Annotated in this window: 57 protein-coding genes, 1 tRNA gene and 2 pseudogenes (2 of these 60 only partly in view); 36 read left to right on the forward strand and 24 right to left on the reverse strand. The window is 53.0% G+C overall.

Annotated features, from left to right (window positions below):
* Both HCH_RS34975 and HCH_RS05885 read right to left on the reverse strand, forming a co-directional pair.
* Nucleotides 1–816: the 5' portion of a CobW family GTP-binding protein gene (locus HCH_RS34975; protein ID WP_011395248.1), read on the reverse strand. It extends 195 nt beyond the left edge of the window; only the first 816 of its 1,011 coding nucleotides appear in the window; it begins with the start codon at nt 814–816; its stop codon lies beyond the left edge, outside the window.
* Between the two features lie 110 nt (nt 817–926).
* Nucleotides 927–1,913, reverse strand: a complete 987-nt coding sequence (locus HCH_RS05885; RefSeq protein WP_011395249.1) for a helix-turn-helix transcriptional regulator — start codon at nt 1,911–1,913, stop codon at nt 927–929.
* A gap of 196 nt (nt 1,914–2,109) precedes the next feature.
* On the opposite strand from HCH_RS05885, the gene HCH_RS05890 reads away from it, so the two are divergent.
* Both HCH_RS05890 and HCH_RS05895 read left to right on the forward strand, forming a co-directional pair.
* The gene (locus HCH_RS05890; RefSeq protein WP_011395250.1) at nt 2,110–4,140 is read left to right on the forward strand and encodes a TonB-dependent receptor domain-containing protein; all 2,031 of its coding nucleotides are present in this window, start codon (nt 2,110–2,112) and stop codon (nt 4,138–4,140) included.
* A gap of 126 nt (nt 4,141–4,266) precedes the next feature.
* Nucleotides 4,267–4,554, forward strand: coding sequence for a DUF2218 domain-containing protein (locus HCH_RS05895; RefSeq protein WP_011395251.1), 288 nt, complete (start codon nt 4,267–4,269; stop codon nt 4,552–4,554).
* 324 nt (nt 4,555–4,878) lie between these two features.
* On the opposite strand, the gene trxA is transcribed toward HCH_RS05895, so the two are convergent.
* Together trxA and HCH_RS05905 are read right to left on the reverse strand one after the other, a co-directional pair.
* Nucleotides 4,879–5,205: a thioredoxin gene (gene trxA / locus HCH_RS05900; RefSeq protein WP_011395253.1), complete on the reverse strand. Its 327-nt coding sequence runs from the start codon at nt 5,203–5,205 to the stop codon at nt 4,879–4,881.
* Nucleotides 5,206–5,337: 132 nt separating this feature from the next.
* The gene (locus HCH_RS05905; RefSeq protein WP_011395254.1) at nt 5,338–6,981 is read right to left on the reverse strand and encodes a methyl-accepting chemotaxis protein; all 1,644 of its coding nucleotides are present in this window, start codon (nt 6,979–6,981) and stop codon (nt 5,338–5,340) included.
* Between the two features lie 317 nt (nt 6,982–7,298).
* On the opposite strand from HCH_RS05905, the gene HCH_RS05910 reads away from it, so the two are divergent.
* Both HCH_RS05910 and HCH_RS05915 read left to right on the forward strand, forming a co-directional pair.
* The gene (locus HCH_RS05910) at nt 7,299–7,637 is read left to right on the forward strand and encodes a GFA family protein (RefSeq protein ID WP_011395255.1); all 339 of its coding nucleotides are present in this window, start codon (nt 7,299–7,301) and stop codon (nt 7,635–7,637) included.
* 233 nt (nt 7,638–7,870) lie between these two features.
* Entirely contained in the window at nt 7,871–9,748 is a 1,878-nt protein-coding gene (locus HCH_RS05915) for a hypothetical protein (RefSeq protein WP_011395256.1), read from the forward strand.
* A 45-nt stretch (nt 9,749–9,793) separates the two neighbouring features.
* On the opposite strand, the gene HCH_RS32140 is transcribed toward HCH_RS05915, so the two are convergent.
* Entirely contained in the window at nt 9,794–11,110 is a 1,317-nt protein-coding gene (locus tag HCH_RS32140; protein ID WP_238384972.1) for a GGDEF domain-containing protein, read from the reverse strand.
* A gap of 214 nt (nt 11,111–11,324) precedes the next feature.
* Here HCH_RS32140 and HCH_RS05925 point away from each other — a divergent pair, with 214 nt between their 5' ends.
* A complete protein-coding gene (locus HCH_RS05925; protein WP_011395258.1) occupies nt 11,325–11,963 on the forward strand; it encodes a DUF3885 domain-containing protein in 639 nt (212 codons plus the stop codon).
* Nucleotides 11,964–11,978: 15 nt separating this feature from the next.
* Here the strand turns inward: HCH_RS05925 and HCH_RS05930 are convergent, their stop codons facing one another.
* On the reverse strand, nt 11,979–12,305 hold the full coding sequence (locus HCH_RS05930) for a hypothetical protein (RefSeq protein ID WP_041598453.1): 327 nt from the start codon (nt 12,303–12,305) through the stop codon (nt 11,979–11,981).
* A gap of 200 nt (nt 12,306–12,505) precedes the next feature.
* On the opposite strand from HCH_RS05930, the gene HCH_RS05935 reads away from it, so the two are divergent.
* A complete protein-coding gene (locus tag HCH_RS05935; RefSeq protein ID WP_011395260.1) occupies nt 12,506–14,512 on the forward strand; it encodes a calcineurin-like phosphoesterase C-terminal domain-containing protein in 2,007 nt (668 codons plus the stop codon).
* Between the two features lie 69 nt (nt 14,513–14,581).
* Here the strand turns inward: HCH_RS05935 and HCH_RS05940 are convergent, their stop codons facing one another.
* The 3 genes from HCH_RS05940 to HCH_RS05950 form a co-directional block, all read right to left on the reverse strand.
* Complete coding sequence (locus tag HCH_RS05940; RefSeq protein WP_011395261.1) at nt 14,582–15,256, reverse strand: hypothetical protein; 675 nt, start codon at nt 15,254–15,256, stop codon at nt 14,582–14,584.
* 107 nt (nt 15,257–15,363) lie between these two features.
* Nucleotides 15,364–18,801 (reverse strand): hypothetical protein, encoded by a 3,438-nt coding sequence (locus tag HCH_RS05945; RefSeq protein ID WP_011395262.1) that lies wholly within the window; start codon nt 18,799–18,801, stop codon nt 15,364–15,366.
* A gap of 481 nt (nt 18,802–19,282) precedes the next feature.
* Nucleotides 19,283–19,711 carry a DUF2784 domain-containing protein gene (locus tag HCH_RS05950; RefSeq protein WP_011395263.1) on the reverse strand — a complete coding sequence of 143 codons (429 nt, stop codon included), beginning with the start codon at nt 19,709–19,711 and terminating at the stop codon, nt 19,283–19,285.
* A 100-nt stretch (nt 19,712–19,811) separates the two neighbouring features.
* Between HCH_RS05950 and HCH_RS33590 the strand changes: the two genes are divergently transcribed.
* The 3 genes and pseudogenes from HCH_RS33590 to HCH_RS35160 all read left to right on the forward strand — a co-directional run.
* A complete protein-coding gene (locus HCH_RS33590) occupies nt 19,812–19,991 on the forward strand; it encodes a hypothetical protein (protein ID WP_148212492.1) in 180 nt (59 codons plus the stop codon).
* A 24-nt stretch (nt 19,992–20,015) separates the two neighbouring features.
* On the forward strand, nt 20,016–20,432 hold the full coding sequence (locus tag HCH_RS05960) for a hypothetical protein (protein ID WP_011395264.1): 417 nt from the start codon (nt 20,016–20,018) through the stop codon (nt 20,430–20,432).
* 93 nt (nt 20,433–20,525) lie between these two features.
* Nucleotides 20,526–20,731: pseudogene (locus HCH_RS35160) on the forward strand (IS1380 family transposase); the annotation flags it as partial.
* 274 nt (nt 20,732–21,005) lie between these two features.
* On the opposite strand, the pseudogene HCH_RS05965 reads toward HCH_RS35160, so the two are convergent.
* A pseudogene (locus tag HCH_RS05965) lies at nt 21,006–21,843 on the reverse strand (IS5 family transposase).
* Nucleotides 21,844–21,977: 134 nt separating this feature from the next.
* On the reverse strand, nt 21,978–22,130 hold the full coding sequence (locus HCH_RS32990; RefSeq protein WP_011395268.1) for a MerR family DNA-binding transcriptional regulator: 153 nt from the start codon (nt 22,128–22,130) through the stop codon (nt 21,978–21,980).
* 120 nt (nt 22,131–22,250) lie between these two features.
* Between HCH_RS32990 and tmpT the strand changes: the two genes are divergently transcribed.
* From tmpT to HCH_RS34685, 8 genes are all read left to right on the forward strand, one after another.
* Nucleotides 22,251–22,889 (forward strand): thiopurine S-methyltransferase, encoded by a 639-nt coding sequence (gene tmpT, locus HCH_RS05975; protein ID WP_011395269.1) that lies wholly within the window; start codon nt 22,251–22,253, stop codon nt 22,887–22,889.
* Between the two features lie 499 nt (nt 22,890–23,388).
* Complete coding sequence (locus HCH_RS32145; protein ID WP_011395270.1) at nt 23,389–23,964, forward strand: helix-turn-helix domain-containing protein; 576 nt, start codon at nt 23,389–23,391, stop codon at nt 23,962–23,964.
* 15 nt (nt 23,965–23,979) lie between these two features.
* Nucleotides 23,980–24,558 (forward strand): DUF6036 family nucleotidyltransferase, encoded by a 579-nt coding sequence (locus HCH_RS05985; protein ID WP_011395271.1) that lies wholly within the window; start codon nt 23,980–23,982, stop codon nt 24,556–24,558.
* 47 nt (nt 24,559–24,605) lie between these two features.
* Nucleotides 24,606–24,917, forward strand: coding sequence for a hypothetical protein (locus HCH_RS34130; RefSeq protein ID WP_158304930.1), 312 nt, complete (start codon nt 24,606–24,608; stop codon nt 24,915–24,917).
* A 385-nt stretch (nt 24,918–25,302) separates the two neighbouring features.
* Nucleotides 25,303–25,701 (forward strand): helix-turn-helix domain-containing protein, encoded by a 399-nt coding sequence (locus HCH_RS05995; RefSeq protein WP_011395272.1) that lies wholly within the window; start codon nt 25,303–25,305, stop codon nt 25,699–25,701.
* 22 nt (nt 25,702–25,723) lie between these two features.
* Nucleotides 25,724–26,311, forward strand: a complete 588-nt coding sequence (locus tag HCH_RS06000; RefSeq protein ID WP_148212494.1) for an IS630 family transposase — start codon at nt 25,724–25,726, stop codon at nt 26,309–26,311.
* A gap of 349 nt (nt 26,312–26,660) precedes the next feature.
* The gene (locus tag HCH_RS34680) at nt 26,661–26,873 is read left to right on the forward strand and encodes a hypothetical protein (RefSeq protein WP_238384973.1); all 213 of its coding nucleotides are present in this window, start codon (nt 26,661–26,663) and stop codon (nt 26,871–26,873) included.
* A 78-nt stretch (nt 26,874–26,951) separates the two neighbouring features.
* Entirely contained in the window at nt 26,952–27,194 is a 243-nt protein-coding gene (locus HCH_RS34685) for a hypothetical protein (protein ID WP_011395275.1), read from the forward strand.
* Between the two features lie 75 nt (nt 27,195–27,269).
* On the opposite strand, the gene HCH_RS06010 is transcribed toward HCH_RS34685, so the two are convergent.
* The 3 genes from HCH_RS06010 to HCH_RS33595 form a co-directional block, all read right to left on the reverse strand.
* Nucleotides 27,270–28,088, reverse strand: a complete 819-nt coding sequence (locus tag HCH_RS06010) for a DUF6615 family protein (RefSeq protein ID WP_011395276.1) — start codon at nt 28,086–28,088, stop codon at nt 27,270–27,272.
* A 640-nt stretch (nt 28,089–28,728) separates the two neighbouring features.
* Nucleotides 28,729–29,028, reverse strand: a complete 300-nt coding sequence (locus HCH_RS06015) for a hypothetical protein (RefSeq protein WP_041598456.1) — start codon at nt 29,026–29,028, stop codon at nt 28,729–28,731.
* Nucleotides 29,012–29,260 carry a hypothetical protein gene (locus tag HCH_RS33595; RefSeq protein WP_148212495.1) on the reverse strand — a complete coding sequence of 83 codons (249 nt, stop codon included), beginning with the start codon at nt 29,258–29,260 and terminating at the stop codon, nt 29,012–29,014. Before HCH_RS33595 ends, HCH_RS06015 begins: the two co-directional genes overlap by 17 nt.
* A 692-nt stretch (nt 29,261–29,952) precedes the next feature.
* Between HCH_RS33595 and HCH_RS06020 the strand changes: the two genes are divergently transcribed.
* The 4 genes from HCH_RS06020 (at nt 29,953) to HCH_RS32150 (ending at nt 31,960) form a co-directional block, all read left to right on the forward strand.
* The gene (locus HCH_RS06020; RefSeq protein WP_041598457.1) at nt 29,953–30,447 is read left to right on the forward strand and encodes a hypothetical protein; all 495 of its coding nucleotides are present in this window, start codon (nt 29,953–29,955) and stop codon (nt 30,445–30,447) included.
* Nucleotides 30,448–30,472: 25 nt separating this feature from the next.
* The gene (locus tag HCH_RS06025; RefSeq protein WP_148212496.1) at nt 30,473–30,766 is read left to right on the forward strand and encodes a hypothetical protein; all 294 of its coding nucleotides are present in this window, start codon (nt 30,473–30,475) and stop codon (nt 30,764–30,766) included.
* 110 nt (nt 30,767–30,876) lie between these two features.
* The gene (locus HCH_RS32995; protein ID WP_083769716.1) at nt 30,877–31,230 is read left to right on the forward strand and encodes a YceK/YidQ family lipoprotein; all 354 of its coding nucleotides are present in this window, start codon (nt 30,877–30,879) and stop codon (nt 31,228–31,230) included.
* A 76-nt stretch (nt 31,231–31,306) separates the two neighbouring features.
* Nucleotides 31,307–31,960: a hypothetical protein gene (locus HCH_RS32150; RefSeq protein ID WP_011395278.1), complete on the forward strand. Its 654-nt coding sequence runs from the start codon at nt 31,307–31,309 to the stop codon at nt 31,958–31,960.
* Between the two features lie 431 nt (nt 31,961–32,391).
* Here HCH_RS32150 and HCH_RS06035 read toward each other — a convergent pair.
* From HCH_RS06035 to mutY, 3 genes are all read right to left on the reverse strand, one after another.
* Nucleotides 32,392–32,467: transfer RNA gene (locus HCH_RS06035), tRNA-Phe, on the reverse strand.
* Nucleotides 32,468–32,524: 57 nt separating this feature from the next.
* Complete coding sequence (locus HCH_RS06040; protein ID WP_011395279.1) at nt 32,525–32,794, reverse strand: oxidative damage protection protein; 270 nt, start codon at nt 32,792–32,794, stop codon at nt 32,525–32,527.
* Nucleotides 32,795–32,868: 74 nt separating this feature from the next.
* A complete protein-coding gene (gene mutY / locus HCH_RS06045) occupies nt 32,869–34,035 on the reverse strand; it encodes an A/G-specific adenine glycosylase (RefSeq protein ID WP_011395280.1) in 1,167 nt (388 codons plus the stop codon).
* A gap of 289 nt (nt 34,036–34,324) precedes the next feature.
* On the opposite strand from mutY, the gene HCH_RS06050 reads away from it, so the two are divergent.
* The 6 genes from HCH_RS06050 to HCH_RS06075 all read left to right on the forward strand — a co-directional run bounded on the left by HCH_RS06050 (nt 34,325) and on the right by HCH_RS06075 (nt 38,501).
* Nucleotides 34,325–34,789 (forward strand): SRPBCC family protein, encoded by a 465-nt coding sequence (locus tag HCH_RS06050; protein WP_011395281.1) that lies wholly within the window; start codon nt 34,325–34,327, stop codon nt 34,787–34,789.
* 115 nt (nt 34,790–34,904) lie between these two features.
* Complete coding sequence (hisB, locus tag HCH_RS06055) at nt 34,905–35,498, forward strand: imidazoleglycerol-phosphate dehydratase HisB (protein WP_011395282.1); 594 nt, start codon at nt 34,905–34,907, stop codon at nt 35,496–35,498.
* Nucleotides 35,499–35,574: 76 nt separating this feature from the next.
* A complete protein-coding gene (hisH, locus tag HCH_RS06060) occupies nt 35,575–36,219 on the forward strand; it encodes an imidazole glycerol phosphate synthase subunit HisH (protein ID WP_041598459.1) in 645 nt (214 codons plus the stop codon).
* A gap of 53 nt (nt 36,220–36,272) precedes the next feature.
* Nucleotides 36,273–37,007, forward strand: coding sequence for a 1-(5-phosphoribosyl)-5-[(5-phosphoribosylamino)methylideneamino]imidazole-4-carboxamide isomerase (gene hisA / locus HCH_RS06065; protein ID WP_011395284.1), 735 nt, complete (start codon nt 36,273–36,275; stop codon nt 37,005–37,007).
* Nucleotides 37,008–37,069: 62 nt separating this feature from the next.
* On the forward strand, nt 37,070–37,843 hold the full coding sequence (hisF, locus tag HCH_RS06070) for an imidazole glycerol phosphate synthase subunit HisF (protein ID WP_011395285.1): 774 nt from the start codon (nt 37,070–37,072) through the stop codon (nt 37,841–37,843).
* Between the two features lie 166 nt (nt 37,844–38,009).
* The gene (locus HCH_RS06075) at nt 38,010–38,501 is read left to right on the forward strand and encodes a DUF2244 domain-containing protein (protein WP_011395286.1); all 492 of its coding nucleotides are present in this window, start codon (nt 38,010–38,012) and stop codon (nt 38,499–38,501) included.
* Between the two features lie 192 nt (nt 38,502–38,693).
* Here the strand turns inward: HCH_RS06075 and HCH_RS06080 are convergent, their stop codons facing one another.
* The 4 genes from HCH_RS06080 to gpmI form a co-directional block, all read right to left on the reverse strand.
* Nucleotides 38,694–39,560, reverse strand: a complete 867-nt coding sequence (locus HCH_RS06080; RefSeq protein WP_238384974.1) for a divergent polysaccharide deacetylase family protein — start codon at nt 39,558–39,560, stop codon at nt 38,694–38,696.
* Nucleotides 39,561–39,619: 59 nt separating this feature from the next.
* Nucleotides 39,620–40,972 carry a S41 family peptidase gene (locus tag HCH_RS06085; RefSeq protein WP_011395288.1) on the reverse strand — a complete coding sequence of 451 codons (1,353 nt, stop codon included), beginning with the start codon at nt 40,970–40,972 and terminating at the stop codon, nt 39,620–39,622.
* 22 nt (nt 40,973–40,994) lie between these two features.
* On the reverse strand, nt 40,995–42,113 hold the full coding sequence (locus HCH_RS06090; protein ID WP_148212497.1) for a murein hydrolase activator EnvC family protein: 1,119 nt from the start codon (nt 42,111–42,113) through the stop codon (nt 40,995–40,997).
* A gap of 239 nt (nt 42,114–42,352) precedes the next feature.
* A complete protein-coding gene (gene gpmI / locus HCH_RS06095) occupies nt 42,353–43,897 on the reverse strand; it encodes a 2,3-bisphosphoglycerate-independent phosphoglycerate mutase (protein ID WP_011395290.1) in 1,545 nt (514 codons plus the stop codon).
* A 443-nt stretch (nt 43,898–44,340) separates the two neighbouring features.
* Here gpmI and HCH_RS06100 point away from each other — a divergent pair, with 443 nt between their 5' ends.
* The 4 genes from HCH_RS06100 to HCH_RS06115 all read left to right on the forward strand — a co-directional run bounded on the left by HCH_RS06100 (nt 44,341) and on the right by HCH_RS06115 (nt 46,371).
* The gene (locus HCH_RS06100; RefSeq protein ID WP_011395291.1) at nt 44,341–44,757 is read left to right on the forward strand and encodes a rhodanese-like domain-containing protein; all 417 of its coding nucleotides are present in this window, start codon (nt 44,341–44,343) and stop codon (nt 44,755–44,757) included.
* Nucleotides 44,758–44,800: 43 nt separating this feature from the next.
* On the forward strand, nt 44,801–45,094 hold the full coding sequence (gene grxC, locus HCH_RS06105; protein WP_011395292.1) for a glutaredoxin 3: 294 nt from the start codon (nt 44,801–44,803) through the stop codon (nt 45,092–45,094).
* A 130-nt stretch (nt 45,095–45,224) separates the two neighbouring features.
* Nucleotides 45,225–45,704 carry a protein-export chaperone SecB gene (gene secB, locus HCH_RS06110; protein ID WP_011395294.1) on the forward strand — a complete coding sequence of 160 codons (480 nt, stop codon included), beginning with the start codon at nt 45,225–45,227 and terminating at the stop codon, nt 45,702–45,704.
* A gap of 247 nt (nt 45,705–45,951) precedes the next feature.
* The gene (locus HCH_RS06115; protein ID WP_011395295.1) at nt 45,952–46,371 is read left to right on the forward strand and encodes an organic hydroperoxide resistance protein; all 420 of its coding nucleotides are present in this window, start codon (nt 45,952–45,954) and stop codon (nt 46,369–46,371) included.
* 95 nt (nt 46,372–46,466) lie between these two features.
* Here the strand turns inward: HCH_RS06115 and trmL are convergent, their stop codons facing one another.
* Nucleotides 46,467–46,931, reverse strand: a complete 465-nt coding sequence (trmL, locus tag HCH_RS06120; RefSeq protein ID WP_011395296.1) for a tRNA (uridine(34)/cytosine(34)/5-carboxymethylaminomethyluridine(34)-2'-O)-methyltransferase TrmL — start codon at nt 46,929–46,931, stop codon at nt 46,467–46,469.
* A gap of 690 nt (nt 46,932–47,621) precedes the next feature.
* On the opposite strand from trmL, the gene proV reads away from it, so the two are divergent.
* The 3 genes from proV (at nt 47,622) to proX (ending at nt 51,077) form a co-directional block, all read left to right on the forward strand.
* Nucleotides 47,622–48,833: a glycine betaine/L-proline ABC transporter ATP-binding protein ProV gene (gene proV, locus HCH_RS06125; RefSeq protein ID WP_011395298.1), complete on the forward strand. Its 1,212-nt coding sequence runs from the start codon at nt 47,622–47,624 to the stop codon at nt 48,831–48,833.
* A 27-nt stretch (nt 48,834–48,860) separates the two neighbouring features.
* Nucleotides 48,861–49,970 (forward strand): glycine betaine/L-proline ABC transporter permease ProW, encoded by a 1,110-nt coding sequence (proW, locus tag HCH_RS06130; RefSeq protein WP_011395299.1) that lies wholly within the window; start codon nt 48,861–48,863, stop codon nt 49,968–49,970.
* A 102-nt stretch (nt 49,971–50,072) separates the two neighbouring features.
* Nucleotides 50,073–51,077: a glycine betaine/L-proline ABC transporter substrate-binding protein ProX gene (gene proX, locus HCH_RS06135; protein ID WP_011395300.1), complete on the forward strand. Its 1,005-nt coding sequence runs from the start codon at nt 50,073–50,075 to the stop codon at nt 51,075–51,077.
* 264 nt (nt 51,078–51,341) lie between these two features.
* Here proX and HCH_RS06140 read toward each other — a convergent pair whose 3' ends face one another.
* Nucleotides 51,342–52,520, reverse strand: a complete 1,179-nt coding sequence (locus tag HCH_RS06140) for an acetyl-CoA C-acetyltransferase (protein WP_011395302.1) — start codon at nt 52,518–52,520, stop codon at nt 51,342–51,344.
* Between the two features lie 156 nt (nt 52,521–52,676).
* The gene (locus HCH_RS06145) at nt 52,677–53,945 is read right to left on the reverse strand and encodes a multifunctional CCA addition/repair protein (protein WP_011395303.1); all 1,269 of its coding nucleotides are present in this window, start codon (nt 53,943–53,945) and stop codon (nt 52,677–52,679) included.
* A 291-nt stretch (nt 53,946–54,236) separates the two neighbouring features.
* On the opposite strand from HCH_RS06145, the gene HCH_RS06150 reads away from it, so the two are divergent.
* Nucleotides 54,237–54,815: an LPP20 family lipoprotein gene (locus HCH_RS06150; protein ID WP_011395304.1), complete on the forward strand. Its 579-nt coding sequence runs from the start codon at nt 54,237–54,239 to the stop codon at nt 54,813–54,815.
* 17 nt (nt 54,816–54,832) lie between these two features.
* On the forward strand, nt 54,833–56,041 hold the 5' portion of the coding sequence (locus HCH_RS06155; protein ID WP_011395305.1) for a flagellar assembly protein FlgT. Its footprint extends 21 nt past the window's final position; only the first 1,209 of its 1,230 coding nucleotides appear in the window; its start codon is at nt 54,833–54,835; its stop codon lies off the right edge, out of view.

Genomic DNA, 56,041 nt, shown 5'->3' on the forward strand with positions numbered 1-56,041 from the left:
ATCCAGAGAGTAGACCAGGTTCAGCACTTCTTTCATATCAAACAGGTACTTGGGAGAGAACACCCATCCGCAGCTGAAATAGCCGTCGCCGCGATTTTCTTTGCGTACGATATCCTGTTTGGGGGCGAGAGCAATGTCGATGAATGGCAGCTTGCTCTCTGGCGGCGCCGGAACGCTATAGTCGCTGGGAGCGGCCGTATGTTGCAACCAGCTCGGATCTACGCGTCCGTGCTTAATCCAACCGATGGCGTCTTCATGTAAGTCTGGTCTGGTCGTCTTTACCCACTCGTAAAACGCCTGCTTGTCATCCTCAGAGCATAAGTCGGTTTTATTGGCGACAAGTATGTCGGCAACCTGAATCTGCTTCCTGAAATTCTCGTTCTCACTATAACGCGTGTCGTTGATCTTCCTGGGGTCCAGCAATGTCATGGTGGCCTGAATGCGTACGATGTCCCGATAATGCTCGCCGTTAAGCGTGGCGATGATTTCATCAGGATGCCCCAGGCCGGTCGGCTCGATCAGCAAGCGGTCGGGCTTGCGCGCCAGCAACATATTCAGCCCGATCTGCATGGGCAGGCCGTTCACGCAGCACATACACCCGCCGGGAACCTCTTTCACCAGCGCGCCTTTGCTGGAAAGAATGGCGCCGTCGATGCCGACTTCTCCGAACTCATTTACTAATACAGCCCAGGTTTCATTGGCGGGCTTTTGGTCCAGAAGGTGAAGAATGGCGGTGGTTTTTCCGGCTCCCAGGAAGCCGGTGATAATACTGGTGGGGATTCTGTTAGGCACTGCGTTCTGTTCTTGGGTTGGCATTATGCGAGTCCCTTTGCGTCGTCGGTCCGTGGAAACGGGTGTTATGTTATAACAACTCTTTCCCCTGGGCCAGACGCAATGAACCTGTAATTTCTCCGTCCGAATAAACCCTACAATTCCCCGGGAGTGGCGCCGAAGGCGCGTTTAAAGGCGGTGACGAAGTTGGAAGGGTGGCGATAACCTGCTTTGTAAGCGGCTTCTCCAATACTCAGTTCTTTTTTCAGCAATGCATCGCGCGCCGACTCCAGTTTTCGTTGGCGCACGTACTCGAAGACGGTGCGTCCGTAGGCGTTCTTAAAGCGACGTTGGAGCGTGCTGACGCTCATGCCGACTGCTGCAGCGGTCTCCTCCAGAGAGTCGATAGTGTCCAGATGCGCTTCAATGAATTCACGAGCGGTAGCGATTCGCCGGTTATCCTGAGGTTTTAGAGTTTCGAAGGCGTCAGTACGCGGCTTGTTGATGTGTTGAGGCAGCATCAGCATGCCGTCGCTGAGTAACTCCATCGCGCGACTCTCAATATACAGGCTCAGGAGCAGATGATTGAGAGGGGGAGGATTGAGGATCTGTTCCGCCAGCGCGATCAGGCGGGTTGAGGCGGGCCATTTGGCGAAGATCACGTCCTCGCTGAACAGTTCCTCCATGACAAAAGGCGCAGCGCCTTCTTCTTGGCTTCTGCATTCCAGCCACTCCCGGCTGACGGAAATATTTACCTTGGTCAGGCAGCGATTGGCCCTGAGGCGGCGATGAAAGGTCTGATGCCTGGGGATGGACAGGGCGAAACATTCCGGACCTGCGCCGCCCGCTTCAAAGTTGCTGTCGCCGAGGTCAAAGTCCAGTTTGCCTCTTAGAATGACCGATAGCGTTAGTTTGGGCGGCAGCTCCATGCTGGTGGACAGCGTCTGCAGCTCTTTGAGGTCGCTAAGGTGCACGGAAAGGCCGGACGGATAACTGGTCAGCGCGAAGCGTCCTTCCATGATCGCGTCCTTGTGATGAGACTCCGAATACTCTATTTGCTGCCGGTAGCCTGCGTCGTTTGCCAGTCTGATCAGCTCGTCCGCATCAATGCGGGGGGCGCTCGACTGAGCCGCGTTTACCATGTGGCGATACCTCATAACGTTTCGACGATTTTGCATAAGCATTGAGCCTTAATCATAGCCCATGTTAACGATAATATAATTGATAATAATTCTCATTAATATATCCCGGCGCTCAGTGATTGCATCCGGGCGGCTTTTTGTCGTCTGGAGCGTTATTGCGCGCGGGTCCGGCTGGCTCTTAATTAGAGGTATTGAAATGTCCTTTCATGTTGTCCAAAGGTTAGCGCGTTCCGCCCATATTCCTTTCCCTCCCGCCAAGTTGCCGCTTGCATTGCGCTGCGCGTCTCTGGCGGTGGCTCTGACGCCGGTCGCCGGCGCCGTCCAGGCGGAGGAAAGCACCAACCTGGCGCCAGTGACAGTATGGGGGACGGAGGTGTCCAGTTCTTCCGTCTATCTGGGGGAAGAAGATATCTCCATCAAGCAGGCTGACCACCTCAGCGACCTGTTGCGGGACCAGCCTGGCGTGGAAGTGGGTGGCACTCATTCCGTCAACCAGCGCATCAACATCCGCGGTCTGGACGATACTGATCTGGATATCCGCATTGACGGCGCCAGCCAAAACAACTTCATGTACCATCACATGGGCAATCTGCTGATCAACGCGGATATCCTGAAGGCGGTGGATATTCAGGTCGGCGCCAACTCTATCGTTCATGGTGGTTTGGGGGGCGGCGTTAACTTTGAGACCAAAGACGCGAAAGACTTGTTGAAGCCAGGTCGCGACTTCGGCGGTAGGCTGTCTTTCTCTCACTTCACCAATGACGCTAATCAGGGCTCTCTAACCGGCTATGGAAAGCTGGGCGACAGCTTTGACTTCCTGGCCTATATGCTGGTGAATGACCGAGATAATCCCGAAGATGGCGATGGTGTTGAGAACGTCGGCAATGACGGTAAAATCAAAGACCATTTGATCAAGCTGGGTTACGACATCGGCGAGTATGATCGTCTTGAGTTTGGTTATGGCGCATATCGGGACGAAGGTAATTACACCTACCGTCCGGATATGGGGCCGGCGACGAATACGACTATTCCCGGTAGCTCATTACCCTATCCAACGGAATATAACCGTGACACTTACACTCTGAACTACGACATGGATCGCGGCGATCTGCTGAACATGCGCGTGAGTCTGTCTCACAATGTACTGGATCTAAGGCGCGATGAATCCATCGTATCCGGCGGCATCATCGAAGGAGAGGCGATCAATTCGGGAGTCAACGCGACGGCGCAGACGTTGACCGAAGCATTTGGCTTGGAACACTTATTCACCTATGGCTCCGATATCCTGCGTCAACAGGGTATCTCCTACAAAGATGGAGAGCAGTTAACTAAAGAGAAGGCGTTGAATATCGCCCTGTTTGCAGAAGATCGCGTCACGTTCGACAGTGGCCTTTCTATAACGCCTGGCGTCAGGGTTGACCGCTATAACCTTGATTCCGTCAATGCAGATAAGACTTATACGGAGCTGTCTGGCGCGCTGGCGGTTGAAATGCCCGTAACGGATGCGTTAAGTGTTCGCGTTTCCACGACTCAGACGTTTAAAGGGCCTGAGTTGTCGGAGATCTTCAATAACGCAGGGGGGACCAAAACACCTAATCCAGATATCAGGCCCGAAGACGGTCATAACGAAGAGTTTGGCGTTAACTACTTTAAGCCTGACGTATGGGGAGCTAAGTCAATCGCCGCTGGCGTGACTTTATACCGTACGAAGATCCATGATGTAATAGAAACTGGCGACATGGATGAAAATGTGGGAACCGCCGTTATCGATGGTTATGAAGCCAGCTTTAAGTACTCCTTGACCGACCTTTCCCTGATGCTGACCTATGCTTCCATGGACTCGGAAGTGCGTCGTCATGATGGTTCGATTACACCGCTGGATCGAGAAATTGGAGACACTATAGGCGTTATCGTAACTTACTATGTGCCCAGTTCTGATCTGACGTTTGACTGGAACGCTCAATTCGTATCCGAGGAAGACAACGTTGCCGAAGGCTCGGAAAATAAAGAAGGTTATCAAGTGCATAATGTGTCTATGCAATGGTTGCCGAAAGGACAGCTTGATGGTGTGGCGGTGACTTTCGGTATTGAAAACCTGTTTGATGAGCTGTACACCGCTCACGCTTCACGTACTGGTATAAGCAATCACCCTAGATTTGGTGAGCTGTTGTTGAATGACTACGAGCCAGGCCGTAACTACAAATTGACGTTGGCGTACTCGTTCTAATGCCTGCGTAACAAGGACGCTTATCAGTGATTTCGGCGACGGGGCGCTTTGCGAGGAACTTCAAAAAGTAAGCCCCGGATCGTCGGCTCTCTGTGTTGACGGTCTTAACATAAGAAGGAAAACCCTATGCTTAAATCTGTCGCGACAGTACCCACAGGCTCTGCGAGCCTGTACCTCAACAAACTTTGCAAACACTTTCGCCATAAAGTGCCGGCGGAATGGGACGATCATGAAGGACGGGTGCAGTTCAAGCCCGGTACTTGCGTGATGAAAGCCGATCAGGCGACGCTGGAAATGGTTTGCGAGGCGGAGAACGAGGAAGCGCTCGGCGTGGTTCAGTATATTCTGGACGATCACCTGGTTCGCTTTGCGCGTAAGGAAGAAATTCAGGTTCACTGGCGTCGCATCGATTAAGCCGGTAAGTGTCTTATCAATATGGCAATGATATTGGCATGTTAATAATCAGGCGCATGGATGCGCCTGCGCGGCGGCAAGCCGCGGGAGACAGGGCCTGACCTGTGCAGGCCCTGTCGTTGCAGACAAATGGAAGGAAGCTATTTGTCTGCCTGATTAATAGCAGTATTACGCGTTCGTCCTGCGTCTTCCGGGCGGCGCGTTTTTTCGTTTGTGGAGGCGCGCCTATAACGCAGGGTAAAGAAGCCGCCGAGTTGCTGGGGTGAGAAAGCGTAGCGGATAAGTTAAAAAGGGAGCAACAGAGAGTTGCTCCAAGAGGGGGTACTAAATCGCTTGCGCAACAAAGTTCTTCAGCTGGGCCATACCGACCGCGCCGCTGTGATTAGCCACCGCTTTGCCGTTCTTGAAAACAATCAGCGTGGGAATGCTGCGGATGCGCATTGCGCCTGCGACCGCCTGATTGTCATCAACGTTGACTTTGACGACCTGGATGTCGTCAGCCATCTCTTCCGCCAGTTCATCCAACACTGGCGCAATCGCCCGGCAGGGGCCACACCACTCAGCCCAAAAATCCACTAATACCGGTTTGTCTGAATTGATGACGACGTCTTTGAAGTCTGCATCGGATATGTGCTTTACGAATGCGCTCATGGTTCACCTCAAGTCTGAAACTGTGTAACTGAGGCCATAATGGGGACGAAACGCAAACAGGACTAATTGACCTTTTATATGGCGCTGATTAGGAAAGGTGATGATGGTTTGGGCTTGGGGCAGGGCGCTTGCCTAAGGCTTAAAGTGCGCCGCCAGTTCTTTCAGTCTCGCGCCTAACTGATGCAGGTTGCGCACGGTCTCCTCCACCTGGCGAATGCCGCTGACGTTGCCCTGACTGGCTTCCCGGATGCTTTCTATCGCCTGGGCGACCTGATCCATGCCGCTGATTTGTTGCTGGCTGGTGGCGGCGATTTGTATCGCCATTTGACTGGAGGTCGTTGCATTGTCCATTAACGCCTTGATCGCTTCGCCACTGAATTGCGCCCGCTGCGAACCAATCTCCACCGCTTTGTGGCCTTGCTCAGCGACAAGTACGGTTTTGTTCATGGCCTTTTGGATATCCGACAGAATCGCGCGCACCTGTTTGGTCGCTACTTTGGATTGCTCCGCCAGTGACTTGACTTCCTGCGCCACGACGGAGAAGCCTCGCCCAACCTCGCCGGCTTTAACCGCCTCAATCGAGGCGTTCACGCCCAACAGGTTCGATTGCTCCGCCAGATCGTTCACCGCGGCCACCACGTCGCCGATTGTCTGGGTCTGATCACATAACTGAGTGATGCTTTCACCTATGCTTTCCATCTGCATACGGATTTGTTGCATTCCCTGCAGTGCGTCATTCACGGCGGCGTGACCCTCTTTAGCGACTTTGCGAGTCTGCTCGACGCTTTCTACAACCGTTTTGGCTTTACTGCCCGCTATTAGCGCAGTTTGCTTGACCTGCTCAACCGTGGCGGCGATTTCGCTGATGGCGGTGGCGGTGTCCTGACTGCTGGTCACCGCCTGATTGACGGAGCACATGATTTCTTCATTGGCTGTGGAGAGTACTGAAATGACCTCATGCAAATCTTTGCGCAGTCGATTGGCCTTGTCGTCCGCCAACTTGCGCTCGGAGATGTCAAAAATAGTCGCCAGCACCATCGGACCTTCTTCCGAGGCCATGGGATTCAAGCCTATATCCACTGGGAACTCGCTTCCGTCGCGTTTGCGTCCGTACAGCTCGCGACCGGCGCCCATGCTGCGAGTACTGGGGTAGGCGAAAAAAGAATTTATAAAGCTGGCGTGGTGACTGCGAAAGCGATCTGGGATGAGAATCTCAACAGGTTTGCCGACCACTTCGTTCCTGGAATAGCCGAATATTTTTTCCATTTGCGCATTCACCAACGTCACCTCGCCATGTTTGTTAACCACCACGATAGCGTTTGGCGCGGACTCAACGACTTGACGAAAACGCTCCTCGGCGCGTTTGCGTTCAGTGATGTCGACAATACTGGCCAACGCCAGCGTCTTACTTCCCGAGTGTATTGGCGTGAGGCCAATCTCTATGGGGAGCTCCGTACCGTCTTTGCGCATTCCAAACAGGTCGCGCCCGGACCCCATGGCGCGTCGCACGGGATGAGCGAAGAAACTACTGCGTTGTCCGGGATGTGCGCTCCGAAAACGATGGGGAACCAGTATTTCAACAGGCTGACCAAGAAGTTCCTGGCGGGAATAACCAAAGCCCAGTTCAGTCTGCGCGTTCACCATTTGAATAAGCCCGTCCTGGTCGATCAGAACTATGGCGTTGGGGGCGTACTCCACGACGTTGTGTAACGTTTTCCGTTCCGCTTTGCCACGGAACAGGCTCTCCTTGAACTGCTCCCATACGGAGTTCTTCATAAGTATATTCCCAGCGATTGTTCCCATCCTCATAAGCAAGAATAGACAAGATTTGTGGCGGCTGTCGGCATATACGTGATATTGGACTAGGTTTGCGCCGGGATACCGCGAGCCGGATTTTTGGTCGGCCGCATAGACAGCAAAATACCAGTTCTCCGGAAAGTAGCGTCGTCGTCTTGGCCTGCAATGATACGAAACTTCTACCTGGTTATGAATTTACGCTTGTGGGCCAAACGATTTTCACTGAAGCTGCTCTTCTGAACTGGATGTACTCTCAGTTAATTTGCAAAAATGATTGTTTTTCAAAGGATTAGTAAATGGAAATAACTTGCCACTGCGGAAACGTCAAACTATCAATGGCGCGCCCACCGGCTGAAGTCGGAAAGTGCAACTGTTCTATATGTCGGAGATATGCCGCTTTATGGGGATACTACTCGCCCGAAGAGGTAGAGATCGGGTTTGAGAAAGAAAAGTCGGTTTTTTATATATGGGGCGACAGGGAATTGGAGTTCCATCGCTGCAATCTCTGCGGATGCGTCACCCACTATGTCACGACGCCTAAATGCCCGGGGGAAATCGTGGCGATTAATATGAACATGGCGCCTTTGGATGTGCTTGCGACTATCCCGGTGCGTGAAATTCATGGAGCCGATTAATAGATATCTATGAGTACGCAAGGACTGCAGCAGTGTTCTGTCGCATTCTTATCCGACAATTCTCTTTCCCGACGTCGCTTAGCGGCGTCGTCATCCCTGTGTTGCCGCACGTTATTCGGATGACTGTTTTTTGTTTATCAAAAGCGCTTAGGCTCAGAATATAATAGGGCGCATTATTACAAAGAAAAAACTAACTACATCTCCCAAAACATCCCTGATTTAAGGATTAACGAATGGCATTTGATTATGGCTCTATCGACCTGGGGCTGAAAAATCCTTTCAAACTTGAAGGCGCCGTGACGGCGGGCAGCGGCGCGGTTCAGGTTTTGATCGCTTTATATCTTCTTGTGACGGCGGCGAGCGTGGTCAAAGACGACGCCGCTTCAGGCTGGATACTGATGGGCTTTGGCGTGCTCGTTCTGAGCATCGGCGTTATCGCCTTATCTTCCGGCGTTTATGCGATGCTGCGTTATTTTGTCGGGCGTAATCACCCCACTTCGTTAGCGATAAATCAGAGTAAATCCCAGGCCAGTACGGCGCAGGAAGAAAAGACATACGTGGGATATGACCATCGGCAGCTGGAAGAAATGCTGATGGGGCGCAAGAACACCACCTTTGTGGAGCCGAAAGGTTTGCTGGCGCGTTTGATTCACAGTCTTGTTCCCAAGCTGCTGTTTATGCCGTATCCGGTCAGGAATCTGTCGCAACGTCTGTTCGGCGCCTGGATAAACACGGCGGTAATGTTGGTCGCCTACGCGTTTGTCGCGTTTGTGTCGCTGGCTGGTTTTGCCGGCGAGGCTGGCGAGTTGGCCTTTCCCGTGTATACGGCGTTATTGATGGCCTATTTGTTGTTTACCTGGAGAGCAGCAGGAAAACCCCTGGACCGGAAAGCGGAGAAGCAGGTTGAGTCGCTGGGCGGAGGCTCGCTCGCCAAAGTGATTGCGCTCTCGTTCATTATTCCGCTGGTCGTCGGCCTGGCCCTGTCCTGGGGCATGTCGCAGTGGAAGATTTCGCGGGAGGATGTTGAAGGTTGGTTGACGCAACTGCCCGACCTGCATGCGGAGCTCTACATAATCGGCGCATTGCTCGCTGCCGCCGCCAGCAGTGTGATTGTAGTGCTGATGTTGAGTCGGCGTCTGAGTAGCGCTGAGCCTGTCGCTGAAGTCTCTGAGCTGCGGGAAAACTGGCAGGAGTCCGTGCATCCCAAAGAAATTTTCATCAATCTCGATAACCTTGTCATGGCCAACCGCCGTTACAAAGAGGTTCCGAACCGGGTATATCGCGAGCTCGATCCGAAACTCGACGAGCAGGTGGACGGCAAAGGCGGCTTCAGAGGCGAAATGATTCAAGAAGTGCAGCCGAAGGTCAGGGCCTTGGAACTGGGTGAGCTCTTCAAAAAGCTGCGAGCAGCGGCGTTGGTGACGGGAAATCTCCTGTTCATCGCAGCGACTGTGTACACGTTGATGCTGGCGTATGCGTTGGTGGATCTATACGCTTTTACCTCGCAGACCGGCGTCTCGTCCTTGAAAGAGTTATGGGGAACGCCGCGCTTTGAAGAATGGGCGGGGCTGCTGATGAGTTGCGTACATATGTTTCTGATCGGTTTGCTGCTCAAGTCTTTCGCCAAACTGCTCAGTGGCGCGGCGCATTTGTTTTTCGCGGAAATCCAGTTTGAATCGCTGCTTGTTTACTTTAAGTGCGAAGGCACTTTTACCGAGTCGAAAATTTCCACCGGAACCGGCATCCACGACAGCACCCGCTCGGAGAATACCTTGGTGCGTTGCAGCATTACGCCATGGGTGATCGTATCGCGTATCGTCTCAACCACCTTCGCCGCCACCGGAATGAGAAACCTGGAGCATCCCAGGCATATTCTGGAGATGCACCGGGATGACGAGCAGTTGCAGGAAATCAAGCACGACGTGGTGGCCTTCTTGAAAGACAGAGAATCCATCGCCGCGATCACCAGTGCAAGAGATCTGGGCAACGCGTCGCAGATTCATCAGCTTAATCAGCAAACCCGGGCTATTCCTGCCCAGCAAACGCTGGCTCATGATGAGGCGGCGGCTGGCTTTCTCAGACAGGAATCAGAGCGCGACGACCCGCATTAGCGTAAAGCTAAGGCCGCCGCATCGTGGCGGCCTTGATGACTTGCTTCAGTGAGTCTGCGAGCAGCTCAGGCTGCACACTTGATTACGCCCATTGTTCTTGGCCTTGTATAGCAACTCATCCGCCACGGCCAGCATGTGCTCAAAGTGTTCGCCGTTGGTCTCATCACAAATGCCGAAGCTCATGGTGACTTTCATGCCTTCGGCGATGCTATCCCATGGATGCTGTTCAATGGTTTTGCGGATTCTCTCCATCATCTCCATGGCGGCCTGGGGAGAGGTATTGGGGAGCGCCAGCACCATTTCCTCGCCGCCGTAACGGGCCACGATGTCGCTGTTGCGGATACTGTTCATAAGGATCTTCGCCACTTGTTTCAGCACTTCATCGCCCACGACGTGAGAGTAACCATCGTTGATGCGCTTGAAGAAATCGATATCTCCCAGCACCAGACAGAAACCGTTGCCGTAGCGCAGCGCGTTGGCGTGAAGCACTTTGACTTCTTCATTGAAAAAGCGGCGGTTATAAAGCCCGGTGAGTTCGTCGCGAATGCTGAGTTCTTTGAGCTGCTCCGCCTGCTTGGCGATTTTGTTGCGGGAATCCTCCAGGTTTTTGTAAGCCTCGTGCAATTGGGTGTTCATCAGGTTGAACGCCTTCGCCAGAGCGCCGACTTCATCTTCGGATTTGACTGGCACCTGCTGCTTGAACTCACCCTCCGCCATGCGATTCACCGCGGATGTCAGATGGTTAAGCGTGCGCACGAGACGGCTTCCTTCCCAGATCCCAAACGGAATGATGAACACGATCGCTCCCAATGCGGAGAAGAGCAGCGTTTCTCTCAGGGTGTGCAAATAGGCGAGGTCCGCTGTCGAGAGATCCGGCTCGCCGCTGGAAAGCGCGTAGGCCACCAGACGGCCTTTCACCCAGAGCGAGTCAGCGCCTGACAATTCTTCTTCGGTGAGCTTCTGACCAATTTTATAATCCTTGCCTGCGTGCAGAATGTGGCCCTGGGTGTCCGTCAGCACGAACGCGAAGGGCAGTTCCTCCGATGCTTTGGAGCCCGGGCGGCGCCTTGGCGGGGGGAGCCCGGAAAAATAGGGCGCGTCCGCTTGACCCTGTGGCCTCATGTGCGGTGAATTGCGAGGCGTACGATGTAGCTTGCGGTTATTCTCCTCCGCTATGGCGAAACGCAACGCGTCTTTTTCCGTGTCCCAGGAGTTGTTTTCTCGAATATAGCGTTCAATGGCGGCTTGAAAGCGCCCATAATGCGCAACCTTGGCATGCTCGACGAATTCATGCTCCACCATGATGGGCGTCATGATGGCGACGATCATTACGACTAGCAGACTGGTGGAAATAAGAGCCAAAACGAGTTTTGCTTTTAATGAGGTCACGGCGTTATCAGTCAGTGAACGTGGTGGATTATTGTAGCCTTTCCTGAATAGGTGTTCCTGCCTAGTATAGCTCAGCGTGATAACGCCGCTTAGGTGGGGCCGAAAGTATAAGATCGGCGCCGCCTGCGCGGGCTTTCATTTGGGGAAAGAATGGGAAAAGAACGGGAAAAGAAATGGAGGGAAGTGGTTGACTGACTATTTAAAGAATGCGTTTCGGGGACTGGAGTTGAGTCCGCCCTTATTCTACAAGTGGCCCACTGGTATCCGGTTCGAAATTGGGTCGCCGGAGATGGGGGCCTGGATAAATAGGGAAAAAAGAGTTCTGAATAACCATTACTTCGAAAAAGCGCTGCATCGCGCGCTCTCGATCTGTAATGCGGCTTTTTCAGCGACAGATGAAGTGGATGTTGTATACGAGACACTTCGACATCGTCGCCACAAAATAAAAATAAAGAGCCATATCATTCGACAGGTGAGCAGCTCTGGGCATAGAAACGTAATATTTGAGTCAAGAAAGGCGGGCAGCCTTAAGGGGCTACATTGGAAAACTGCGTATGTAACCGGAGCGACCTCCAGTGAGATCAATTACGCAGCAATATTTTTATCAATAGTGAATGCCGATTTCTCCCGACGGAAGCCTTCACTTCGTGGCCGATGTTATTTGGTGAACCGCACCAGAGGAATGGTTTTGCACCTGTATGACGACCGCGGCCTGGACTTAATCGCCACTGAAAAAAGCGCGTTGCGGGAAATCTACACTCGCTATAACGCTTGGATTCTGGCTTATGATAAAGCGAGAATCGATGCGATGTTCTCAGACGAGTAACCTCCAGCTCCAGCGCTAATCCGCCTGCAGCAGTCGTTTGCTCCGTAGCGCGCCGCTTGAGAATTCACACTCACACGCCAACCGAAAGAATGGGGCTTCATGATTTAATATGTCCAGCCTTTCTGGCGAGGCGCCTGATCGCAGCGCAATAAACCCACTCGCCTCGGCGTCACGAATAACAGTTTCCATCAACGCGCCCTGCGGCAGTTCCTCGCAGAATGCCTGCAGTGGATGCTCCAGGCTCCATCTCAGAGCGATCACGGCCCCGATCAATGTGACGATGATCGCAATGGGGATGACTATTTCCTTAATTAACGACAGCAGAAAGCCTGATAATTTCATCGCTCGATCTCGTTCCTCTAACCAGCGCCTTAACCTGCATTTTTGAGCATGCATTTTGGTTATCGTCCAGCTCGTCCGCCGCTAATTTGATCCCTGCAAAATAACTTTTACAAACATGACCTTATAACGTCACTTTGTACTTTTACGATGTACACTCCTTGGCTCAAGACAAAGGAATTCATGCTACAAAAGGAGGCATTGTGAAAACCATAACCCCATTCATTATAGGCGTGAGCGCGGCGTTCGTCGGGCTGGCTGATGCGGCGCCGGCGGGATCGGCGGACGCTTTCAGCGCGTTGGGCGGACGCTCGGAGCTGTACCGGGGCGGAGTGGAAGTGATTCCTTCCGACAACGGTGAGGTCACACGGGAGTTTGCGGAAGGTCGGGTTTTTGAAGATCGTAACCGTAACGGCAAGCTGGACCGCGGGGAGCGTGGATTGCCGCGCGTGCGGGTGTCCAACGGTTATGATGTGGCGCTGACGGATCATCGCGGTTATTACAAGCTACCCGCAAAGTCCCGAGGGCTGAATGAATTCACCCTGTTCGTCACCAAGCCGGCCGGATTCGAATTGCCGGTCAATGAAGACAACGTCCCGCAGTTTTCCTATCACCATATCCCCAACGGTTCCCCAGAGCTGCGCTTTGGCGGGCTGCCGGCCAGCGGACCGCAGCCGAAGGCGGTGAATTTCCCCATGGTGCGCGGTCCCTATAAGAAACGCTTCAAAATTGCGGTATCCGGCGACACACAACCTTATTCCAACAACGAAGTCGGCTATGTGCGGGATTCTCTGGCCGCCGAACTGGCGGCGAGAGAGGATTTGGAACTGGTGATGATTGAAGGCGACATCATTGGCGATGATCTGGGCTTGTATCCTCGCCTGAAGAAAACCCTGAGCGTCGCGGGCGTCCCTGTTTATCTGACGCCGGGTAATCATGATATCGATAATGACGCCACCAGCGACAAGCACAGTCTGGATACGTTCAAACGCGAGTGGGGGCCTGCCTATTATTCCTTCGACGTCGGCGATGTGCATTTTGTCGTGCTGGATAATGTGCGTTATCCCTGTACGCCTGAGTCGGACAACGCCGACGGCAAGCACGGATACTGCGACAACCCGTCGACCGCTCCCACCTATAATGGCGTTATCGACGAAGCGCAGGTGGAATGGCTGACCAACGACATTGCCGCGACCGAGGAACATAAATTGATTGTGCTTAACATGCACATTCCATTGGTGTCGTTTTCGGATATGGGCTCCACCAAGCATCAGACGGACAATGTCGCCTGGTTGTATGAGCTGCTGAAAGGGCGCCCCGCACTGGCGCTGGCGGGGCATACTCATAACCTGGAAAACATCGTCGCCGGAGAGTTCTATCAGGGCTGGGATGACGCCGTCGGCGCCGGTCCCACGCCGATTCCCCATATTATTACCGGCGCTACGGCGGGCTCTTGGTGGTCTGGCGATTTTGACGAGCACAACGCGCCTATGTCCATTCAACGCATGGGGGCGCCCCGTGGATATATGCTGTTTGAGTTCACAGGCTCACAATTCACCAGCACTTTTAAAGCCGCCGGTAAAGGACCGCAGGAGCAAATGTCCGTGGACTTCCTGTCGCCGACTTTCTTGAGTTGGTATCAGATCCTGAAGGAATGGGCGTTGACCCCTGAGGGCTCCCGTTCGCCGACGCCGCCTTTGAATATTAACGACCTGCCGGACACCAGCATACTGACGGCCGCTGACTTCGCGGGCGGCGTCAGCGCGATCATCAATGTCTGGAACGGCTCCAAGGATACGCGGGTGTGGACGCAGATCGACGATCGCCCTCCGGTGGAAGCCGTGCGCACGCAAAGTGGAACCGGTGAGGGCAAGAGCAACAGTCTTGATCCCTTTGCCCTGAAAAAGCAGATGTATGTGTATCGCTACGCCGCCAGGAGCGAGTCAGGAGAGGCGCGGGCGCAGGGCTTTGAGCTGTTTAATGGCGCCCGTTTCGGCGCCGCCGATCCGCAGCCCTCCGGCGCTTCCATGTGGACGGAATCCTCCAACCATATCTGGTCGCTCAATATTCCAGGGGATTTGGCGCAGGGAGCGCATCTGTTGAAGATCCATGTTCGCGACGGCTACGGTCAGGTTTTCACCAGCGTTAAAGCCTTTGAAGTCATGGACGAGCGGCCAGCGCCCTATTTCCGCAAGGAAGTGTTTGAGTAGTCTTATACCAGGCTGTCTACGCCACAGCGGGGGCCAGTCCTCGGCTGTGGCGTACGTTTAGTCGAACCGTTATGCGCGTTGCGCGCCCCGCTTACGCCACCAGCCCATACTCATCCACATCAGGCCGCAGATAATCAGGCTCTGCAATAGGGCGGGCTCAGAAACCACATTCACTCCGCCATTATTCACCGTTGCAGCGATGGGGTTGCCGAGAGAGTCTCCCAGCGCGTTGACGACCACTGAGAAATAACTGAACCCAGGCGACAGGGCGGTAAAACTGAGCGAGGCCAGCAGGAAGGAATTGCTCTGATGGGCGTCCAGGTCCGCAGGAATATCCAGAGACAAGTCGAACAGGTTCAGCTCACCGGGAGCGAGAAGCTCGGCGGACATGGGATTGAGGCCGAGCCCCAGCACATCCAGCTGGCTATCCGAGTCCAGTGCGACGCTGTCTATGACGCCATTGGCGTCTGCGTCCGTAGTGTCGATAGCGACTGCGCCGGGAGCGAAGCTGAGATTCAAATCAAAGGTGGACAACGATGGCGCGCCGCCGGGCGCCAGACCGCTGATAGAAATATCCACGGTAAACAGCTGGCCTGGAAGCACTGTGGAGGTGGATGGCAGAACAGTAATGACCGCGGCTTGGGCCTGCATGCCGCAAAACACCGCTATGGCGAACGTTAATAGAAGCGACGTCAGAACGCTTTTCAACACATGGGCGATAGACATAAACCGAGAAGTAAACATAAAAGCTCTCCCTGTTGGGTTGAGGCCGGAGCTGGCGGCTTGCGCCGCCACTCCGGTTTCCGGTTAGTGCTAGTGAACGAATATAAACGTCAAAACGACGATGGCGCTCAGTGCGTCGCGCAATAAGGTCGGGTGCACAGCAGCCGCAGTTGGCGCGCATCCAGGCTGGTGATCATGCCGTCGCCGTCCAGATCCCTGGGATCGTCGCTGCCTGAAGCCGGCGTGTTGCGGGCGGAGATCACCTCATCCAGATCATCCCGGTCCACATCGCCGTCGCCGTCAATGTCGCCTTTGACGGGGCCGGAATAGCCCTCGAACTCGCTGGCGGCGTAGCCTTTGGTCGCCGCGACATTGCTGGCCACCAGATTGCCGCCGCTGGAGCCGTACATCAGCAGGCCGCGCACATAGTAAGGACCGGCGACGCCATTCTGACCAATGGGAAGCCCGGCGAAATTGAATTCAATCTCCGCGTCCCCTTTGAGGAGGGAGCCGGTTTTTGAATTGAAGCCGATTTCGGCGCCTTTGACGTCCACCAGTCTTGCGCTCCAGGTGTACACGTCGGATCGGGCCAGAGAGACGCCAACCTTGACCCGGAGCAAGTCATAAAGACCATTGCCGTTGTTGTCGACGCCCGCGTCGCTGGAGGCGCCTGTCAGTACGATAGCGCCGGGCGTTGAGATAGGCTCGAAATCGCTATGACTGTAAGTCCTGGTGGCGTCTCTGTGAGCGGCCTGATCGACAATTTTCAGCGTATCCGGATGGCGCAACGTGACTCTGACGAAATAGGGACCGTCCAATTGCAATTGGTTGATTTCAGGACCGGAGAAGTTCAACGTGATGGTTTGTTCGCCGCGGCTGAACGTCTTGACTTCATCCATAAAGACCGCCAAGGGACCAGCGGCGTTACTCAGCGCCGCCGACACCAGAAAAGTTCCCGAGGCTCTGAGTTCTGCGTTGAACTGAACTTTCAATTGCTCGAACAGTCCGTTGCCATTGGTGTCTACGCCCTGGTCGGAGAGACTTCCGGTGATATCCAGCAGTCCCTCAAACTCACCATGGTGATAAGCCTGGGTCAGCGCGCCTATATCCGCCTGACGTTCTCCGTCTGCATTGAACAGACCGACCACCAGCTCGTAGGGACCATCTTCGCCGGAACGGAATATGGTGGAGCCGAGGAAGCGCAGGGACAAGCTGTGGGCGCCGCTGTCCAGGGCGAAGCGCTCCGTCGTGTTGGCGACGGTTTTTCCAGCCTTCATCAGGGTTCCTTGCAGGATGTATTCGCCCGCTGTGGCGACTTTCGCCTGCACGACAGCCTCAAGGTAGTCGTAGCGGGCGTCGCTGTCGGTATCCACTGCGGTATCGGTCATATCAGTCAGATAGGAGCCTTTTTCGCCGAATTGAGCGTAGGCGTACGCGGGAGTCGGCAGCATGGCCTGCACCGGCGTAGAGCCTTCCGCAAAGGCGATTACTTTGACGTCATAGGGGCCGTTTTTACCGGCGCGCAGGATCTGTTCGCCGGAAAACTTCAGCTCGGCGGTATATGTTCCCGGTGCGTCGCCAATAGTGTCCTGGGTAAACTTCATCGACTCGAACTCAGGCATATTGGCGATCACTTCGCCGTCTTTGTGCAATGTCGCCATCACCAGATAAACGCCCGCGCGTTTGATATCCACGCGCACATTGGCGATGAGCGCTTCATAGGCTCCATCGCTGTTGGAGTCCGGCGTCACGTACTCGACGTCGCCGGGGATACTGAGGTCGGGCTCTATCATCATCACTCCCTGATCGTTGCTGGCTGAGGCGAGCAAGGCGAACGGCGCCGGCGCTTTGTACTTGAAGTCGCCCCAGGAGTCGTAAGAGTTGGCGCCGGGCACCGGATATACCTTGGCCCCTTCGAAAGTTTCCAGATAGCCGCCATCCGCGTCGTAGTCGACCGCGCCGTTATGATTCCAGAGGATGAACTCATTCACGGCGGAGTAAATGCCGTTGAAGGTGGCGTCATAGTAATCCGGGAACAGGAACCCGCGTTTGCGCAGGCTGTGGCTGGAGAACTCATATTTGTCATAAGGTCCGCCCGCGAAGGGCCTGGCGCTGCCGGTAAAAGCGGGGTCAAGGGATGGCGCGCCGGTGGTGACGAATCCATTGCCGCGCCCGTCTGTCCGCACTGCGCTGAGGCCGCCGATTCCCAGCGTGGCCGCCATGTTCTCAAACACATCGCTGAATACATAGCAGTCGGAGTAGTCGCAAGTGATCGGGTCGGCGCTGAGCTGGGTCCAATGGCACTTGGCGACGGAGCCGAAGCTGTAGCCGTAGCGCCAGTTCAAGCCGCCGTAGGCGTAACCGCCGCTGAGCAAATGCTCAAGTACGTCGGCCTCGTCAATCAGGCCGCTGGCCCAGTCAGTGGCGTTTTGGTACCAGGAGATGCGGGGGGCGCCGGCGGTTATCGGCGTGGTTTTGGTGACAAAGAGCTTGCGAGTGATGGTGGGTAATGCGTCGCCATCCACTTTGTATTCGAACTCGACATCATAGCTGCCGATGACGTCCGGCATAGTCAGCGTCATGTCGCCTTCCGGCCCCGACCAGACTTCCGTTCCGTGCAAGGCCGTACCGACGATGCTCCATGACGCCTCTACTTCCGCATCCGATGGCAGGCTGCCTGTCGGACAAGCGTCCAGGCGGGTGCGTATTTTAACCTCGCCGGAGCCGAACCAACCGGACTCCGCCGGACCTGAAAACGGATAATCGTCTTTCGGACCGATCACTTCCGTCAGGTTGCAACTGGCGTCGGCGGTTTGTTGGTAGATGACGTCAATCAAATCGTTGGAGGCGAGATTATTGACGCGCACCGGGTTGGAATCCGTCGGCTCCAGCGTCAGCGCAACTTTCGGCTCTACCGGCAATATCAGCGCCACCCAGTCGATAGCGGTGCACCAGCGGCCAGTACTGAGCGTATCGACATTGATTTGAATGCGATTGGCGCGCGGGGCAGGGGGAGAGCCGGGCGCGGGCGGCGCCGGGAATTTAATGTTATCGATACTCACCGTGAAGGTGCTTAACTTCCAGACGTTGTTGTCGCCAGTCAACACCCCCAGACTGGTTCCGTTGAAAACGACCTCGTCCCGCTCAGGAGGCGGTGAGCCGTTATAATCCACGTCGTAGCCGGGCATGATGATGTCCACAGTGGCGGGAATAACGCCCTGGGCGATCAGGGGGGCGGAGTCAAGCAGATAGCCGTCTCCGTCAACCGGCCCGACAGAGACGTCAATCATCACGTCGATAATGAGCGGGTGCTCCGGGCTGGTATTGAACGTACATCCCGTATCCAGTCCTGGACCGTCGTCGGCGAAGAAACTGTCAGTGTCCGGAGGATCGAACGGTGAGCTGCGGGTCAACAACATCGAGGGGGCGGAGAGCCCGTTCGGCGTGGGCCATACGTCGCCATCCTCTTGTGCGAAGGATGTCTGGATTAACAGACAGCCAATCAAAAATACAAAAAAATGAGCTGCAATATACAGGAAGGAAACCGTGCGCTTTTTGTCCACCATATATCCCTTCTCCTTGGTAGATCTTATCGGAGCAGCGCCTGGGTACAGCGAGCGGCGCCCTGATTTTTATAATCACGTACTTCCACTGCTAGTGTGATGAACTATGACCAGCAGCAAGTCTCAAGCCAGTCAGGGTTATGGCCTTTATAAATCGAGTAATTGTCATCTTTTGCTGTGTCGTGGATCAGAGCAGGTTGTAAAGTAATCTGACGTGACTGTCTGGAAATCCGAATTCTGGGAAAGTTCCCAAATGCATGATGGGGGCGCTTCTCAAGCGCGAGAAGAGGAAATAACCAGAGTCAGGGGGAGGCGCCAATTATCCTGACGCCAGATTTGGCTTTATTAATATGGCAATGATATGGGCATGTTAATAATCAGGCGCATGGATGCGCCTGCGCGGCGGCTAGCCGCGGGAGACAGGGCTTGCCATGTGCAGGCCCTGTCGTTTCCGACAAATAGAAGGAAGTATTTGTCTGCCTGATTAATAGTGACGGCTCTGTGGCGAATGGGCTTTCCTTCCAGGAGGAAAATATACCCAGGAGGCCACCACCGCCAAGCCGAACAGGGAGTAAGCCAGGGTGAAGGCCCAGGACGGGGCGTCATAGAAGAGCAGGCGTTGAAACCAGTACTCTATAAAACCGCCGCTGTATGCGCCGATATTGGCTTGCTCCCGCAACCATACTTCCAGGGTGGTGAGCGGGCAGGCGATACCTAGCCAGGATTCCGCCACAACGATTGCAATCGCCGCCAGATGAGCGATTCGGAACCACCAGCCGTTTACCCAACTCCAGTGTCGCCAATTGCCGATAAGAATCAGAACCAGACCTGCGATAACAAAGGTAGCCACAAACACATGCAGCACCAGCACTGCGTCGGCGAGTAATTGATAAAGCTCTGATTGAGTAGGCATTAATGAATACCTGAATCCGTGGCCCTGTCAGTAATATAACCTTTAACACACTGAATATTATGGCAAAATATCCCCGTCGTCCATTCGCCCAGTAAGCGCCATGTCCCGAATTCATCTACGCTCCAGCCACAAGAACCTGACCAGCCATGTCGGCTTGGCCTTCCGCAAACTGCTCAAAGTGGAGAAGGCGCCCAGTAGCGAGTGGTACGGCAACGTTTTGAGCAATTGGCCGAGCAAGGCTTGTCCGAGCATCTGGTCGGGTCTAGTGTGGAGTTGCTGAAGAGGGACTGAGGCTCCGGTCAGCATGGAATCGGGGGCCGCGGTCGGTTATGTGCGCCTGGATATAGACACCTTTGTGATGGAAACAGCGATACCCGCAAATAAGGCGTGTCACGCACCTGTCAGCAAGTGGATGGTTACACGCCGATCGCCGCCTATCTGGGGAGTGAAGGCTGGTGTCAGGGGCTGGATGCGTCCGGGCAAGCAACACAGCATGAAGGACAGCGATGGGTTTTTACGGCGAGTGTTGCCGCGGGCTCAGGCGCTGACCACAGAGCCCCTGCTGATTTGGCAAGTCAGTGGCTTCTGCAACCAGAAGTATCTTTGGGCGCTACGCCAGCAACGTGAACAGGCGCGAGCGGATGGATATGTCGTCAAAGGGAATCCCCGTAGCGAAGGCCGGGATATGGCCTTTTGTGTCCAATTGGCGGAAGGACAATGACGAGAGGTCCGCGAGGGTAAGCGGGAAGCCTTTTGGGTGGAATATGTGGAATGTCGGCATGATGGGGACAGCTGGGTAGAACGGCGAGTCATTAGTGAGATTAAAAGTGATCTGTATCTGGAGCGATTATCTTCGGACAAGTTTGCGGTAAACGACTTGGTGTTACGGCTGGCGATGTTGGCATATAGCTCTCTACGTCTGCTGGGGCAACTGGGGATGACCGGGACGTTGAGTCCGGTCCGACACCCGGCGGAACGGCGCTGTTTGAAGACGTGTTACAGGAATTCATGTACTGGGCGAACTGAACCAAAGCGCCTGGCTGTGGATTGGAAGCTTTCATAATGGTACAGATACACTTGAGGCGTGCGCCTCGGGATAGAAATGAATTTAAAGCAGAAGGATGCAACGAAAGAGTCGACGAAGATGGCCGAGGGGCCCCTGTCCGGGCAGCTGAAAATGCCCCAATATGAGCCGGTTTTGAGCGATGCTAATGGAGCTAAAGCCGCGGTGAGATAGGGAAGTTGGCTTGGTGCTGATCGAAAATCAGAGCGCTAGAAGCTGTTATTAACCCACTCAATTCATAGACACCCCTGAAGCCGCCAATGCCTTCATCGCCGTCGGTAGCATCAGGCACACGAATGCAATGAAGTGAAAGCCCGCCAGTACGGTCGACAGACGCTCATAATCCCGGCTCAACCGCCGAAAGCGCGCCATCCAGCCAAAGCTGCGTTCCACCACCCAACGCCGCGGCAGCAAAATAAAGCCCTTCTTCGCCTCAGTGTGCTTGACCTCCTCTAACCGAATGCCATGCTGTTCGGCTTGCCGGGCCGCCGATTCGCCGGTATAGCCTTGATCGACGAAGGCCACTTCCACCGACTCGCCCGTCACTTTCTGCACCTGCTCAGCCAGAGCCGCCACCTGATCCTGGTCCTGCTCGTTAGCAGGTGGGATCCGCAACGCCAGCAACTGCCCCAGCGTATCGACCGCCAGATGCACTTTTGAACCCTTGCGGCGCTTGGCGCCATCGTAACCGGCGCGCGCCCCGCTTTCCGGTGTCGACTGTAAAGTCCGGCTGTCGAGGATCATGGCGCTGGGCTGGGCTGGGCTGGGCGTTGCGTTTGTCAGCAATCCGGATCAACTCGCGCAAATCATGCAACAAGGCTTCAAACACGCCCGCTTCAATCCAGCGGCGGGTTTGCTGGTATACGACCTGCCAGGGCGGCAGGTCGTGCGGCATCTGGCGCCAGAGCAAACCGCCCCGGGCAATATAACGAAGGGCGTTAAAGACCTCGCGCAAGTCGTGCACGCGGTGCGCGGAAGATTCGGGCATCAGCGCCAGATAGGGCGCTACAAAAGCCCATTCTTCATCGCTGACATTGGTTGGATAAGGTTTTCGAGTGATCGTCTGCATCCACAAATGATAACCGAATCAACCGCTCATGATAGCCACTGCGTGGCAAGACGATCGAAAATATTCGAGTGTTCAGAAATTGTTCGGGTTAATAACAGCCTCCAGGGAAAATCCGGCGTTACGCCCCAATGAAATCAACGCAAGTCACCTGCGTCGTAAACCCTGCGCAGGCCATGTCTGCCTATGGGCTGGATAAGCTGCTTCTCCTCGTAAAAACGCAAGGTGGAAGCGGGCAGTCCAGATAGCTTGACGACCTCGCCGATATCCATGTTTTTTCTGTCCGGCATTTATGCTTGACCTCAAGTCGACTTGAGCTTGTATGCAATCTCCACACATTCGAAGGGGGAACGTGTAGTCTTGTTATATATCGGCGCGATGTTCCTTTATCGGCTACAAGAGGAATCATTATGGATGCAAATTTCTGGCATGAGAGATGGGCGGAAAACAGTATCGCCTTTCATCAATGCGAAGCCAATCCACTGTTGGTGGCTCATTTTAACAGGCTGGATCTGGCCAAGGGCAGTCGTGTGTTTGTGCCTTTGTGCGGTAAAACCTTGGACATCTCCTGGTTACTCTCGCAAGGTCATCGCGTGGTTGGCTGTGAGCTAAGTGAAATGGCCATTGAGCAGTTTTTCAAGGAACTGGGCGTGACGCCTGCAATATCAGAAATCGTCGCGGGCAAACGCTACAGCGCAGAGAACCTGGATATTATCGTTGGTGACTTCTTCGATCTAACCGTTGAAACACTAGGGCATGTCGACGCCACCTACGATCGCGCCGCTCTGGTGGCGCTACCGAAACCCATGCGGGACAGCTACGCCAAACACCTTATGGCGCTCACCAATAACGCCCCCCAACTCATGCTCTGCTATCAGTACGATCAAACCCAAATGGAAGGCCCTCCATTTTCGATAAGCGCCGAAGAAGTTCAACATCACTACGCCGACAGCTATGCGTTAACAGCACTTGCAACGGTTGGAGTTGAAGGCGGCTTGAGAGAGTTGAATGAAGTGTCGGAGACGGTTTGGTTGTTGGAGAGCAGGTGAGCGCTTTATGTAGGCAGTGAGGAGCCAGCTTGTCTGGCGCTTGCTGCTCAGTTTGCGCCTCAACTTTGGGTGATGAATTAAATTGCAGGAATAATTGAGGTAGAGTGGCGCCATTTAGTGAACGGACGTAATAGCAAGGAACTGAAAATGGCGCATCTTTCGCGTTCAGTAGTCACATTTAGAGTCTTCGGTGATGACTGATCCTGTCCACAAAGATTAGACGCGTCATTAAGCGATTTTCGATGCTTCATAACTCTCTAAGCTGAGATACCCGTTTGCGCTGTGTAACCTGACCTGTCCCCAGGCTAGCATTTTCCTGTCGTTCCACTCAGTAGAATTGGCCTGAAATATTTAAGCTATGGTTTTGAGCAATTCCTGAACTCATTAATAAAACCAGCGTTTTATTAACCCTGCCGTGGCTTTATAGCTAGGGTGTTCTCGTTTGTACGTCATTGACGTACAATGTGCCAAAACTCAGTTTAATCTGCTGGAGAGGCAAATGATGAATAGTGAAATTAGCGGAGCGAGGCTAAAAGCCGGTCTATCTCAAAGAGACTTTGCTAAGGCGTTGCAAATTTCTGTTAGGACATTGCAGGAGTGGGAGCAAAATCGGAGGTCGCCTTCCGGCTCTGCCAAAGCTTTAGTCAAAATCGCTATTAAACATCCAGAAATTATTCGAGAAAGCTTCGAAGCTCAGAATGCATCCCAAAAAAGAGCCACTCAAGTGCTTGATAAGATGAAGGATTATCTACTGTCAGGTGATGAAATTTCTTTCTCTGATTTAGTTCTCGACTGGTATAGGGAAGGACTGGAATGTGATGTCGTCCCAAAACCGGTAGAGACGGATAAATTAAGCCTAGCTATCAAAGCAAGTATATTGGAACGGCTTGTAGAGGTGCTAAACGCTCCACCTCACAACAGCTCTCAAAAAATACCTTCATGGTGTAAAGAAATTGGTGCAGTAGAAAGTATTGTGAAGCTTCAAAGCGATAGGCTTTTAGAGGATGAGCAATTTTGTCCGCCATTCGAAAAAAGAAATTTATTGGTAGCGAAGAATTTCATGTTTTTTATTTAACCGAGGAATCTTATTTTGAAAAAATATTACGACCCAGGTAACGGCACTCTTTCTAAAGAAGTCATTGAGAAAGCACTATCACGACTCGCCCAACTATTAAAAGAACGAAATCGCCGAGTAGAGCTAGTAGCTGCTGGTGGAGTGATTAGTGTTCTGATGTTTGGAAGCAGACGTATGACACGAGATATCGATGTCATCATTCCCCCTAAAGATAAAGAACTAATTAGTGAGTTAGTGGACCAAGTCGCGGAAGAGCAAAAGTTACCAAAGGGGCAGCACGCTTGGCTTAATGACGGCGTTTCCTTTTTTGGATTACAAACCAAGAGCAATAAGCAAATTTTCATGCACCCAAATTTAGTTGTATATACTGCGAGTTGGTATGAACTATTGGGAATGAAGCTTAGTGGAGCGTGGCGTCGGGACGCGGATTATCATGATGCTGTCCATATATTACGCCAAATTGGGAACAACAATAAAAGTCAGACTCTTGTCATGTCCATGAAATATAGAAATTTTTCCCCATATGTTGATGACGAGACATTCACTAAGCGGTTCAACCGCACTTGGACAGATGCATTTGACGATTTTGATTAATAGGTGGATAGTTCAGAAATGCTGATGTGGCTGTAAGCTAATATTTAATGGCAATGGATGATATAGACAATGATACCATGATAGTTTCATTGAAAGCCGTTTATGAAAATATAGATAGATTTAAAGCATTGCTTGAATCGGAATCGCTCAGCGATCGGGAAAATGTTATAGGACTAATCATATCATATGTAGAAAGAGTTAAATATGTTATCGAAGAAGCGAGAGAGGGCCTTCGTCCAAACGCTCCTGCTCTAGATTGGTATTTTTTGGTTTGTAAGGTACTCAATTGTCGCTTCCTCAGTGTTAATGTGGACCTCCTCTTTTTCACTTTTCCAGTACCTGATATGGCCAACGGATAGTATGTTTTGTCCACAATTTTCAATATGAAGGTATATGCCCGCTTCAAGTCTGCATCGATACCATTTGTCGTTGCGAGGATCTCCGGTCAATGGTATGTTGGCATAGAATATATATAACTCCTCGGCGAATCTTTGGTTAAACTCTCTGGCGTCTATATGGGAAAATCTGGGTACCATTCCTTCTCCAGCGCGATGCATTAGGATTTTTGTATTTGATTTTAATGATTCGATGCAATGCCCTGTGTAATCTCCGTTTAAATGCCTCTTTAAGTGTTCCCTCAATCGATAGTTGATATCCTGTGCTTCACCTACGTAAGTAGCAAAATAAAAATTTCCTAATAAAATAGGCGACTTACGACCACTCAATCTGATCATATTTTGCACCGTGAAGTACGTCAATCATCTTAAGCCCGCTGAAATAAAGACTCTTACCGATGGATTTCGCTACAGCCCGAGCTCCCGCTTCCGTATTCGCTGTCACGCCATATTGCTCAGCAATAAAGGGTATAAAATCGATAAAATTGCCGACATTATCGACTTCCACCGCAACACCATTTCGATCTGGATTGAGCAGTGGGAAAGCATGGGAATATGCGGCCTCATTAGCGACGCCTCCCCGGGAAGACCGCCCATTTACACGGAGCAGGAACAAGAAAAGGTTTGTAAGTGGATTGACGAGCAGCCCCAACAACTACGAGACGTCCAGGTACGTCTGGAAAAAGAAACTGGAAAAAGCGCCAGTCTGGAGACCGTTAAACGGAACTTAAAAAAAATCAAAGTATAGCTTCAAGCGATTCCGCTTTTCGCTGCGCGCGCTTCGGGATGAAGACGCCTTCCGCCAGTTTCAGGGCTTTGTGAAAGATCTTCAATCCTGGGAGGATGCGGGCGAAATCGAGCTTTACTACTTTGATGAATCAGGCTTTAGTCAACGTTCTAACTTACCTTATGGCTGGAGCCCTGTGGGGAAGCCGACGCAAATGAAATCCTATCCACACAATAAGAGACTGAACGTTCTGGGGTTTATGAGTCGCCGCCAGAAGCTGATATTCCATGCCACAGAGGAGCGGGTGGATTCCGCCAAAGTCGTAGCGCTTTTTAATAAGCTGGCGGAGAGTAAAGATCCGCTTAAGCCTGCTGTGGTGCTTCTGGACAACGCCTCCATGCATCGCTCTGCGGAGTTTCGCCGACATAGGTTGGATTGGATGGATAAAGGCATCTGGCCGATCTATTTGCCGAAATATTCACCGGAGCTAAACCTGATAGAGATCTTGTGGCGAAAGGTGAAGTACAGCTGGCTGCCTTTGGATTCGTATGAGACTTTCGACAGGCTGAAAGAGTCAGTGAACGACATCCTGTCAAAGTTTGGACAGGAATATAAGATTAATTTCGTTTAGGTACTTAGTAAACTCTGAAAAAACTCCCTTCACATTTTATGCACCACAGGTATACGCCACTTACTCCTTCAGTTTGATTAAATATTAATGAGGTGCTTTCCTCTTCGCCAAGAAGCCTAAATGGACCTCTAAAATGGATTTCTTTCATGTTTCAATATTTCTCCCTGTTGTTAGAAAAATATTTGATATGGGTGATGGTTTAATATGTGTTAAAGGTAGCCTGAATTCTGGTGCGCATATAGAACTAATTGATATATGGGGTGGTAGTTATCAACTCACGAATATTTTGAACAACCAGGAGCATTACCAGGGCAGCTAGACCGAGGTCAGCGAACATGGCGTGGAGCATGTGGGCGGCATAAAGACGTTGGAAGCCCTGGGCGCGTTAAAACTACTGAGCGGCGGCCACGCCAACCTATCGGCGGCGGATAACCTGAACCTGACCACTGCAGCCGATCTTAACCAGGCCGTCGCTCGCAACCGAAAAGCGTCGATCCAAGGCGACGACAGCGCCACGGTGGGTGGCTCATGCTCCGCAACAATCAGTGGCAACGACACGTAAACCAGCGCCAACAAAACCATAACCGTTCAGGGAAGCCATACCGACATCGCCAGCGCGGCGAGGAAGATTCAAGCGCAAGTGATAGAACTAAAAGCCAGCGCCGCCGTGACCATCCAAGTGCCAACCATCGCCATGGGCGGCGGGGGTGTGGACGTGTTGCAGGTGATTGCGGATCTGATCGGGGTGGTTCAGGAGTTGGCGGCCACGACGGCGAGCCACACACACGGAGGAGGAAGCGGGACGCCATCAAGCAGTGGGAGCCATAGCGGCCAGGCGAGCAGAGCGGGAAACTTACAGAAGCAAATATCAGGGCTTATGTGATACGGCTATTCTAAGTTGAGAGTAGCCGTATGATCTGCTTTTTCAACTATTATCCGCCATAAGCTGAGAGCAAATTCAAATTTTGATAAGCATAGCGCCCTCAAAGCTATCACTTAGCTTCTTATCTTTTTGGATGACTTCTACACAGTCATCAAAAGTTTGGCTTAGCTTACTCAGAACAAAACCCTTACTTGCAGGCCCATGTTCTGAGCTTTCATCCCCAATACACGGAAGCAGACAGTCTAGGCGTATAGACTGTTCAACTATATTGTTAATTCTCATCGTAATAGATTTACCGTTAATACGTTTAAGAATCTTCTCAGCTTTAGCTATCCATAGAGATGAGAAGCGATTATCACCTTCATAACCGATATCGTTACATTCGCCACAATGCATATGAAGTGGGCATAAGTTCAATTCTTCATATCCACAAGGAGGTGATAAATTAGCCCTGGCAAATGTAGCAACCCATGCATCTAATTGCTTTATTTTAGCCTGATATTTATCAAGGTTAGTATTGAGCTTTTCTAGCTGCTCATTAGTAAAAATTACGCTCCCTTTTGAGTCTGGTTGATCGAAATAGTTTCGCCCAACTCGCTTGGCTTGTACGCATGCATGTATGGCTCCATTCTCACGTTCGAATCGCCAATACCAGTCAGCACCACATTTCTTTTCTTCATTACCTGTGAATAAGACAATTTTGACTTGAGCTTTATAATCTCTTACTAATCTAGCCGCCATCAAGGCGGTGATACACTCTTCGCGAATAAATTGTCGTGACGTGGTAGCACTAGCTCGTAAGTCTTGAGCAAGTTCTTGATCTAGAGAAAGAAGTTTATTTATTTCTTCGAATGCGCTGCGAGAAATATCACAGAGTAATTTATTACCGTTCATTGCATTCTCCTGATAATTAACTAATATCCCACTGAAAATAACCGTGCTTCATAACTAGGTACATACGGCTCTCATGCTATGGAAAGTATAGTCTTGTTAGACTAGTTAAGCTTATTATCTAAGAACTTGTTTGGCTGAAATCTGAAGCAATGCACCAGCGCGTGAGCGCTAAAGGCGGCTAGCTGTGGGAGATACACGGGAACATCGCCACACCAGTGCTCACTGACGCATGGAAACCTTGGATAGTCCGGAACACTACCAAACCAAGCTCAGCGAGCATACCGTGGAGTTCGCGTTCCTCTACGATCAGAGACAACGCACGCAAAACTACAAGCCCATACTTACATCGCCTGCGCAGCCGACAGATCTAAGAGTAGGCAGCCACTACGGGGAGCAGGAGCGTAAATGCGTTGCAGGTGATTGCGGATCTGATAGGGGTGGTTCAGGAGTTGGCGGCTACGAAGACGAGCCACCCCCATGGCGAAGGAGAAATCAGTAGGTCCTCAACAACCGGAGACATTGCTGCCAAGCTAATCACGCTGCATTTGAAAAGATAAAATGTTGGAACTTAAGTGATGCTGCAAACTTCGCTTTATATGTACTACTAGTAATGCAAGACTTTATCCGGAGCGAGTCAAGCTCAGGACCTTGTACAATGACCATTCATAATATGGTGTAAATCATTGCATTCATTATATATTCTCATCCACTCTGAAGGTTTAACAACAGTTGCACCACTTATTCTATTTAGGTCTGATCTTAGCTTCAGTATACGCTTGTCAACTGTAATGAAGTACCCCAAAAACTTGCCTGCCTGGAAGACATGGAGTGCATCCGAATCGTGCTTGTATCCATTAGAATTTCCTTTCATTATTTTATTTAAATATTTTATTTTCTCTTTTTCACCCTCTGTCAAATTAACATCAACTGTATGATTCATTTCCCCGTTCTAAATCCTTGACTTCGGAAGGGGTGTTAGGATGCATAATTTCATTAAGATTTGAACTGGTTATTAGAAGTACAATAGAATTTCTTTGGTTTAAATAAATATTTAATATATCTATTGCTATCTTATCTTCCGGTGGAAACTTTGGGTCAAATGCACATGTGTCTAAAAAGTTGTTTGAAACTCTAGGGTCCTTGATTGCCCTGCCAAGTGGAACTCTATTCATAGACGTTATCCTCACCAAAGAACATATCACAAGGCCTAGTTTATACCCTCTACTGTATGAATAGTAAACAGACCAATAACGAAGACTGGATACTCTCCTGCCTATGAATAGCTTGGCCCATCTCTGTTAGTTTCATCATTTTTTTCATGACGTTAGGGTTACACTCATTTCTTTTGAAAATTTCACTCCTCCCCACGCCTGCGCGATTTGAGTAAATGCCGAGTTTATGAAATTGGGGTTACACTCTAAGCCCCAAGGGGGACAGACTTTGGAAAGATCAGGATTTCAACTACTGAATAATTTAGAACTAAGTTGTAACAGTTAATCTGGTGTAAGACGTTGTGATGGAGACAGGTAATTTTTTTATGTTTGACTGTATATAAATACAGTTTATTTCTCACGTGACTGGAAAGCCGCACGCTTTTTCGTACCGAATGGCTCGGTTTTATGATGATGTTGTTTTGAAAAGTGCTTTGATTCAATAACTTGCGAGCTAACCTGTTGTGATAACGAGACACCCAAGAAAGTGTATATGCGCACGCACGGTTTCTTGTAAGTGAGGTAGTTTGACTTTCTGGGGCTTTACACTGGAATCAGTGGGCTGGAGGAACTATCTTCAAAATATTGGAATGGAAAAATGCGCATGCGCGATATACAAATGTTATGTGTAAGATGAGTTCATAGATAAATATATGATTAGAATTGAAAGTCGACAAAAAGAATTCGAGCAGCAGGCTAGAGATCTTGCGTCTAATCTCACGAGTGAGAAAAAGCGGAATAATCGAATACAAAAACTCGGCGAGCTATGGCGTGGTAATGAAGGTGGAAGGTGTAGGTGTCCAATAGGTGAGCCATCACCAAAATTTGAACGTGTTCAGCCAACGAAAGAAGCAATAGCTATTTTAAATGAAATATTTTTATCGGCATCCGAGGAAACTCAAATTGTAATAGTTAGAGCTCTGGTTAGGCCCGAGCCATTCGTTGATGATGCCATGAACATTCTACTAACGGCTATAAAAAGCGAACGAGTAAAAGTTAGAATAAATGCCGTGCGCACCATTCGTTATATTGGCTCAAGCGCAAAGCCATATTTAAGCGATGTGCTTTTTCTTAAAAATGATCCAATACTTGCGGTTAAATCGGAAATTGAAGGATTAGAGGCATATCTAAATGAAGTCGGCACATAACAAACGGCTCCACGCAGACGTCCAAATGAATGACTACCCATTAAAAGAAAACGCTGATGAAGGAGTATTAGTTTGTTGTCATTTGATGGACGGTGCTGAATTACATTGGGTGCATCATCTACCAGAAGAACAGTGTGTATGGGCCTTCATGTGTGCGAAAGAGCATGAACGATCTGATATGGTTCAAAAAACGTTGGAAGAAGCATGCCGGTTATTTCCAGAAATCGGAGAGCTAGCAGACGTGCCTCACGATATGGATGTATCGTTTAAAAAGGGTAAAAACTCAGGTAAATGGTATGATTTTTACCGCAGTAAGTAGCATGCCTAACAAAGCGCTAAAATTCGTTCCAGCCGTAAAAAAGCACGGCCTCCACCAGACAGGCTACGTGATGCCGTTTAGCTTTGCGTTATGAGTCTTAGAAGAGAACTATGAGATACACAATTCTGCTAGTCATATTTTTACAAGGCTGTTCCACGGCAATAAGTAAAGGTATCAACCTTCGCCCAGAAATAGATCAAAAGGGGCATGTATATTCAGGTATGTCGCACTGGACTTCGTTTGGGTGTGGAATGCCGACATTATTAGATGGGTTAAAGTCAGATAATGGTGGTGATGTAATATCTTCAGTAATTATGATTCCTTTTCTGACTGTGATAATGGTCGTTGACTTCCCTCTTTCGTTGGCAGCAGATACGCTTCTTGTACCCGTAGATTTGATTGTAGAGCCAACGCAGGAAAGAAAAACAGTAGAGTATTATTGTGAAAAAGAAGAGGCGCATTGAATCGCCATGCTAGAACTTCTCATAACAAATAGCTGCACCGGAATTGGTGAGCTAGGCGTTATGCGAAAGGGAGATCATGAGCACACCTCCACATAGTAAAATCATCAACAGAGTAGCAAGGCAAACTTTGAAGCCTGTTGGAGTTAAGCGAAAAGGCCAGTCGAGGGTTTGGTTAGATGACAATGGTTGGTGGGTTACGGTAATTGAATTTCAACCTTCAGCTTGGTCAAAAGGCACATACTTAAATGTAGGAGTTAATTTTCAATGGTATCCAAAAGAATACTTCGCATTCGATATTGGCTATAGAGAAGCAGGTTTTGTTGAGTATAAGTCCGATGAGCAGTTTGAGTCTCAAGCTCAAGAACTTGCGGAATTAGCCAAAGCTAAAGTGCTAGAAATGCGAGAACGGTTATCTAGTCCAAGATCAACGAAAGATTATGTAATTTCCTCGTTTCAAGATCATAGGCCAACGTTATGGGGTGAGTTTCATCAAGGTATGTCATGTGTTCTCACCAAGGACAAAAACGAAGCTATTTCATATTTCAATCAGGTGCTAAGTAATCCTCATGATGCAGAGTGGGAAATAGAGCTTAAAGAATTTACCTCCAGAATGGTGAAATTGCTCGAGTCAGGCGAGGATGTACTCCGATTCATAGATGAAATAGTAAATAAATCTCGTGAACTGAAGAAATTGGAACCAACGGATGTTAAGTTTTCAGAAATCGCATAACAAGTTGCTGTTGTCGCCACTGCGTGGCTGGGACAGCCTACACGCCGCTTCGCTATGTTTCGGCTGCGCTAAAGCAAAGCGTTAAGCCCAATGAGGTGAATCGATGATGACTTACAAAATTCATTGCAAATGCGAAAGTGTTGAAATCTCATTATCGAATAAACCAATAGGAATGGTGCTAAAAAATGAGACATTGAGGCGATCAGGCGCTTTTAAGTGTCGACGGTGAAATTGCGTTGACACTTTGTTGACACATCCACTCATGACGATAAAAGAAGAAGGGGTGGTTTCTTTTACTTTTTTGGAGTTTTGAAAGGGAAGGGGGGGGTTGAGCTTGCCGGGCGTGTGAATTGCTAAGCTCTTTATTGGCGTGGATTTTCTTGGGCTAGAAACGAAAAAAGCCCGCATATAAATGCAGGCTTTTAGAATGGTGGTGCCCAGAGGCGGAATCGAACCACCGACACGGGGATTTTCAATCCCCTGCTCTACCGACTGAGCTATCTGGGCGACGGCGCGTATTTAAACCTCTGGGAGAAAAAAGGTCAAGCATATTTTTTTAATTTTTTAGTCTTTAGGAACAAAGCCTTCCGCAGCGTCGAAATTTTCGTTGTTGAGGAACTTCTCCATCTGCTCGGTGAGGTAGGTGCGGGCGTCCGGGTCCATCAGGTTTAAGCGCTTTTCGTTGATGAGCATGGTCTGGTGTTGCAGCCACTCCTGCCACGCTTTCTTGGAAACAGTCTCGAACAGTTCCTTGCCGCGGGCGCCCGGCATGGGGGGCAGGGCGAGGCCTTCGAGTTCTTGCTGATACTTTTTGCAGAATACCATTCGCGCCATGTTGCTTATCCTTTATTGGGTTTCGTGTAGTTTCAATTATCTGAGTGTGATTGGATTCGATTATAACAAAGCTGTCAAAGCAGGCGCTTTTGCCTGTCCAGCGATTTCTGACTGAGCCACTTCTCTATAGGAGCGGGCAGGCCGGGAAGTTCCTGGTCCGGATCGAACCACTGACTGTCGGATTCTCCAACGATGAACGCAAGGTCGTCGGGCCGCTCAATATCGGCTGTAGAAGCGATGACCGGCTTCAGAATCAAATGATAGTGAGAAAAGGTGTGACGGAACGGCGACGCCAGTTCATATTGCGTCAGCTGCAGACGCTTGTGCTCCTTCCAGCTTTGCAGAGCGTCCGGCAGGTCCATGTTCTTTTCGCTTTCCGGTAGCGACCAGAGCCCTCCCCAAATTCCCGTAGGTGGTCTGCGCTCCAACAGGATATGTCCGTCTTCATTTTGCAGCACCAGCACGAAGCGCTCGTGGGTGGGGATCTTCTTGCCGGCTTTGGGCGTCGGCAACTGGTCCGTCATATCCTGCGCCAGTCCCTGACAGGTGGTCTCCATGGGACATCGAGCGCAGGCGGGTTTGCTGCGGGTGCAAAGGGTGGCTCCCAGGTCCATGATCGCCTGAGTGTAATCTGTGACGCGCTCTTCCGGTGTGTAAGCGTCCGCTAACTCCCACAGGCGGGTTTCGATTTCCCGTTTCCCCGGCCAGCCTTCTATGGCGTCATGGCGACAAAGCACGCGCTTTACGTTGCCGTCCAGAATAGGGGCGCGAATACCGAAGCCCATGGACAGAATGGCGCCGGCGGTGGAGCGACCGATACCGGGTAGCTCCTGAATTGTTTCCAGCGTGTTGGGAAACTCTCCGTTGAATTTCTCCACTATCGTCTTGGCGGCTTTATGTAAGTTGCGCGCCCGAGCGTAGTACCCCAGACCGGCCCAGTGAGATAGCACCGTATCCTGATCCGCCTCTGCTAACGCCGCGACAGTGGGAAAGCTCTCCATGAATTTGATGAAGTAGGGGATCACCGTGCTGACCTGGGTTTGCTGCAGCATGATCTCCGATATCCATACGTGATAAGGCGTGCGTGGATCTTGCCAGGGCAGGTCATGGCGACCATGTTGGTCGAACCATGTCAGCAGGCGCGCGGCGAAGCTGTTCGTCGCGGCGGCGTCCTGAGCGTCAGTTGAATTATGGGATAGAGTAACAGGCTGTTTTTTTTGGAGATTCGACGGATTGTTCATGTAAGTAGATAGACTTGTGACAATTAGCGTAGCAAACTATGGGCCCTGAAGGATCGATTTGTCGGGCGTACTCCGGCGGATAGCGCGTCCCGCCCGCTGTTGCAGCGGCCGCTTAGATAGCGCGTCCGTATATAAAGGCGCGTCAGTGTATAAAAAAGACGTGTCCGTATATAAAGACGTATCCGTATATATAGAACAGTACTTCGCGGAGTGTACAGGATTACGCCTGATAAACCACACCAATGAAAACCCGCCGATAATAAAGTGTGCAGTCTTAAGGAGATAGCTTGTGTCTGTAAACATCACAATTGAAATCAGCCGAACCTTCGAAACATCCGCCAGTTACGACAGGGTGTTCGACTTGCTGGCCGACGTGCCGGCTTCCGTATCCCACTTTCCCAAAGTGGAGCAGTTGGTGGACCTGGGCGATAACGCCTATCGCTGGGAAATGAAGAAGATCGGCGTCGACAAGCATGCTATCCAGACTGTTTACGCCTGCCAGTACAGCGCGGACAAAGAGCGCGGCAGCATCACCTGGGCGCCTGTTAAAGGAGAAGGCAACAGCGAAGTGCAGGGCTCCTGGTCCGTAGTGGACAAAGGCGGTCGCGTGGAAGTGCGCTTTCAGACAAAGGGCTCACTGACTTTACCTCTGCCGAGCCTCCTGAAACTGGCCATCAGCCCCGTGGTTAAACACGAGTTCAACTCTCTGGTCGATGTTTATATGGACAACCTGCAAAAAGAATTCGCCTCCTGATTTCTAAGCGTAGGCAGCCGGACCGGGCGGATTATCCGCGACGGTCCCCGGCGCTGTAGGCTAAGCGGAGATTACACGCTATAATGCGCGTTTTCTGCATTGGCTGGAGTAACGCATGGCGGAGCGCAAGGCGGAAGTCACCCGCAATACGCTGGAAACCCAAATCACCTGCAAGATTAACCTCGACGGCAGCGGTCAGGCCCGTTTCGAAACCGGCGTGCCGTTTCTTGACCATATGCTGGACCAAGTCGCCAGACACGGTCTGATCGATATGGACATCGTCGCCAAAGGCGATCTGCATATCGACGCTCACCACACCGTTGAAGATATCGGCATTACATTAGGTCAGGCTGTCGCCAAAGCCCTTGGCGATAAGAAAGGCATCCGCCGTTACGGCCATTCCTACGTTCCCCTGGATGAAGCCCTGTCCCGCGTGGTGATCGACTTCTCCGGCCGTCCCGGTCTGGAAATGCACGTCGAGTTCACCCGCTCCATGATTGGCCAGTTCGATGTCGACTTGTTCTACGAATTCTTCCAGGGCTTTGTGAACCACGCGCAGGTAACCCTGCATATCGATAACCTGCGTGGACGCAATTCTCACCACCAGATTGAAACAGTGTTTAAAGCTTTCGGCCGCGCTCTGCGCATGGCGCTGGAGCTGGACCCTCGTATGGCCGGCATTATGCCGTCCACCAAGGGCGCGCTGTAACTCCGTAACCCGAGGCCGTCTATGAAAGCGGCCTTTTTTACGTTTAGCGAATAAAACAGGAACGGTCATACCAAGCATGAATACGATCGCGGTCATTGATTATGGAATGGGTAATCTGCACTCAGTGTCGAAGGCGTTGCAGCATGTGGCTCCGGATGCGAGGGTGTTGGTGACCGCCGACCCGAAGATCATCGCTGAAGCGGATCGCGTACTGGTGCCCGGCGTGGGCGCAATGCGTGATTGCATGGGCGAAATCGTGCGCCTTGGCTTCGACAGGATTATCCTCGACGCAGTCGCTTCCGGCCGTCCTATGTTGGGCGTTTGCGTCGGGATGCAGGTGTTGTTGCAGCGCAGCGAAGAAAACAACGGCGTCGACTGCCTTAAAGTTTTCCCCGGCGACGTGAAGTTCTTTGGCTATGACCTGACCGAGAACGGCGAACGCCTGAAAGTGCCGCACATGGGTTGGAACGAAGTCAAACAAACCGTTGATCACCCCATGTGGGACGGCATTGCCGACAACGACCGCTTCTACTTCGTACATTCTTATTACGCAGCGGGTGATCACCCCGAAGTTGTCGCGGGAACCTGCCGTTACGGCGTGGACTTCGCCGCCGCCATCGCCCGCGACAATATCTTCGCGGCGCAGTTTCACCCCGAGAAAAGTCAGCATGCCGGGTTGCAGTTGCTGAAGAACTTTACCCGTTGGAACGGCCGTCCCTGATCGTGGCGGTCGTAAACTCCCATAGCCAGACATCCGAACGACTGAGAACCACAATGCTTATAATCCCCGCGATAGACTTGAAAGATGGTAAGTGCGTGCGCCTGAAGCAGGGCCGCATGGACGACTCCACCGTATTCTCCGATGATCCCGTTTCCATGGCCGCGCAATGGGTCGACGCAGGCGCTCGCAGGCTGCATCTGGTGGATTTGAACGGCGCTTTCGCCGGCAAACCGGTGAACGGTGAAATCGTCTCCGCCATCGCCAAAGCCTACCCGGACCTGCCTATTCAGATCGGCGGCGGCATTCGCGAACTGGACATCATCGAGCAGTATCTGGATGCGGGCGTGAAGTACGTCATTATCGGCACCAAAGCGGTAAAAGAGCCGGCTTTCGTAGAAGAAGCCTGTCGCGCTTTCCCGGGCGCGGTCATTGTCGGCATTGACGCCAAAGACGGCATGGTCGCGACGGAAGGCTGGGCGGAAGTCAGCTCCGTCAGCGCGGTGGATCTGGCGAAACAGTTTCGCGACGCGGGCGTTTCCTCCATCGTTTACACAGACATCGCCCGCGACGGCATGATGCAGGGCGTAAACGTGGAAGCTACTGCGGCGCTGGCGAGGGAATCCGGTTTGCCGGTTATCGCTTCTGGCGGCGTCACCAACATGGACGATATTCGTCGTCTGGCGACCGTGGCGGACAGCGGCGTTATCGGCGCAATCACCGGACGCGCTATTTATGAAGGCGCGCTGGATCTGCGCGAAGCGCAAACGTACTGCGACTCCATCGCCTGACCGGCGCAGGAAGGCCAAACAACTCACGAACACCCGTATCAGACAGACACATAGGTAACAACATGGGCTTGGCGAAACGCATTATTCCTTGCTTGGACGTAGATAAAGGAAGAGTGGTCAAAGGCGTTCAGTTTGTGGACATCCGCGACGCAGGCGACCCAGTGGAAGTGGCGAAGCGCTACGACGAGCAGGGCGCGGATGAGATCACATTCCTGGACATCACCGCCAGCCATGAAGGTCGCGACACCACCGTGCATACGGTGGAGCGCATGGCCAGCCAAGTGTTTATCCCGCTGACTGTCGGCGGCGGCATACGCAAGCTGGAGGATATCCGCACTATGCTGAACGCTGGCGCGGATAAAGTCAGCATCAATACCGCCGCAGTATTCACGCCGGAATTCGTGGGTGAAGCGGCCGCCAGGTTCGGCAGCCAGTGCATCGTAGTGGCGATCGACGCCAAGAAAGTATCCGCTCCCGGCGAAGAAGAGCGTTGGGAGATATTCACCCATGGCGGCCGTAAACCAACCGGTTTGGACGCCATTGTCTGGGCGCGGAAAATGGTGGAGTTCGGCGCAGGCGAAATCCTGCTGACCAGCATGGACCGCGACGGCGCCAAAAACGGTTTTGACCTGGCGCTAACTCGCGCCGTCAGCGACGCCGTGTCTGTGCCTGTAATTGCCTCCGGCGGCGTAGGCAACCTGCAACACCTGGTCGATGGCGTAAAAGAAGGCGGCGCTGACGCCGTGCTGGCCGCCAGCATTTTCCACTTCGGCGAATACAGCATCCCTGAGGCCAAAGCGTTTATGGCCAAGCAGGGCGTTGAAGTGCGCATCTGATTCTCGCTGACGTATTCTTGCGCGACCACTGAACCGCAAAGCTAAAGTAAAGGTAAAGTGTCGCGCTTTGAAGAGCGGGTATATACTTTTTTAGGAATAGCTCCTGGCCTGTTGAAGCTGACGCGTGAACAGGCCCTGCTTCGGCATTTCCTGAACAGGTTTATATATGCTCGACGTTGTCCCCGGAGAAAATGCCGCCTGCGCCCGGCTGATCCTGCAACCCAATAATTCCGCAGGCTGGAAAGGCAATCGCATCTTTCTCTTCACTGTCGGTGGCGTCGCTCTGACTATTTCCATTGCGTTCTCTTTCTTCGGCGCGCTTCCCATCTTGGCGTTCTGTGGCCTGGAGCTGGCGCTTCTGGCCGGCATGCTGCGAATGGTCAGCAAACGCTGCGCTTCGCAGGAAGTTATCCTTATTACCCCTCTGGAAGTCTGTATTGAAAAAGGCATGGCGCAGCCTGAGCGCACCTGGACTTTTCCTCGTTGGTACACGCGCATCATACTGGTGGAAGGCGGCCGTAACGGTCACATTTGCGTGATGATTGCCTGTAAGGGAGAAGAGGTGGAAATCGGGGCCTGGCTGGCGGAAGGGGATAGAAAAGCCTTGATCGCCACTTTGCGTTCGTTGGTGGCGCATTACCAGCATTTATATCGCTGAATTGTATTAATATGGCAATGATATTGGCATGTTAATAATCAGGCGCATGGAAGCGCCTGCGCGGCGTTAGTCGCGGGAGACAGGACTTGCCATGTGCAGGCCCTGTCGTTTCAGACAAATAGAAGGAAGCTATTTGTCTGCCTGATTAATAGATACCTGGCCTAAGCGGGCTCTATCAACAAATAAGCGGGTTTAATTGACGCTTTTCTTTGGTTCGTCGTCGTTGCCCTTGCGACGTTCCGCCAGAATGGTCGGCGGTGTGGTCTGAAACATGTCCTGAGCGTTATTGCGAATCGCCCACAAACCTTTAATGGTGGCGATGGCGACGCCTTGCTCTCCTAACGACGGCAGTACTTTTTCCAGGTATTCAATGGTCTCCCTGTGAGGATGACCGATGGCGATGGCGGTGCCTTTCTTGCGGGCGATATCCAGCAGGCGTTTGAACTGAAAGTCGATCGCTTTGGTGGTGATGACGTGATCCAGAAATACGTCCCGGTTCAGTGTGGGAATAGCGTGATTGGCCGCCACGGCGTGTGCGACGGAAGACGCGGTGGTGCGGCTGTCGACGAAGTAAAGCGGATAGCCCTGTAACTCGCCCATCACCAGATTCATGGCGGCGCGGTTCTGCGTCAGGGCGCTGCCCATGTGGTTATTGACGCCGCTGACATAGGGGATCGCCTTTATCGCCTGCCGGAAGGTCGCCACCATGTTCTGACTGCTCATGTCGCTGGTCAGGCCGCTGGCGCCAAGTGGAATTCGCTTCACGTTCTCCATTGGGATATGCAGCATGATTTCCTTACCGGCGGCGTAAGCCAGCCTGGCCTGGGAATTAGTGTGGGGGCGAAAAGGCAGGAATGACAACGTCAGCGGAGCGGGGATGCGTATGGCGCGCTCGCCCATGTTCTGATAGTTGCCCATATCGTCAATGATGATGGCGATGGTGGGGGGATGATCTTCCCCGGCGCCGGTCGAGTTAATGATCGCGGGCGTCACCGCCGCCTGCGCGGGCTCGGCGATGGCGGATTCCTCCGCATTCGCCGCTGTGTGCGTCAAGAACAAGAGAAGGCCGGCCCTGACGCCGGCGCGGAGTAGGTTGGTTAGCAAAGGCCTCAAACAGTTCAGCCTTTCGCGGACGCCTTCATGATGGAGAGGCCTTTCAGCAGGTTGAGCGCTTCACGTAACTGGAAGTCTTTTGCAATGATTTCCTGCACACTGCTATCGCGCTTGGAGGACTTGCCGTCACCTTCGCCGTTCTCGTTGGTCAAATGGCCGGAGAGGTCAGCCTCTTTGAAGAATGGCTGAGTTTCCTCTTCGGTAATCTGAGCGCGTTGCACCTGAATGTCAGGCACGATGCCAAGAGCCTGAATCGAGCGGCCGCTCGGCGTGTAGTAACGCGCAGTGGTCAACTTAAGGCCGTACTCTTCGTCCAGCGGCAGGACAGTCTGTACACTGCCCTTACCAAAACTTTCAGTGCCCAGGATGATGGCGCGATGATGATCCTGTAAGGCGCCCGCGACGATTTCCGAGGCGGACGCGGAACCGCCGTTGATCAGCACGACCATCGGCGCGCCGGCGATTTCATCGCCAGGGGTAGCGGTAAAGCGCAGTTTGGAGCTTTTAATACGCCCGTCAGTGTAAACAATCAGGCCTTCATCCAGCAGTGAATCCGCCACATCGACCGCAGCCTGTAGAACGCCGCCGGGGTTGTTACGCAGATCCAGAATCACGCCTTTCAGGCCTTGCGGCGAGGCGTCTTTCAGTTTGTTGATCGCTTTAGTGAAATCAGAGCCGGTTTGCGCCTGGAACTGAGTGATGCGGATGTAGCCGTAACCTTTGTCCAGGTTCATGGTTTTCACGCTGGCGACGCGAATGACGTCGCGCAACACTTCCAGCTCTACAGGGCTGTTTTCGCCTTTCTTCACCAAGGTCAGTTTGATCGGGGTGCCGGGCTTGCCGCGCATCATATTGACGGCGTCTTCCAGCGTCATGCCTTTCACGGTTTTGTTATCGAGCTTGATGATCAGGTCGCCGGCGCCGATGCCCGCCTTCTGGGCGGGAGTATCGTCGATAGGCGTGATGACCTTGATAAAGCCGTCTTCCAGGCCGACTTCAATGCCGAGACCGCCGAATTCTCCGGAGGTGGATTCCTGCAAGTCTTCAAACGCGCTGGGCTCCAGATAGGCGGAGTGAGGGTCGAGCCCGGACAGCATACCGCGAATGGCGTTGTTCAGCAGGGTAGTGTCGTCCACGTCTTCCACGTAGGCGCGTTTGATGCGATCAAACACTTCTGCGAATTTACGCAGATCGTCCAGAGGCAGGCTGCCGCGCTCAGCAGTGGCCGCGTCTGTTACGCTGACGTCGTCGATAGGCGTCTCGGGTTCCTGCAGGAGGTCGTCAGCCCAGCCATGTGGGGCAACGGCGAGAGAGAGAATGATTCCGGATAGCGCATTTCGAGTAAATTTTGACAACATATTAAATTCCCTGCATTCACCTTTATTTCTTGAACCATCGAAGAGGGTCGTCAGGCTTGCCGTTATGCCTTATTTCAAAGTATAGCCCGGTTTCGGACTGGCCTCCGCTGCTGCCGGCGCTGGCGACGGTCTCGCCGCTGCGAACCCAATCGCCGGTATCCTTGAGTAAAGCTTGATTGTAGCCGTACAGGCTCATATAGCCATCGCCATGATCAATGATCATTAACAGGCCGAACCCTCGCAGCCAATCCGCAAACACGACGCGTCCGTGATGCACGGCGGAAACAGGGGTGTTCAGTGGGGTTTGGAAAAATACCCCGGACGGTCTGAAACCACCGCCGGATTGTCCGTGAAGCTGCTGCAATGCGCCCTTCGTAGGTTTGGGTAATTTAGCACGGAGTTTGGAGAAAGGCACAGAGTCTTGAGTTAACTCTAAGTTAGATATGGCCTTTTCCACTTCCTTGACCAGCGTTTCCAGTTGCTTCTGGTTTTTCTGCATGCGGGTCAGTTCGTTTTGCTTGTAATTGAGGCTGGAGTTGAGCTTGGTCAGCGTCGCTTCCCGCTCTTTGCGTTGAGATTCGAGGGTTTCCTTGCTGCGGGCCAGGGTGTTGCGCGACTCCAGCAAGGCCTGATTGCGCTTGAGAATTTCTGCGCGGGTTTGCTTCAGTTCATCGATGGTCTGGCGATATTTTTCGATGTGCTCGCCGCGAGCCAGATTCAGATAATCGTAGTACGCCAGCATTCTTTGCAGGGTGGTGGGGTCCTCCGCATTGAGCAGCAGTTTTACGCCTTGCTCGCGGCCCATGCCGTAAGCGGCTTGAATCTGCCTGGCGAGCAACCCTTTCTGTTGGGAGAGCGAGGCCAGATGCTCTTTCTCTTTATCCTCCAGCTCATCGACCTGCTTCTCAGTATCGTTGATGGAGGTTTGGATTTTATTGATTTCCCTGACTTTATCCTGGATTTTTTCCTCAGTGGCGCGCAGATCTTTTTCCAGATCGCTCTGCTCGCCCTGGGCGTCATGAATCCAGTCTTTCAATTTGCTGATATCGCGCTTGAGTTCTTTCAGCTTCTTTTCATGGTCGCCCTGATCCTGCCACCCGGTGTCAGCCCTGAGGTTCTCGGCGGCCGCGGGCGCAAGCATCAGAACTGCGATAACGTAGAGGACGATACGGCTAAGCTGCATGCGATCGGTATGAAAATTCTTTTATTAATAGTTATGTACGCCTCTGATAAGGGGAGGCTCCGGGATTTGGCCCCGGCAAGTATAGAGGAGTTTCGGTCTGCGGCGCAAAACCCGGAAGGAAGGTTGGAGAGGTCAGCGGCCGAAGCAAGAGCGGGAGAACCGGTCGACTGTTCTCCCGCTTGCGAATAAGGCGGGAATCAGTTCTGAACGATCAGAGACTCTCCGGTCATCTCCCGCGGCTTTTCCAGCTCCATCAGATCCAGCAGAGAGGGCGCGATATCGCACAGTCTGCCGTCTTCTTTCAGGGAGATGTTTTTCGGTCCGATATATATCAACGGCACTGGGCCCGTCGTATGCTGTGTATGCGGTTGACCGTTCTCGTCCACCATTTGCTCAGCGTTGCCGTGGTCGGCGGTAATCAGACATTGGCCGCCGACTTCATTCAAAGCTTCGGCGATGCGCTTCAGGCACTGGTCGATACATTCCGCTGCTTTCATCGCCGCATCGTAGACGCCCGAGTGGCCAACCATATCGCCGTTAGCGTAGTTGCAAACAATCAAATCGAACTTGCCGGATTTAATCGCCTCCACCAGTTTGTCGGTGACTTCCGGCGCGCTCATTTCAGGTTTTAGATCATAAGTCGCCACATCGGGCGACGGAATCAGGATACGCTCCTCACCTTCGAACAGCGCTTCTTTGCCGCCGCTGAAGAAGAAGGTGACGTGCGCGTACTTTTCCGTTTCCGCAATGCGCAACTGCGTTTTGTGCAGGGTGGCCATGTATTCGCCGATGCTATTGGTCAGCTCGGTGGCGGGGTAGGCGCAGGCAGTGTGAATATTGGCGGAGTACTCCGTGAGCATGACGAAGTCGGCCAGCTTGGGCAGCTTATTGCGCTGGAAGCCATCGAAGTCCTGCTCGACGAAGCAGCGAGTCAATTCGCGGGCCCGGTCGGCGCGGAAGTTCATGAAAATGACGGCGTCGCCATCACTGATCACCGCGTCGTTATCGCTGCTTCCTTTTATAAGGGTGGCTTTTACGAACTCGTCGTCTTCGCCCCGCTCATAGGCGGCGGTCAACGCCTGCACTGCGCTTTCTGCGTGATAAGGCGCTTCGCCCAGCGTTAGCAGGTCATAAGCCGCTTGCACGCGGTCCCAGCGATTATCGCGGTCCATGGCGTAGTAGCGCCCGATAATGGAGGCGACCCGGCCGCATCCCAGCTCTTTCAGCAGTTTGTCTGTGCGCTCCAGGGACGGTTGCGCGCTACGGGGCGGCGTATCGCGGCCGTCCAGAAAAGCGTGAACGAAGACTTTGTCCGCGCCGCGCTCTCTGGCGACTTTGCAGGCTGCTAAAATGTGATCTTCATGGCTGTGTACGCCGCCGGGAGATAACAGGCCGAGCAGATGCACCGCTTTACCGTTGCTCACCGCTTTATCGATAGCGGAGCTGATGGCGGGATTCTGAGCGAATACGCCGTCTTCGATGTCTTTGGTGATGCGGGTGAAATTCTGATAAACGATGCGGCCGGCGCCCAGGTTCATGTGGCCGACTTCAGAGTTGCCCATCTGGCCTTCAGGAAGTCCCACCGCCATACCGGAAGTATGGATGAGAACATGTGGATTCTGGCTGGATATCTGGTCCCAGAACGGGGTATTGGCGTTGGCGATAGCGTTCGAATCTTTGCCTTCGCGATATCCCCAACCGTCTAAAATGAGTAAAGCTGTAGGTTTGCGTTTTGCAGTCATTTTCTGTCCGCCATTAGTAATTTTACGAGTATTCTACTTGGAATTAGCGCCTATGTCTTGGAAGCCGTCAATCGGAGAAACGTCTGAACCGGTTGTCCGCCCAGGCGGAGTCTGGCTTCAGCTAGTACGCGGGGTTGGGATTTTCGTTAGGCTCAGCATACTGTGAAATGTGTGGATAGTTTAAATTTAAAACTACTTTGCATTCGATAGTTATTGGTTATTTATGAGCTGGCGTTAGGAATCGGTGAGACGGTCGGGGCTTTGTCTTCTGAAACCTATGGCGGCTGTGTATAATGCCGGGGCTTTTCAGGCGGAGACAGGCGCCGATTGCGAACAGATTTAAACTCATCCACATCGCCAGGGTGTGATGTGGGTGTTGTGACATCGAAGCGGAGCAGGGCGGCGACGCTTCCTTAGAAGATTATTAAAGAAAAGGCGGAGTTATGGAGAAGTATCTTTTATTTGCTCTCGATCACTGGATTTTAAGCTCACTATTTGTCGGTCTGGCCGTCGCCCTGCTCTTTACCGAGCGTATGCGCGGCGGCAAATCACTGTCTCCGCAGCAAGTGGTCAGGCTGATGAACAATGATGAAGCAGTCATCGTGGACGTGCGTGAGAAGAAGGATCTGGCGGAAGGCGTGATTAAAGGCTCCATTCATATACCCGTCACCAGTCTGAAAGATCGCGCTGGTGAACTTAAGAAGCATGAAGGCAAGACCATCGTCATCGCCGACAAGATGGGGCAACACTCCGGCATGGCGGTCAGAGCGTTGGCGGCGGGCGGAGTCACTGGCGTACAGCGTTTATCGGGTGGAATTGTCGAATGGCGTAATGCGAATTTGCCATTGTCAAAAAAATAAAAGCCCATATGTATTAGAAGTGACGTTTTAAGCGGTATTCTTTATGGCCCAGTTCAAGCCCGTGACCATTTACACCACGGAGTTCTGCCCGTATTGTATCCGGGCTAAGCGTCTCCTTGAGGCCAAAGGGGCGTCTTTCGAAGAAATTAAAGTTGATTTCAATGCCGCCCTGAGGCAGGAAATGATGCAGAAAAGCGGTCGCCGCACGGTGCCGCAGATCTGGGTCGGTGAGGAACATGTGGGGGGCTGCGACGAACTCTACGGTCTGGAGCGCGCTGGCACGCTGGATGCGCTTCTGCAATCGGGAGCGTCGGACGAATCAGTCTCCCCTTCCTGAATAATTGAAAAATAACGACGCGTGTCGGCTCCCAGGTTATTGCGTTTGCGGACGCACGCCGACGCGAGTTAACCAAGGGGGGTTCGCTGCTGCGAGCCGCAAACCAATATAAAGAGATCAAGGTAGAGTCATGTCTGAGAATGCAGAAGCTCCCAAGCAGCCAGTTTTCGCGCTGCAACGTATTTATCTGAAAGACCTTTCTTTCGAATCGCCAAACTCTCCGGCGGTTTTCCAGTCCGAGTGGAAGCCACAGGTCAACATGGACCTGAACACCGAAAACAAGAAAGTCAGCGACAACCAGTGGGAAGTCGTTCTGACCCTGACCATCACCGCCAAACTGGCTGATAAGACTGCGTTTGTTATCGAAGTGCAGCAAGCCGGCGTATTCATGATCGACGGTCTGAGCCCGCAGCAACTGGCGCAAACCCTGGGCGCTTTCTGCCCGAACATCCTGTTCCCGTACGCTCGCGAAACTATCGACATGCTGGCGGTTAAAGGCAGCTTCCCTGCATTGATGCTGCAACCGGTCAACTTCGACGCTATCTACGCGGAAGCAGTGAAGCGTCAGCAGGCGCAGCAAGCCGCTCCAGCGGAAGAAGCGAAGCACTAAGCGAAGCGTTTCCTTTCTAAAAAAAGCCGGTTTACCGGCTTTTTTTTCGTCTTTTATTTGGGGCGTATCTAGTCCTGAAACAGGCGCCAACTCTATTCAGGACGGGGCAGTGCTACAGGGATAGCGAACCGCTATGGCTTTGATAGAAAATTAAACTTATCGCGATAATTATTATTTCGATAATGTTTTCCCATTCCCGGATGGTCCGGTTAACCAGAAAATATCAAAGCATGAAAAGGAAACCTGAATGAATGTACTTTATAAAGCAGCAGTGACCTCCACAGGCGGCCGCGATGGCCATGCGAAATCTTCAGATGGCGTGTTGGGCGTGCGATTGACGACGCCTAAAGAACTGGGCGGCGCCGGCGGGGCGGCAACCAACCCTGAACAACTCTTCGCAGCGGGCTATTCCGCATGTTTTATCGGCGCGTTGAAGTTTGTGGCGAGTCAGCAAAAATCCGCGCTTCCTGCAGATGTGAATGTTCGCGCTGAGGTGGGAATAGGGCAGATTCCTGGCGGTTTTGGTCTCGATATCGACCTGTTCATTGAGCTGCCCGGCCTGGACCTGGAAGCGGCGCGAGCGCTGGTTGATCAGGCTCACCAAGTGTGTCCCTACTCCAATGCGACAAGAGGAAATGTGGACGTGCGTTTGCATGTCGCGAACTGATTTAGTAGGCCTATTGTCGAGCGCCCGGCGCCAGTGCGGCGCCAAGATCAAGCCTCTGCAAGTTATATGGATTAGCAGTAGAGGCTTGACGGCGTTCAGAGTCCGCCTTCGAACCCCAACTGGCGCCAGGCTTCATAGGAAACCAGCGCGACGGTGTTAGACAGGTTAAGGCTACGGCTGTCTTGCCGCATGGGGACGCGTAAACAGGACTCCGATCCCAGCTCATCGAGCATTTGTTGCGGCAGGCCCCGGGTTTCGGGACCAAACACCAGGGCGTCTCCGGCGGCGAAGGACACTTCGTGATAGTAGGATTTACCGCGGGTGGATAGCGCGTAAACCTTATTGGGGCGCACCTCGTCCAAAAACTGTTGAAAGTCCCCATGCCGTTTTACTGGTGCGTACTCGTGGTAGTCCAGGCCGGCGCGCTGGAGTCTTTTATCATCCCAGGTAAACCCCAATGGCTCGATGAGATGCAGGGTGAATCCGCAATTTGCGCAGAGTCTTATGATGTTGCCGGTGTTAGGCGGGATTTCCGGTTGGAATAAAACAATATTCAGCACGTTCTGGCTCTTTCTGATTGGTCGCTGCGGCGATCGCCGGGCGTTTGAGTAAAGCGTTCATCTGGTCTTGGCGGGCAGGGCGCGCCGAAGGACGTCTATTTTTTCTGTTACGGGACCTTTGTGCAATCTTTTGGCGCCTTAATCGGCGTACTCACTATTAATCAGGCAGTCAAATAGCTTCCTTCTATTTGTCTGCAACGACAGGGCCTGCACATGTCAGGCCCTGTCTCCCGCGGCTGGCCGCCGCGCAGGCGCATCCATGCGCCTGGTTATTAACATGCCAATATCATTGCCATATTAATAACCCAATCCTATTTGGCTTGCCTCAGGTAGTTTGTATTAATATTTTTAGTTGTATAACTACTTTTTCTGCCTTCTGTAAGGTTACTTTTCCTCTCTGACCTGTTTCTGATCATTTCTATCGCAAAAACTACTGAAATTTATCTCGTAATAGTTTGTATTTCATGTGGTTTGTAGGCTTTTTGTTTCTGTTTGGCAAACGTGGCTGATTGGCATGGATTGGTTAAATGCTTAATTATTAGTTAGAATTGAAAGCTGTTTTTTAATTGAGTCTAACAATAATGCATAGCCGCACCCACCTTGGAGGCGTTTCTATAAATGCCGCTGAGCCCTTGTCTTTAAAGGCGTCCGGGATAGTGCGGCGGCATAGACAAGCAACAGAAGCCACTGATGAAAAATAAGTTAGTTGTTAAGAATTTGTACAAGATATTCGGCGCAGAACCGGACGCTGCGTTGAAACTCCTTAACCAGGGCGTGGATAAGTCGGAGATATTTTCCCGAACAGGGCAGACGGTAGGCGTCTGCAACGCCAACTTCGAAGTCAGGGAAGGCGAAATATTTGTTGTGATGGGGTTGTCCGGCTCCGGTAAATCAACGTTGGTGCGTTTGCTTAATCGATTGATTGAGCCATCTGCGGGCAACATTCTGGTAGATGATGAAGACATCATCGCTATGAATGACGAGGCGCTGCTCAACGTCCGCCGCACTAAAATGAGCATGGTGTTTCAATCCTTCGCGCTCATGCCCCATCTCAATGTGGTGCAAAACACCGCTTTCGGGCTGGAGTTGTCCGGCGTTCCTCAGGGCGAGCGAGAATCCAGAGCCATGGTCGCGCTGGAAAAAGTTGGTTTGAATGCATACGCCAACAGCTATCCGGATGAGCTTTCCGGTGGCATGCAACAGCGAGTCGGGCTGGCCCGGGCGCTCGCCAACGACCCTCATATTCTGCTGATGGATGAAGCGTTTTCCGCTTTGGACCCGCTGATCCGTACGGAGATGCAGGATCAATTGCTGCAACTGCAGGAAAATGACAAACGCACCATCATTTTTATCTCTCATGATCTCGACGAAGCCATGCGCATTGGCGATCGCATCGCCATTATGGAAGGCGGTCGCGTGGTGCAGGTGGGCACGCCTGAGGAAATCCTCAATAACCCGGCGGATGACTATGTGAAATCGTTTTTCCGCGGTGTGGACGTTACGTCCGTTTTGAGCGCGGGCGATATCGCCCGTAAAACCCAGGTCACTTTGATTGAAAGAGAAGGAATGGGAGTGCGTTCCGCGCTGCAGCGTTTGAAAGAGCACGATCGGGATTTTGGCTATGTGGTTGGCCCGGATCGAAAATTCCATGGCGTCGTGTCAGTGGACTCGCTGCGCGCCAGCAGTCAGGCCGAGGCGCAAAAAATCACCAGTGCTTATCTGTCCGAGGTGGAGCCGGTGACCTCGAATGTTTCTCTGGGCGATTTGATCGGCTCCGTTGCGCAGGCGCCCTGCGCCCTCCCGGTAGTGGACGCCGATGGCCGCTACGCTGGCGTCATAAATAAGGCCACGCTGCTCGAAGCCTTGGATCGCAGCAACGCAAACGGTCATAGCCGGGCTTAAGCCGGAAATAGTTATTTAGAGGTATTCATGGCTGACGATAAACAAGCTTCCAATCCCTGGTCCACGCCGGCGGAAGACGCGCCGGAACCTTCCGCCAATCCATGGGGGGGCGCAAGCGGCGATGACGCGGCGGCGGATGAGCCCGCTTCCGACACCGCCTCAGGATGGCTGGACACGCCGGCGGATGCGCCGCTACAAGATACTCCTTTCGATATTCTCAATCCTTTTCAGGATGCGGTGATTCCTCTCGACAGTTGGGTTGAGCAAGGACTCGACTGGGTGGTGAATCATTTTCGCCCGGTATTTCAGGCGGTGCGCTGGCCCATCGACATCACGCTTAGTTCTATTGAAGCGGGATTGCAGGCCATCCCTGCGACGATCGTGATACTGTTTTTCGCGCTACTGGCGTGGCAGTTGTCCGGCCGTAAATTGGCGGTCGGATCGCTCATCAGTTTGACTCTGGTGGGGCTGATCGGCGCCTGGAACGAGGCGATGGTGACATTGGCGTTAGTACTCACTTCCGTTCTCTTCTGTCTGCTTATAGGCTTGCCCACCGGTATCTGGCTGGCGCGCAGCGATCGCGCGGCTTCGGCGGTCAGGCCTCTGCTTGACGCCATGCAGACCACGCCTGCATTCGTATATTTGGTTCCCATCGTTATGCTCTTCGGTATCGGCAACGTGCCCGGAGTCGCTGTAACGATTATTTTTGCGTTGCCGCCGCTGATCCGTCTGACCAGCCTTGGCATCAGGCAGGTGCCGGAAGATCTGGTGGAGGCGGCCCGTTCCTTCGGCGCCAGTCCGCGCCAGCTTCTGTTTAAGGTGCAGCTGCCTTTGGCGACCCCGACTATCATGGCGGGGGTTAATCAGACATTGATGCTGGCGCTGTCCATGGTGGTCATCGCGTCCATGATCGCGGTCGGCGGTCTGGGGCAAATGGTATTGCGAGGAATCGGCCGTCTCGATATGGGGCTGGCGACAGTCGGCGGCGTAGGCATTGTTCTGCTCGCCATCATGCTGGATCGCATGACCCAGGCGTTGGGTAAAGACGCCCGTAGCCGTCCGACCCGTCACTGGTACGACGCGGGTCCGGTTGGACTGGTGCGCCGCTGGATGGGCAAAACGGCCGAGGCTTCCTGACGACGCAACCTATATCGGGCGGCGTCTGTAGACGGGCGTCGCCTTGATTCATCCCTCGATAGAAAAGTCATCGAAATTACTGATAACAAACAGGAGAAATTGATGAGCTTGAAAAGTATTAAGAGCTGTTTCGCTGCGCTGGTTATGGGCGCGGCTTCATTCACGGCGCATGCGGAGAACATGCCGGGCAAGGGCGTAGAGGTGCAGCCTCTGAAAAGCTCCATTGCGGAGGAGACCTTTCAGACCCTGTTGGTCATGAAAGCCCTGGAACAACTGGGCTACGACGTCAAACCTATTAAAGAAGTGGAATACGCGACGGGCCACGTTGCGCTGGCCAACGGCGACGGCGCGTTCATGGCGGACCATTGGGACCCGCTGCACGTGGACTTTTTCACTAAAGCCGGCGGTGACGAGAAACTGTACCGTGAAGGCGTCTATTCCTCCGGCGCACTGCAGGGCTACCTGATCGACAAGGCCACGGCGGACAAGCATGGCATCAAAAACATCAAGCAACTGCAAGACTCGAAACTGGCCAAGTTGTTTGACGCAGACGGCGATGGCAAAGCGGATCTGGCTGGCTGTAACCCCGGATGGGGCTGCGAAAAAGTCATCGAGCATCACCTGGACGCCTACGGTCTGCGTAAAACCGTCGCTCACAACCAGGGTAGCTATTCCGCCATCATCGCGGACACTATCGCTCGCTACAAGCAGGGGCAACCTGTGCTGTATTACACCTGGACGCCATACTGGGTCAGCGGCGTGATGGTGCCCGGCAAAGACGTAGTCTGGCTGCAAGTGCCGTTTTCTTCTCTGCCAGGTGAACGCAAAGACATCGACACCAGCTTGCCAGACGGCAGCAACTACGGCTTCCAGGCCAATAATCAGCGCATCGTCGCCAACCTGGAGTTCGCTAAGAGCAATCCTGCGGCGGCCAAGCTGTTTTCCATTATGAAAATCAGCGCTAACGATATCAGCGCGCAAAACCTGCGTATGCGTGATGGCGAAGACAGCGCTGCGGAAATCGAGCGCCATGCGGACGGTTGGATCAAGGCCAATCAGAAGAAGTTTGACGGCTGGTTGGAGCAGGCTCGCGCTGCGGCCAAGTAAGTCCTGAAACAGCGTCTGTGGTCAGATGGAGGAGCTGCGCAGCCATGCGGGCTTCTCGACCACAGACTTTATTTTCCTCTCCTCACATCTCCTTTATCGTCCTTATATCCTGCACTTATTCCGCATTTAAGCTGGTGAGCACGCCTGCCGTTTGTCCCTGTTAAGCGGTGTCTCTATCGGATGTCTTTGTCGTAGAGCGTAAAGGCTGAGATGAAAACCTCCCCTATGGAAGAGGAGGTTTAGAGTGAGGGGGAGATGAGGTGATTACCTCTCAACCGCCAGCGCCACGCCCATGCCGCCGCCGATACACAGTGTGGCCAGACCTTTCTTGGCGTCGCGCTTGATCATTTCGTGAAGCAGGGTGACCAGAATGCGACAGCCGGACGCGCCAATGGGGTGACCCAGGGCGATAGCGCCGCCGTTGACGTTAACTTTGGCGGTGTCCCATTCCATATCGCGATTCACCGCAATGGCTTGAGCGGCGAAGGCTTCGTTGGCTTCGACCAGGTCCAGGTCTTCCACGCTCCAGCCGGCTTTGTTCAGACAGCGGCGGGTGGCGGTGACCGGGCCGACGCCCATGATGCTGGGATCAACGCCGGCGTTGGCGTAGGCGGCGATGGTGGCGATAGGCGTCAGGCCAAGCTCTTTGGCTTTTTCTTCGCTGCACAGCATAACGGCTGCGGCGCCGTCGTTCAGAGAGGAGGCGTTGCCAGCGGTGACGGTTCCGTCTTTTTTGAAGGCGGCTCTTAGTTTGCCCAATGACTCTGCGGTGGTTCCGTGTCTTGGGTTTTCATCCTTGTCGACGACGATAGGATCGCCCTTGCGTTGCGGTACGTTGATGGCGCAGATTTCTTCTTTGAACCGGTCCGCTTTCTGCGCCGCTTCCGCTTTCTGTTGGGACTGCGCGGCGAAGGCGTCTTGATCCTCGCGACTGATGCCGTACTTCTCGACGATGTTCTCCGCGGTGACGCCCATGTGGTAATCATTAAACGCATCCCACAAGCCGTCTTTGATCATGGAGTCTTCCAGCGTCCAATTGCCCATACGTTGGCCATCGCGGGACTTTGGCAGAACATGGGGCGCCTGGCTCATATTTTCCTGGCCGCCGGCGATCACGATGTCGGCGTCGCCGAGCATGATGGATTGAGCCGCCAGATGTACGGCTTTCAAACCGGAGCCGCAGACTTTATTGATGGTCATGGCGGGAGTGGCGTTGGGCAGGCCTGCATTGATGGAAGCCTGACGCGCGGGGTTTTGACCGCAGCCTGCAGTCAGCACCTGACCGAGCAGCACTTCATCGATCTGTGCGGGTTCGACGCCGGTTTGCTCCAGTAACTTTTTAATGACCGCCGATCCCAGTTGGTCGGCGCTGAGCGTGGACAGGGCTCCGCCGAATGCGCCCACTGGGGTGCGGGTGGCGGCGACAATGACGACCTTCTTCATATGAAATCTCCTTTCAATCCGTCAGTGTGTGAACTGATGCTTTGTCATCCTCAAGGCGTTGACGTTTCCGGGCCAAGAGGATGAGCATACTTATTGATGTTGTTTTTTATAATAACGCTTTGGTCGAAGATGCAGGCAATCGTCCGTCGGCTTGAGTCAGGTCAAGCCGACGTCTTCGCCGCCCTTTTCCTGTGCTTCCGGCGCGTTGTCTTGCTTGAAGCGTTTCACCGCGCTGATGCGGCGGCGCTGAATTTCCTCTCCCAGCCTGGCGCCGGTGTAACCCTGGGCCACCAGCTCCTGCGGCTGAATCTGCTGACAGGTCTCCAGGACGCCGCGCAGAAAGTCCGCCTGAGGATAGGGTTTTTGCTCCCATCCAGTACGGCCGCGGGCGTCCGCCTCGCAGGCGAGCAGGAACAGTTCGAAACGGTCCGGTCGGCGCCAGGCGTCGCAGGATTGCAGCAGCTTCACCAAGGTGTTGGCGCGCAACTCCAGAGCGCGGTGGCAATGGGTATGATACTGGCAGGCCATCAGCGCCAGTTCTTTGAACAGCTTGGGCGCTTTGACCCGCTCCGTCAGGGCTTTCACCAAATCGACCCCGACCGCTTCATGGTTATGATGTTTGGGCCATTCTTCCTGCGGCGTGACGCCTTTGCCCAGGTCATGAATCAGTGCGGCGAAACGCACTTCTTCGCGTTCGCTCAATAAACAAGCCTGCTCCAGCGCCATCAGGCTGTGCAGGCCGGTGTCCACTTCCGGGTGGTATTGCGGCGTTTGCGGCACGCCGAACAAGGCGTTTAATTCGGGGAAAATATCCTGCAACGCGTGGGCGTCTTTCAGCACCTGAAAGTAAACGCGGGGCTGTTTCTGTCCCAGAGCGCGCACGGTTTCCTGCCATACGCGCTCCGCAGTCAGCGCTTTCAGTTCTCCTGAAGCCTGAATGTCCTGCATGAGTTGCAGGGTTTCCGGCGCCACGGTGAAGCCAAGATCAGCGTAGCGGGAGGCGAAACGGGCGACTCGCAATACGCGCAGAGGGTCTTCGGTAAAAGCCGGAGAAACATGGCGCAGAATGCGCGCCTCCAGATCCTGGCGACCGTTGAACGGGTCCACCAGATTGCCGTCGTCGTCCATGGCCATGGCGTTGATGGTCAGGTCGCGACGCAGCAGATCGTCTTCCAGAGAAATGTCCGGGGAAAAATCGCAGATAAAGCCGGTGTAGCCTTTGCCGCTTTTGCGTTCCGTGCGGGCGAGGGCGTGCTCTTCTTTGCTTTCGGGGTGAAGAAATACGGGAAAGTCCGCGCCGACCTGCTGATACCCCTGGTCCAGCATTTGTTCAGGGGTGGCGCCGACCACGACCCAGTCGCGGTCTTTGACAGGCAGGCCGAGTAAGGCGTCACGCACGGCTCCGCCCACTAAATATCGTTGCATACAGTCTCGAATAGATGGTTACTGAAAGGGTAGGTTACTTGGAATGACCAGGGGTCACAAGGCCGCCAGGCCGGTGAGGCAAGATCGTTCCGCCATAGGAATGGCATTGATCTATTAGCGGTGTTGGATAAACCTATGGTGATCAATTTAACTATATGATTATTAAGTTGATTCTGTGTTTTTTATCTCGGGTTGGGCCGTCTTGGCACGAACTTTTCTATAGGAGTCTATACAACGCGGACGCCATCGGGCGTCGTCGCAGGAATTGTATTGGCATTGAGGGCTTCCAGCGTGAGTAAGCAGATTCAAGCAGTCGTATTGGCGGCGCTCGCCGGCCTGTTGTCGGCCTGTGGCCTGTATGGTCAGAAGCAAGAGCCCATCGACGACAACATCGGCAAAGATCCTATCGTGGTGAGGGTGTCAGGGTATGCGACCTATGAAGATCCCCGTCACGCCACCTCCCAGCGCCACCGCCTGCTGGCGATGCGCGCGTCGAAGCTGGACGCCTATCGCTCTCTGGCGGAGCGTATCTACGGAACGGTGATCTACGGTTCTTCCACGGTGGAAGCGCTGGTCATGCAGAATGACGGCTTCAAAACCATGGTGGACAGCGTGATTCGCGGCGCCAGGGTGATGAGTGTGTCGGAGTTGCAGGGCGGTGGTTTTGAGACTGTATTGGAAGTGGTGCTGGAGGCAAGATTTCGCCGCTGTCTGACCAACGTCAATTACTTCCGTTATACCGAAGAATGTCGCATGCCGTTGCCCCATAGCGACCCGGACTTGCGCGCAAGCATGGACTCTCCGGCGGGAGCGGCGGGAAGCAGCACAGGCACCGGTTTGTATTTTCTGGATGGCGATGTGAAAAAGTGATACCGGGGGGGCTAATCATGAGGCTGTTATTCAATCGAAGACTGTCGTTGCTGTCATTGTCCGGCGTGCTGGGGCTGCTTCTGACTTTGTGCTCCGGCGCGGCGCATGCTGAGTGGGTGAGGGTCACGGGACGCGCGCTCATCTACGGCGGCGATTACCAGCAGGCGCGTAAGGCGGCGCAGGAAGACGCTTTGCGACAAGCGGCGCTGATGTTCGGCGCGGAAGTCTCCAGCACCGATCAGATGGAGTTGGGGCGTTTAACCCAGTCCAGCGTGAGCGTCAGCAGTCGCGCCAAAGCCAAGCGAGTCGTCCCGGTTAGTGAAGAGGTGGAAGACGATACGCTGGTGCTGACCGTGGATGCGGACATGTATGAGCAGCCGTTGTGCGACGGCGCTTCCGTGAATGCCTATCGACGCAAGCTGGCGCTGTTGTCTTTCTCTCTGCAAGACCCTGGACAGGCTTCAGTCGGCGGCTTGTATGGCGTGGAGCGGGACATACCCAGTTATCTCAATCAGCTTTTACAGTCCTCGCCGCGTTTGGCGGTGCATGAGGCCAGTCAGTTGCATCTCTACGATGAACTCGCCAATGCGCCGACCCATGAAACGGAGCTGCGCACGTTGACTAAAGCGGTGGCGGCGTCACGGGACCTGGGGGTGCAGTTTGTGGTGTCCGGCGTGGTCAGGAATATTACTCTGCGTGACCCGGAAGGGCTGAAACGCTCTGTTCTCAACAATACGCTGCGCTTTGTCGGACTGAAGGATACCTACCGGGTATTCGATGTGGAGATGTTTATCCATGATGGTTTCAGTGGCGCGATACTGTTTCAGAAGCGCTACCGCACTGGCGCCGATTGGGAGGCGCGGGCGGATGAGCAGTATGGTTTGCTGTCCGCCGGGTTCAATCAGATGGAATACGGCAGGGCGGTGAAGCGGGCGCTGATGAATATGGCGGGGGACATTGAAGAAAATGTGTCCTGTCAGCCGTTCATGACCCGCATCGCGCGAGTGGAAGGACGTCAGGTTATGTTTGAGGCGGGCGCCAACGCAGGCATCCGCCCCGGGGACACATTCCAGATCTATCGTTCACGCCAGCTGTTTGACGCAACCCGGTTCCAGGGAACCGAGCTGCGCGACGTCAAGCTGGCCTTGCAGGTGGATCAGGTGCAGCCTGAATTTTCCATTGGCCGCCTGAATATAGATCCTACCCGTCTGAATATTCAGATGGAT

The sequence above is a fragment of the Hahella chejuensis KCTC 2396 genome, from assembly GCF_000012985.1.
Lineage (GTDB): Bacteria > Pseudomonadota > Gammaproteobacteria > Pseudomonadales > Oleiphilaceae > Hahella > Hahella chejuensis.

Excerpts from the sequence above, each read along its gene's own strand:
- HCH_RS33595 (WP_148212495.1), bottom strand. The coding sequence starts at position 29,260 with ATGAATAGAGTTCCACTTGGCAGGGCAATCAAGGACCCTAGAGTTTCA.
- HCH_RS06085 (WP_011395288.1), bottom strand. The coding sequence starts at position 40,972 with ATGTTGTCAAAATTTACTCGAAATGCGCTATCCGGAATCATTCTCTCT.
- proW (WP_011395299.1), top strand. The coding sequence starts at position 48,861 with ATGGCTGACGATAAACAAGCTTCCAATCCCTGGTCCACGCCGGCGGAA.
- hisA (WP_011395284.1), top strand. The coding sequence starts at position 36,273 with ATGCTTATAATCCCCGCGATAGACTTGAAAGATGGTAAGTGCGTGCGC.
- HCH_RS06010 (WP_011395276.1), bottom strand. The coding sequence starts at position 28,088 with ATGAACGGTAATAAATTACTCTGTGATATTTCTCGCAGCGCATTCGAA.
- HCH_RS06075 (WP_011395286.1), top strand. The coding sequence starts at position 38,010 with ATGCTCGACGTTGTCCCCGGAGAAAATGCCGCCTGCGCCCGGCTGATC.
- HCH_RS05895 (WP_011395251.1), top strand. The coding sequence starts at position 4,267 with ATGCTTAAATCTGTCGCGACAGTACCCACAGGCTCTGCGAGCCTGTAC.
- HCH_RS06020 (WP_041598457.1), top strand. The coding sequence starts at position 29,953 with ATGATTAGAATTGAAAGTCGACAAAAAGAATTCGAGCAGCAGGCTAGA.
- secB (WP_011395294.1), top strand. The coding sequence starts at position 45,225 with ATGTCTGAGAATGCAGAAGCTCCCAAGCAGCCAGTTTTCGCGCTGCAA.
- HCH_RS06100 (WP_011395291.1), top strand. The coding sequence starts at position 44,341 with ATGGAGAAGTATCTTTTATTTGCTCTCGATCACTGGATTTTAAGCTCA.
- HCH_RS33590 (WP_148212492.1), top strand. The coding sequence starts at position 19,812 with ATGTCCCGAATTCATCTACGCTCCAGCCACAAGAACCTGACCAGCCAT.
- hisF (WP_011395285.1), top strand. The coding sequence starts at position 37,070 with ATGGGCTTGGCGAAACGCATTATTCCTTGCTTGGACGTAGATAAAGGA.
- HCH_RS32150 (WP_011395278.1), top strand. The coding sequence starts at position 31,307 with ATGAGCACACCTCCACATAGTAAAATCATCAACAGAGTAGCAAGGCAA.
- grxC (WP_011395292.1), top strand. The coding sequence starts at position 44,801 with ATGGCCCAGTTCAAGCCCGTGACCATTTACACCACGGAGTTCTGCCCG.
- HCH_RS05945 (WP_011395262.1), bottom strand. The coding sequence starts at position 18,801 with ATGGTGGACAAAAAGCGCACGGTTTCCTTCCTGTATATTGCAGCTCAT.
- proX (WP_011395300.1), top strand. The coding sequence starts at position 50,073 with ATGAGCTTGAAAAGTATTAAGAGCTGTTTCGCTGCGCTGGTTATGGGC.
- HCH_RS05890 (WP_011395250.1), top strand. The coding sequence starts at position 2,110 with ATGTCCTTTCATGTTGTCCAAAGGTTAGCGCGTTCCGCCCATATTCCT.
- HCH_RS05885 (WP_011395249.1), bottom strand. The coding sequence starts at position 1,913 with ATGGTAAACGCGGCTCAGTCGAGCGCCCCCCGCATTGATGCGGACGAG.
- HCH_RS06140 (WP_011395302.1), bottom strand. The coding sequence starts at position 52,520 with ATGAAGAAGGTCGTCATTGTCGCCGCCACCCGCACCCCAGTGGGCGCA.
- gpmI (WP_011395290.1), bottom strand. The coding sequence starts at position 43,897 with ATGACTGCAAAACGCAAACCTACAGCTTTACTCATTTTAGACGGTTGG.
- hisB (WP_011395282.1), top strand. The coding sequence starts at position 34,905 with ATGGCGGAGCGCAAGGCGGAAGTCACCCGCAATACGCTGGAAACCCAA.
- HCH_RS06015 (WP_041598456.1), bottom strand. The coding sequence starts at position 29,028 with ATGAATCATACAGTTGATGTTAATTTGACAGAGGGTGAAAAAGAGAAA.
- HCH_RS06115 (WP_011395295.1), top strand. The coding sequence starts at position 45,952 with ATGAATGTACTTTATAAAGCAGCAGTGACCTCCACAGGCGGCCGCGAT.
- proV (WP_011395298.1), top strand. The coding sequence starts at position 47,622 with ATGAAAAATAAGTTAGTTGTTAAGAATTTGTACAAGATATTCGGCGCA.
- HCH_RS06040 (WP_011395279.1), bottom strand. The coding sequence starts at position 32,794 with ATGGCGCGAATGGTATTCTGCAAAAAGTATCAGCAAGAACTCGAAGGC.
- HCH_RS05950 (WP_011395263.1), bottom strand. The coding sequence starts at position 19,711 with ATGCCTACTCAATCAGAGCTTTATCAATTACTCGCCGACGCAGTGCTG.
- mutY (WP_011395280.1), bottom strand. The coding sequence starts at position 34,035 with ATGAACAATCCGTCGAATCTCCAAAAAAAACAGCCTGTTACTCTATCC.
- HCH_RS06145 (WP_011395303.1), bottom strand. The coding sequence starts at position 53,945 with ATGCAACGATATTTAGTGGGCGGAGCCGTGCGTGACGCCTTACTCGGC.
- HCH_RS32145 (WP_011395270.1), top strand. The coding sequence starts at position 23,389 with ATGATGAATAGTGAAATTAGCGGAGCGAGGCTAAAAGCCGGTCTATCT.
- HCH_RS32990 (WP_011395268.1), bottom strand. The coding sequence starts at position 22,130 with ATGCCGGACAGAAAAAACATGGATATCGGCGAGGTCGTCAAGCTATCT.
- HCH_RS05915 (WP_011395256.1), top strand. The coding sequence starts at position 7,871 with ATGGCATTTGATTATGGCTCTATCGACCTGGGGCTGAAAAATCCTTTC.
- HCH_RS34130 (WP_158304930.1), top strand. The coding sequence starts at position 24,606 with ATGGCAATGGATGATATAGACAATGATACCATGATAGTTTCATTGAAA.
- trxA (WP_011395253.1), bottom strand. The coding sequence starts at position 5,205 with ATGAGCGCATTCGTAAAGCACATATCCGATGCAGACTTCAAAGACGTC.
- HCH_RS05940 (WP_011395261.1), bottom strand. The coding sequence starts at position 15,256 with ATGTTTACTTCTCGGTTTATGTCTATCGCCCATGTGTTGAAAAGCGTT.
- HCH_RS05905 (WP_011395254.1), bottom strand. The coding sequence starts at position 6,981 with ATGAAGAACTCCGTATGGGAGCAGTTCAAGGAGAGCCTGTTCCGTGGC.
- tmpT (WP_011395269.1), top strand. The coding sequence starts at position 22,251 with ATGGATGCAAATTTCTGGCATGAGAGATGGGCGGAAAACAGTATCGCC.
- HCH_RS05960 (WP_011395264.1), top strand. The coding sequence starts at position 20,016 with ATGGAATCGGGGGCCGCGGTCGGTTATGTGCGCCTGGATATAGACACC.
- HCH_RS05910 (WP_011395255.1), top strand. The coding sequence starts at position 7,299 with ATGGAAATAACTTGCCACTGCGGAAACGTCAAACTATCAATGGCGCGC.
- HCH_RS06090 (WP_148212497.1), bottom strand. The coding sequence starts at position 42,113 with ATGCTTGCGCCCGCGGCCGCCGAGAACCTCAGGGCTGACACCGGGTGG.
- HCH_RS05930 (WP_041598453.1), bottom strand. The coding sequence starts at position 12,305 with ATGAAATTATCAGGCTTTCTGCTGTCGTTAATTAAGGAAATAGTCATC.
- HCH_RS32995 (WP_083769716.1), top strand. The coding sequence starts at position 30,877 with ATGAGATACACAATTCTGCTAGTCATATTTTTACAAGGCTGTTCCACG.
- HCH_RS06025 (WP_148212496.1), top strand. The coding sequence starts at position 30,473 with ATGAATGACTACCCATTAAAAGAAAACGCTGATGAAGGAGTATTAGTT.
- hisH (WP_041598459.1), top strand. The coding sequence starts at position 35,575 with ATGAATACGATCGCGGTCATTGATTATGGAATGGGTAATCTGCACTCA.